We start from the raw sequence: 56351 nt of genomic DNA on the forward strand, positions 1-56351 counted from the left end.
TATATATGAGCCCAAAACAAATGGCTTTATATTGATCGATAAGGCTGAAAATATAGCTTCCGCTATGCATATTATTACAGAACTTGATGCAACAGGCTTTAAAGAAACAATAGAAGTGTTACCACTGTATAATTTACCTGCACGTGACGTTAAAAATGTATTTGAGACGTTGCGTAAAGCTGCAGGCGAAGGTGATACTGCACCTCCTGTAGCCTCAGCCAGACAAGACTTACAAGCAGGCAGCATCTCTTATTTTGCTGCTGATACTAAACTAGTAACTGATGAGAGAACCAATTCGCTAATCTTGATGGGCCGCGAAACTGCTGTTATGCGCCTAAGTGAATTTATCCAAGAATATATCGATACTCCAGCTGAGTCGGGTAACTCTATTTTACATTCATATGATTTACAGTATTTAGATGCTCCTTCATTTGCTAAAATATTGCAAGACATAGTAACTTCACAAGCTGCAAGCCAATCTCAAACTGCGGCAAACACTGGCCCTTACCAATTTTTTAAAGGGGTACAAATAGCAGCTGAGCAGCCACAACAACTTGTAAATGAAGAACGAACACCTGAGCTTGTTTTAGAACAAGCGCAAGGCATAGAGTCTATTACAGGTATTCAAGGACGAACACTCGTAGGCGGCAATAGACTTATTATAGCTGCTCTACAAGAAGATTGGTTACGAATAAAAAAGCTTATAGAGCAGCTTGATAAGCCACAATTACAAGTAATTTTAGAAATGTTACTTGTTGATGTAACTTTTGATCAAGAAGAACTTATTGCAGGCACTATAAGAAATCCTCTTGATATACCCTTTGATCAAGAGACAGGTAACGGAGCAAATTTTTTAGCATCTCACATAAGTCCGGCCAATAGCGTACTGGGTATACCAGCTCAAGCCTCTTCACCACCACCGACACTTACAACGGTTCCTCCGACATTTTCTTTAGCACGAGATTTGCTCGGATTTCCCGGAGATGCTACTACACCAAGCGTTATTTCGGTTGTTAACGATAAAATAGGATCAACTCTTATTTCTTTTAACGATCCTCAAACACCAGGGATAGCAGCACTACTGCAATTATTTAACCGATCAACACAGACAAAAATACTTTCTAATCCTTATTTGGTCACCCTTAATAACCAAAAGGGAGTGTTAGAAATAGTAGAAGAACGTCGTGTTGTTGGGGACTCGTTTTTAAGTCGTAGTGGCTTTACACTCCCACAACTTAATTTACCTGCTGCTATTAAACTAGTTGCGTTACCACGCCTCAGCTCTGACGAACGTTTAGCGCTTGAAATAGGCATACAAGTTGACCAATTTGTATCAGCTTCTGATCCAACACGTATAACACGATTACTTAAAACTAAAGTAAGTTTAGCTACAGGCCAAGTTGTTGCTTTAGGCGGCCTTATTCGCTCAGATATACTAGATACTACAACAAGCACGCCATTGCTTTCTCGTATACCGATTTTAGGTGCCTTTTTCCAAAGAAGAAACAAACTTAAAACACAACGTAATTTAACCCTTTTTATAGCACCTATTATTATCAGGCCGCGCAACGATGTACTCAGCGCAATGTACACCAAAAGCAAAATAAATCACTTAGAACAACAAAGCTCTAGTGATTATTTAAATAGAAGAGATCCTATTACACGGCTCTTTTTTCCTACTACACACAGTCCTGAAACTATAGGAGAGTATTTGTATCATACAACCAATCTAACACAAGCACCATCAACACAAAATAGTATGCTGCCCCAAGAGCTTCAGCAAGCATATGCTTTTAAAGCTCTTGTTAAAAATCCCGAACAACGTGTAACTCATCTTAAACAGCTTCTTGCAACAGAAGAGAGCGATTTTTTAAGTATCAAGCAGCGAGAAAGCTAAAGTATCTTCAATAGTTAATAACCTATTATATTTTGCTAGTCGTTCGCTACCACGACATGCTCCTGCCTTAATTTGACCTACGCTTGCGCCAACGGCTAAATCGGCAATAAAGGTATCTTCAGTTTCACCAGACCTATGAGAAACTATGGTAGCAAGATTAGTATCTTTGCAGAGCTTAATGGCTTGCAGCGTTTCTGTTATGGTCCCTATTTGATTGGGTTTAATAATAACGCTGGTTGCTGCATGATCAATACCGCCTTGAGCGATTCTGTAGGGGTTAGTAACAAAAAGATCATCCCCAACGATCTGAATTTTGTTTTCAAGTGCTTTAGTCATACGTATCCACCCGGACCAATCCTCTTCACTTAGGCCATCTTCTATAGAATAAATAGGATACGTGTCTACTAACTTTTTGTAATAATCAATCATCTCATCGCTAGTCAATTGCTGATTTTGCCAACTATACAGTTGCGTTGTAGAATTATAGTATTGAGATGCAGCCACATCAAGCCCAATAATACAACCTACGGAGCTATGAGCACTTGCAGCCTCAATAGCTTCAAGCAATACATCAAGAGCTTCTGCATCACTTTCAAAGGCTGCAGCAAAGCCTCCTTCATCGCCTACAGCGGTAGATTTATTTTTTTTAATAAGTAATGCTTTAAGCTCATGATATACCAACGTAGCAGCTTCAAAAGCGCTTCTAAATGTAGGAGCTCCTACGGGTATAATCATAAATTCTTGTATACGTAGTTTATTGTAAGCATGCATACCGCCATTAATTACGTTAAGCATTGGAAATGGCAGTGAAACACTATCTGATCCCATATAATAGGCAATAAGCTCATAGAGCTCTAATTTTTCGCTGTGAGCTTCAGCTTTAAAAATCGCCATACTTACAGCAAGTAAAGCATTAGCTCCTAAACGTGATTTATCTGTAGTACCATCAAGCTCAAGTAATTTAAGATCCATTTCCATACCATGAGGTTCATGACCGACAAGCACGGGAGCTATAAGTGTTTCAATGTTTTCTATAGCTTTAAGAACCCCTTTGCCCATTAAGCGCTTACCACCATCACGCAGCTCAAGAGCTTCATATATACCAGTTGATACACCAGAAGGTACATACGATAGTACTGAGTCACCATTTTCTAAAAAAAGTTCACATTGAACAGTAGGCCAACCGCGTGAATCATATACTTCTCGGCCACTAATACGCGTAATTTTCATAATAAATCCTCTTAAACTCTTGACGTGCCCGTATGCTCTATATAACACTACTTTAAAACGTATACCACTCTCTTTTAAAGGGTTTTACTATGATGTTAGATAACATGAGCTACAATAAGATAAAAATAGTGTATACATTAAGCGATTTACTTTGGTTTATAGAAAAACATGCCAAAGTTGATGCACAGCAATCGGGCGATGTTGCTGGCCAAGAAGTACTTGAAGAAATGCAAAAAGAGCTTGGTCGTTACTTAGAGCGTGTACAAAAAACAATGTGTTCCATAACACAATAACTTTTATCATAAAAAAAGAGCTGATTATAGTAGAATAATCAGCTCTTTTTTATTTTTTAATCGTGTATTTTTTACACTAAAACTTCAGATGGCTTAATAACTTTTACGCTTTCACGCACAACTTTTTTTGGTGCTTGAGAATTTGATAAAAGTCCAGCTCTTACAGATGCTTTATAACCACTTTTAAAAGCTTTATATGCTATTAAAGCTGCTACACCAGAGAAAAACAAGCTTGTTTTATAACGATGGTTTAGGCCAGATACTATACTTTCAAATCTTAAATCTCTATCGTCTGCATCAACAGGCTTTGCCATTGAAAGACCCGGATTCTTTAAAAGTTTTGAGGTATAAAGAGCATCACGTAACAAGCTGTAGCTTGACGATACTGCTAATCCAAATACAGCAGCAGAAGCACCTGCTTTAACAACTTCTCTAGCAACAATTTTGTTTTTAGGAGTTATTGCTTGAGCATTTGAATTTGCTAAAGTACTGAGAGCTGCAACAGTAACAAGCATTAATTTACGATTATTTTTCATAATTTTCCCCTGAGATTAGAAGTTGTTATCCACGTTTTTAATTACTATACCCTAAAAACAGTTATGCTGTAAAGCATATTTTTAGCTCTATAAAATAACAATAGAAAACATAAGCAGAGCTACAGAAGAATATACTAGTTTATTAATTTTTATCTTGTTGTTTTTTATCTGTTTTTTGCTTTTGAGAAAAATAATAATGCGATTTTTTAGCTCATTTATAAGCAAAATAAGCATGCAGTCAAGTACGTTTTAAACAACTTAGGCACTACTATAATCTTAATTACTATTTTTGAGCATACGTAGTAATAAGTTCAACTATATCTTGAGGTAATGTTATAGTAGAGTTTGTAGCTACTTGATTGTAATCTTGACTTGATTGTGAAAATAGTTGTGCTAACAGAGTATAAATTTTTGTAGAGATAGATACTTGATGTTTTGGTGCAACGTCTGTTAAAATCCTCTTTAAATGAGCATGATTCAGAGCATACTCTATAAATACTCTACCTATAATTTTATATATAAAATTACCACTTTGCCCATATAACGTTTGTAAACAATGATTATAGTGTACAAGTTCTGCTGAAGTTAAACGGACCTTTTGCAGGGCTTGTTTAACAAGAGCTGAATACTTAAACTCAATAGCCTTGTCTAAAGCACCTCTAGGATTAATCTTAATCATTGATTGTAATTGTTTATAGTGCTTAAATAGTCTAATCATATTTGGCTTCCTTTTACAGTAAGCAATACCTAACCTCATACTTCTATTATTATATACATCACTAACATTCGCGCCGGCCTCTAAGAGCAGTGTTACTACGTCAAAAAAAGAATCCTTATCTCTATTTAGTAGACTACGAACAACAGTATGAAATGCTGTATCTCCATAATTATTAATAGCATTAACGTTTGCACCAGCAGCGAGTAATAACTCTACAAATTGTAGAGAGCAACGATGGGCAGCATCATGGAGAGCTGTAGATCCAGAATTATGTGTAGTATCAACATATGCACCGGCTTTTAATAAGAGTTTTGCAGCATCTATATTACGATGTGCAACAGTAACAATAAGTGGTGTATGTCCATGTTCAGTAATAGAAGCATTAACATCAAAGCCTGCTTGAAGCAACTGCTCCAATTGAGTTAAATCCTTTCTATCGCTTAGAGCGTGTAGTAATTGTTGATTGAATAAATCTCGACTACTCATCCCATTAAGAGAACAAGCAAATGAAGCTAGAAAAAGTAGTACGTATTTCATAAGATTCCCTTAAGTTTATTTTAGTTATAGTTCTCTAATAGTATAAAATAGGTTATCTAAATATTCAATTGGTCTACAATTTAAATTTTGACATCTATCAATTATTATAATATTATTAAATAATATATTTATATTGAAAAATTAAAAACAAATAATTACGAAAATAATACCTATGAAAAAGCTTATTTTTATCCTATCGTTTTTGCCTGCTCAGCTTTGTGCTATGCATACTTTGGGCTACTTTATATGTAAAGCCCATCACACATTACTACCTCTTTCATTACAAAATCAAAAACTTCTTAATTTACAAGCCGTAGAAGCTGCCAAATCAGGCAATAGTACAGAACTACAAGACTTACTTAATGCTGGCGCGAGTCAAGATATAGTAAGCACACACGGCCACACAGGTCTTTTAGGTGATGCCGCTTTTAGAGGTTTTACACAGATTGTAAAGCTTCTTCTTAACGCTAAGGTGAATCCAAATACAATAGATAAAGTTGGTTACACGCCTCTCTGTTGGTCTATTATCAGGGGCTATGAAAACATTGTAAAGCTTCTTCTTGCTGCTAATGCTGATCCAAATCTAGCTATTGAAGATGACGCAACGCCACTTTATCACGCCATTACAGAAGGGCGTACATACAGTGTAAAACTTCTTGTTATTGCTAATGCTAAGCTAAATAAAGCTACTAAAGATGGACAAATACCACTTTATTGGGCTATTAAACGGGGTAATTTAGAAACCATACAATTTCTTCTGACTGTGCATGTTTGCAAAAACTTAGCTCATAAATACTATCCAAAAGATCTTTTTAGCACTTACCTTCGCAATCCAAAGGACTTTGTAAAGTTTCTTCTTAATTCTTATAAAGCTTATTGTATAAAGTTTAGAGAGCCTATACATTTCCTTACCGAAAAATCAACATTAGTTTTGATAGAAACAGCTATTAGGTTTGATGATAATAGTATTACTTACCGAGAGATCCAAGTAGAACACCCTAGTTTTAAGGTTGTTATCACACTTGTTAATAGAGGATATACAGACTTAGTAAAAAAAGTGATTCAGCAATTAAAGCCAAACCTTGATCAAATCAGACAATTAGACATTATTGCTCAACAGCAATACAAGCATGCTCAAGATGCGAATTATAAAGATATACATAAAATTTTAGTTGGCTATATTATTGAACATGCTAAAAATGCAAAAGCTGTAACAGAACTAGCTCAATCTATAAGTAAACCAATTCCTCAAGATGTAGCTAAGCTTATTGCTACGTATATTTTATAAAGTTTTATTATACATTTTCCCAAAGGCTAGAAAGCTTTAATATTTTTAGCTCTCTAATAGTGCGCAAAGGCTTTTTGTTTTTATCAAGGCGCTTAAGCGGTTTTTTAGTGAAATGCACTTGCATTAAATCTCGATAAGTTTTAATGCCTGCAAATACTTTTTCAAGCTCTATTTCATGAGTTATACCGTAACCTGCTTGATAGCCAACTGCTTCTATAAGTTTGTTATGCCTTAAATCACTTACTATTTGCACATGACCTTGATACCAGATAATATCACCTTCTTCAACTCGCTCATTGCGCCCAAGTGGTCTTAAACATTTTTCTATAGTTGTAGTATTTCTATAAAAATACGGCATGCCGCACAATTGAGCTACGCGTAAAATTAAAGCAGAGCATTCGCATCCTGTAAACGGTCTTTCACAATCTTCAGGCCGTTGCCAAAATTCAACCTGTTTTCCAAAACGTATATCACTTACTAAACTAAATCTATTATCTCTGTAACTTTTTATAAAACTACAGCCACCCCATACATATCCTATTATACCTGAAGGATTAGCAACCCATTTTTTAAGCATACGGACAAACATTCTTTTGCTTTGATCTTTAGTTTTAGCAAACTCAATAATACTATAATCTTTGGGTACATAACCAATTTTTACAGCTAAATTAGTAGAGTCTAAAAGAGCAATAGCATACCGTGTGGGAGTGTCTTTTTCTGGTTTACGTATAAAACGAGTACCGGCAGAATAGGTTTGCTGCGTGCTAGGATTATACCAAGGCCATGAAAGTGAGAGCAGCCCTGTATGCGAGCAAATCTCACCCTTTTTAGTGCAATACGGTGCAGGTACAGCATTAATTTTTTGATTTTTTATAAGTCCAGACAGTGGCAGTATATTGCTTTTAAGTGTCCAAAAGCTATTACGCACTTTGCCATCATCATCAATATAAAAAAAGTTATCTAATGCACATTCAACTTCTAGACCTTGAGTACGCTTAATAGTTACTGTTTCGTTAAATAAAAACTGATGAGTACGATAACAAGAAAGTAGATGCTTATCCGGTGCTAGAGGCAGTAAATTATATAACTCTTGTGCAGTTTTTTGAGCGTCAAGCGGTTGTAATGGACGTGTTGTAGCATCGGCTACCGGTACTCTAACAACAGCTTTATCTGCAAAGTTATCTGCTTTCCAATACGATGCATACAGCGAACTGCTTATAAAAAACAACACATATACTCTATAATGCCTCATGCAACTCTTTCTCTTTTAGTGCACTAGTCTCTGTTTTTATATTACAATTTTTTAATTTAATAAGACAATAGTTACACTTGTGCTGTTTTTTACACTCTAAACTCTCTCTAGACGAACAAGAGCACCTACAACTATACTAACACTTAGACCAAAAAAAAGAGCGAAAGAGCATAATGGACAAAAAACATACACGAACTCTCTTTATTTTTAGACGAGACTTAAGACTTGAAGATAACACCGGTTTACAAGCAGCGCTTAAGGAGTCACATACCGTTATTGCTTGTTTTATTTTAGATCCACGACAAGTAACAGAAGAAAATGCTTATAAAAGCACTAATGCTCTGCAATTTATGTTTGATTCTTTACTCGATCTTAATACACAACTAGAAGATCATAAAGCGCGGCTTTATCTTTTTTATGCTGTAGCAGAACAACTCGTTAAAAAATTGCTAGAAAGTAAAGTAATAGACGCAGTATATATAAATAAAGATTATACGCCCTTTAGCAAGCAACGCGACCAACATTTACAAGACCTGTGTGCTCAGTATGGAGCTGACTTTTTTAGTTTTGACGATCTTTTATTGCAAGCACCAGAAGAGACTCTCAATAAGCAAAAAAAACCGTATAGCGTATTTACTCCCTATTTTAATGCCAATGTTATAAAACTGGTAAAAAAACCTGTACAAAATACTTTTAACAATTATAGTACAGTTTTATTTCCTGAAGAAGAAAGTTTTAGCTTATTTAAAAAAATTTTACCCCAAAAGCAACCGTTGCATGTTACACCAGGACGCATAGGTTGCCTGGAAATACTCAAACACATAGATACCTTTAAAAACTACAGCCTTAAACATAATTACCCTGCTATTGATACAACAGGGTTGTCGCCGCACATTAAATTTGGTACCTGCTCAATACGGGAAATCTACTACGTAATAAAAAAAAGCATGGGTATAACTGATCTTATAAGACAACTCTATTGGCGTGACTTTTATACCATAATTGGTTATTATTTCCCGCATGTATTTGGTCACGCATTTCATACTTCTTTAGATACCATTTCTTGGGATAACAATAAAGAACTCTTTAAGCGTTGGTGCGAAGGTACTACAGGAGTTCCTATTGTTGATGCTGGCATGAGGCAGCTTAATCAAACAGGGTTCATGCATAACCGAGCACGACTTATTACTGCATCATTTTTAGTTAAAGATTTACATATTGACTGGCGTTGGGGCGAGCTCTATTTTGCACGGTTACTTACTGAATATGACCCGGCAGTTAATAACGGCAATTGGCAATGGGTAGCTTCAACAGGATCCGCTCGACAACCTTATTTTAGAATTTTTAACCCTTGGCTGCAACAAAAAAACTATGACCCTGATTGTACGTATATTAAGCAATGGATACCAGAACTAAAAAATGTATCCACGAAGGTAATTCATGCATGGTATAAACAAAAACAACCAACCATGCATTATCCAGCGCCAATTGTAGATCACGCACAAGAAAGTATAAAAAGTATACAAATGTATAAAAAAACAAGCATTAAAAATAAGAGGCTTTTATGAAAACTGGCTATCCTTGCATTAATACTGGTATTGGTTGCACACCCAATACAACGTTTAGATTAGCATCTTATTGTTCCGATAGATTGATAGGTAGTATTACAGAAAATATTGCATGCTTAAAAAAAATCTTAGATTATAACGTTAAAAATAATTTATTATTTTTTAGAATTGGTTCAAGCGTAATTCCCTTCGCTTCGCATGACGTATGCCAATTTGATTGGCTGGAATTTTTCACTCCACAATTTAAAGAACTTGGTCGATATATAAAAAAGCATAACATACGTATTTCTATGCATCCTGATCAATTTATAGTGCTCAATTCTCCTAAAGCAGATGTTGTTGCTCGTAGTATACGAGAGCTTGAATACCATGCTCAATTTCTTGATGCTCTTGAGCTTGATACTACAGCAAAAATACAACTACATGTTGGTGGCGCGTATGGCGATAAAAAGCAAGCTACCAAGCGCTTTGTAGAAACCTATAAACAACTCGATAGCTCTGTTAAGCGACGCTTAGTAATTGAAAACGATGATAGAATTTACTCAGCTCAAGATTGCTTAGCTCTTTATCAAGAAACAGGTGTACCGCTATTATTTGATACATTACACCAAGAAGTACTTAACAACGGTGAAAACCTACTTGAAATTATGACTAAACTCTTTGCAACATGGAGCATAAACGACGGTATACCTATGATAGATTATAGCACTCAAGACCCACAGGGACGCAGAGGCAAACATGCAATAAGTTTAGATAAAGAACATTTTGCTCAATTTATAGAAACTACACGAGACCTTGATTTTGACATAATGCTTGAGCTTAAAGATAAGGAAAAAAATGCTCTACAAGCACTTAAGATACTACAGTGTCTTAGACCTTTAAACAAGAGTGCTTAATTTAGTTAATTAAGTTATCGATTGTATAATTATTAAAATTATTTCAGTACTAATCTATATATAGTAGGTGCTTTTTCTTCAACAAAGCACTCTTTGATTAATTGAGCAAGTTGTAGAATTATTCTTTCTGGTTCGCGCTGCACTAAATTACATAAATCAGTATAATTTAATGTTTCATGTTCTACGAGCATTTTTAAAATTAAACCTCTAATCTGCCTATCAGAACCTTCAAACTTTGATTGCACTGTGTAATGGGCACTTTTGCGGCTTGGATTTTTATGGAGCTTTTTGAGCATAACACCGTAATCCATAAGTGCATAATACCATTGGCGCGCATTAAGAACATCAACCGTTTGTTCTATTAAGGGCATAAGAACTTTATCAGAAACTTGCTCTTGATCTTTAAAAAAGCAATGGATAAATACAGCACGAATATTGGTTTCGATAAACACACTCGATTGATTAAAAGCAAAAGCGCAAATAGAAGCTGCAGTTGCAGGGCCTATGCCTTTAAAAGTCTCCAATACAACTGGATTAGTAGGTATACTGCCACCAAATTCACTTACTACACGTTGAGCAAATGCTTGTAATGCTAAACCCCTTCTATTATAACCAAGACCCTGCCACGCTGTTATAACATCGCGCACAGAAGCTTCTGCAAGAGATTCTAGGGTAGGAAATGTCTGTATAAATTGCTGATATTTTTCTTTAACTCGGTCTGTTTGAGTTTGTTGAAGCATAATTTCCGATACCACTACAAAATAAGGGTTATCGCAATCACGCCAGGCAAATATACGCTTATAAATTGAATAATAATCGTAGATAAGCTTCTTAAAAGCTTCTATACCATCTTGGGTTAATAAACCATTAGATACATACTCAGAAAGATTATCAGAAACTGGATGTGATTGGATGAAATTTAACTGCATACGAGTCTCTAGTTACATAAGATTTATTTATATAAAGTATAGCATACTTAAGCTTTTTTGTAAAAATAAGCCTTTTGCAGAAACTAACTTATTACAATACAATAATAGTAGTTATCAACTATAATTTGAATAAAACTATAGGACAGTTACATGATAAGTTAAACTCAATTCCCTTACCTAAAACAACAGCACGAGCAATTGGACTCCCTTTTGTTTCTGCAGCATTAAGCTTAGGCAAAAGTATAAAAAGCCTTACTAATTTAGATACCGATGACAAAAAGGCTGGCGCTACTATACTTCTATCATCATTAGTGACCATAGCTAGTATCCTCTATTGTGATTATCAAAACCATCCAAAATTTTACTCACATAACTAGTAACATAAAAAGAAGATAAATCATGCAAATAATTAATTTTAATTGGTAATTTAGAAAAAGAAAAAAATGCTCACAATCATGGTACAAGTATTCATACATAGGGCATATGTGACCGGTTGACAAGAGGCAAAACTATTATAAAATTAATATTTAGAGCTTACGAAGTTGACATAGTATTTGGCTCTAAAACATTTAAAACTACGCTAAAAAATAATTGCTAGTTTTAGTAGTTATGATACAACTACTGTAAACAATTAAATAATTTTAACCATTAAGGAACTTATGAAAAAAATCATTTTCGCAATTGCCTGCGCTTCAATAATAACCAACGGTATTTATGCAAAACCTAGGACGCACAAAGAGGCAGTTCAGGGTCCTCAACTATTTATCAAAACCGTAAAAAATGACACACCTTTCAATATTCTTATGGTTGATCGTTTAGCGAGTGATCCCAAAACGAATTCGATTACAATCATTGCGGGTCAAAAAGTTGCCGTTAATTTTCAAGCAAACAGACAGCACGCGGTTTCAATTCGTGGCAGCATGAGTGAAACTATGGCACGTTATGCGCAATATACGTTTATTAAATTGGATACAGATGGTAAGCCAATGGCCAATCAAGAGGTTTACTTAAACCTTAATACTGCGCCAGGAGGAGTTGACAATGGTAGTGGTATTATCTCAGGCATTCGAGGTACACGCGTTTTAAATTTCTACGTAGCTGGTCAAAATGGGGGTTGTAGTATGGAGACTGGGCCATTTAAAAATTCTGTATGCAAGCAAGTTGAGTTTGACTTAAGATTATCTATATCAGAAAAAGATATCGCAGCAAACATTTTCCGTATGTATATCGACAGCGAACGTACCGAAAAATAATTAGACACCAATTACAAACGACTACCGCTGCTCTATTTCTCACTTCATTAGGCACTAGGGCTTGTATTATCTATTGTGATTATAAAAACCATACAAATTTTACCCCATAACTAGTGACATAAAAAAAAGATAAATTATGCAAAGAATTAATTTTAAAAAACTTACTTGTCTTTATATAAATATACTATTGGGAACATCGTCTACCTATTGTATTCAACCTAAAAATTCATATACATATAACATACAAAACGATCTGATTACATTTTCTATACCAGATTCTCTTTTAAGCAATATTAGATCTCAGCTTGATGGATCAAAAATAGGTTCTGCTATAGAAATTTCTTATGCAAATGATCAGACTCTTGCTATAGCCGATTCATCGTTTGAAACGTACAAAAAAGGATTTATTAAGGGCGCGCGTTTTGTAGTTGATTATATAGATTCATGTACTACAGAAATTTCTAGTTTAACAAAATTAGAAATCTTGAAGTATCTTGAGTTAGTACTTGCATCTACAGAAATTAATACTTCTGCAGAAAATAGCTATAACAATGATCATGATGCTTGCAATAGTGCTGACAGTTATACCTTCTATAAAAAAGGATTTTTAGCAGGATATGAGTACATACTCTACTACTTAGAAACGCATACAAAGAGAGAGATAGACAGCCCAACTGCTGCTTTACCTACCACTCAAAAAGCTCGTAAAAAGAGATATAGTTATAGAGCTCAGCTTAAGCTTTCTAATCCATGGCTTAATAATTTTGGGCCATATAATCTCACTCCATTTTCATTGAAGCATAACAACTATAATAAGGGGTTATTACAACCAGTTACCAGTTTCAATAAACCAATCGTAAAAGTAAATAACGAGCAATCTCAGCCATCACCTGTAACCCAAACAACACCTTTAGATAGCAACAAGCTACACAATGGTATTATTAAGGCAAACGTTGGCGCTCATCATTCAACTATTAATCCAATTTTAGTTGAAGCACAGAAAGTAGCACTTTCGTTAAAAAAAATGGTTAACAAGTTATAAAAACTAAAGTTATTACCACGCAATAAAGATAAGCCACAGTAAGAAAACTACTATGGCTTATCTTTATTTTAAACAAAAAAAAAGTTAGAGAAATAATTCTACTATTCTGCTTAAACTTGCAACTAGTTTAACATGCATGTGCGATAAAGCTCTATAATTAACTAACTCTTCTATCTTCAATTTTATATTTCAGTGCATTGATAAAATGGCATTTATTTCTGCATAAATAGTCTTATTGAGAGGCAATGATTAAAACTCATAGAGAGACTTTTTTCAAAAAACTGCTTAATAAAAAATCTAAAAATTATATTGATGTAAAAAACAAAAAACAATAATATAAAAGATGAAATGTCCATAAAGGCGATAGGGTGTAAGCGGTGTGATTTCTTGATAAGAGTGTTTATTTAAAAAATACTTTTCCACGAAAAATAAATTGCTTAAATCACAAAGCATGAATGATATAAACAAATGCATGTATTGACTCATTTATCACATCCTAATAAATAAAATTTTATATAATAGACTATGGGAGCCATAAGCATGCCAATAATGTAGAGCTCATACCAATACCACATATTATACTGGTCCAGTAGCTACACCAAGCCATAATCCACAAAATAATCCTACTGTTTTTGTTGCTGCTAATTGAACTGGTAAGCAATAGTAACGCACAGTCCCAGCAACTGCTGCACCACAAACGGGCCCTGCTATCGCAGAAGTTCCGACTCCTACTGCACCGTAAAAGCCATTAAATACAAAGGTTGTCGCTCCAGCTCCTACAACTACGCCAACAGATGCTCCAATAGGACCATTATGAATCACTATACCATTTTTTGAAACAAGAAAATTCTGATGCTCTTTTACAGAGATAAAATACAATTTTACAGTCTCATTTTTTTGACAAATTCCTTTAATTTTAATGCATGAGCGGTCTTTCATTAAAAGGACGTCCCCAAGACACAGTTGGTCAGCTTGTACCCATTTATAAGGAATAAAAAATCTTTGATCGGGAGTTACTTGAATAATAGTATCGTCTTCAGTTGTAATCTCTATAATTTTATTAGTCTCAATTTCTTCAATAGAATCAATTACTCTTTGTTCAGAAATAAATTCATTATTTAAACAAACTACTTTATCTCCAATTTTAAGAGATTCTATCTCCTTAAGACCTTCTAAAGTATTTACAATAGTTGTTGAAGAAACACCCGCATTGAGGGCATAAATACTAACGATATAACTAACAAGGAATAAGATCTTTTTCATAATTATTTTCTTTCGATTAATCTTTTACATTGTGTACAATTGCTCAAGAACCTATTTTTTTATTGCACCGAAAAATCCGATACTTTAGCATGAAGACGTAAGGTACTTTTAGCTATTAATCAGTGTATACTATAAGTATGTACAAATAAAGACAAAATAGGATTTCTCAAATTTAAAAAAAGAAGCAAAAACAATTCTTTTCGTTATTTTCAAGGTCTTAAGTTAACTAATAACCAAGTATTTTTACCAAAGATAGGTTAAGGTAAGATAAAACAGGCAACAATAAAAAAACGGAAACACTGGCTTATCCATATTGTTTGTCAAATATCTAAGAGATAGTATGCGCTCCCATAAGGAAAAATAAAGCTATTGGTATAGATTTAGAATTACTTTCATTTAAATGAAGGTCATGTTCCCTAGAACTTGATAGAGATCTTAGCGCAAGTATAAATATACGGTCGGCTGGAATATCCGCCCTTAAACCCGTCGAACAAATAGCACCTGCTTACGCGATGAAGCAGGAGTTAACCACTTCTAGGTGAGGTTCAATTATCTATACACACTATTACTAACAATATAATTATTCAGGGATGAAATTTTTCATAAACTAAAGTATAGAGAGCTCCGGAGATTTTCAATACTGGTGCTAATTCTAGTAGTTTAGTATACTTATATAGTTTATTAAACTCCCTTCATGTACAAAATTTAGGATGTGCTATGAAAATACTTACTCACCTCTTCTAAAATATAGCTAAAGCGACTTGTGCGTTTTGCTTATTCCTTTACTATTCATTTTTATCTACCATTTACACACTATTGTTAAAAGTGTAACTATTCAAAGTTCACTATAATCCTCTGCTCGTTTTTATATGAGCAAGCGTATCTACAGGAGTTCTTATGACAAAATATATATTTTCAGCCATATTACTAGCACTAGTAGTCACAGGAGGAGTTATGTTAATGCCTTACTTAAAAGCACAACCCTACGGAACTGTGATCATTCTTAATGGTCCTTCTGCTGCCGGAAAAACCTCTATACAAAAAGAATTTCAGTATCTTATGATGCCAAACCTATGGGTAAAGCTTGGTATTGATAGTTTGTTTGATGGACCAATGCCAACTATTACTATTGAAAATCTCACTTTTTGGCAAAAAGAAAATCCTATTCGTTGGGTTGAGACAAGTAAAGATAAAGATGATAATACAGTTATTTCTTTGCATATTGGAGAGCAAGGCGAAAAAGCTGCCCAAGGCATGAATAGCGCCATTGCTGCTTATGCTAAAACAGGCTGTAATGTTATCGTTGACTATATTGCTTACAAAAAAGAGTGGCTAGATGATTTACGTAGTAAGCTCAGTGGTATTAAAACACATTGGGTTAAAATCGAAATACCACTAGCTACTTTAGAAGAACGAGAAGTTGCTCGCGGAACATCACCTAAAGGTCATGCACGAAGTCACTATGATACAGTTCATTGGGATATACTTTATGATTTTGCTATCAGTTCTGATAAAGAAAGCGCCGTTGACTGCGCAAAGAAAATTAAAAGCACTTTTAAACTTTAACTAAAGTACTAACAATTTAAAGTATTTTTGTTACTGTTGGTATAAGTAAGCTTTAAAACAGTTAACAATCTAAAGAAAGAGTAGTAATGAAGTATTTACCAACAGATGTTAGTAGTTTCAAGGTTATGAGAACCCAAAACTACCTGTATGTGGATAAAACTAAAGACATTTATGACCTCTTTAGTGGTGGCTCTCGTTATTACTTTCTTTCACGGCCACGACGTTTTGGTAAATCTCTTTTAGTATCAACACTCAAAGAATTATTTTCTGGCAATAAAGAGCTCTTTAATGGTTTATGGATAAGCACAAGCAATTATGATTGGCAAAAATACCCCGTTATTCATTTAGACTTTTCAATTATTGATCATGAGACTACTCAAGAGCTTAAATTGAGCATAGATTGGGCATTAGATGAAATTGCTCGAAACTATAACTTAGATATTTCAAAAGCGCCTACATCCGGTGCTAAATTAGTGTTGCTTATTCGTGAGCTCTCTAAAATAAATAAAGTAGTAATTCTTATTGATGAATATGATAAACCATTACTCGATCATCTTCATGATATAAAACGAGCACGAGCACAACGAGCAGCTCTTAAAAGATTTTTTGATGTGCTTAAAGGAATGGACGACTACTTGCGTGCTGTTTTTATTACGGGAGTAAGTAAGTTTTCTAAAACTTCTCTCTTTTCAGGTATAAATAATCTTAATGATATTTCATTGAAACCAGAAAGCGCTACACTTTTAGGCTATACGCAAGAAGAGCTTGAAACCTATTTTATGCCTTATATCCAAGAGATTGCTCAAAGCACTAAAAAAGAAGAATCACACATACTAAAAGATATAAAAATTTGGTACAACGGTTATAGATTTACCAGAGAAAATAAAAAAGTGTATAATCCATTTTCTGTGCTTTATTACCTAAAAGACAAAGACTTAGAAAATTATTGGTTTGAATCAGGAACGCCCTCATTTTTGATTCAGCTTTTAAAAGAGCAGTTCGTTGCTTTAAAAGATTTGAAAGAACTTGAAGTAACACGTGATACCTTAGGCACTTTTGAAATTGAAAATATTCCTCTTACCCCTTTGCTTTTTCAAGCGGGCTATCTTACAATCTCAGATTACAATTCTGATACTAAACGCTTTAAGCTTAATTACCCTAACTATGAAGTTGAAGAATCTTTTAAGAAATATTTAATAGCAACTCTTACTTATAACCAATCAGCCACTGTTGACACAGCTCTTATTCACTTAGTTAAAGCTCTAGAAAACAATCAAATTGATATATTTTGTGAAATACTAAAAAACCTATTTGCTCATATTCCTTACTTACTTCACATAAAAAAAGAGAGTTACTATCATTCATTATTTCAATTTCTTTTTAGCTTGCTATCACTTGAAGCCCAGTCAGAGATTATGACCAATCAAGGTCGAATAGATATGGCTCTTATTACAAAAACACATGTATATATTTTTGAGTTAAAAATTGAAATAAGCGCTCAGAAAGCTCTCGATCAAATAAAAGAACGTAAATATTATGAGCGCTATAATCATTTGAATAAAAATATAATACTTATTGGACTAAGCTTTATAGGCAAAACTAAGCTTTCTCTGGATTATATTTATGAGCAATTAAATTAAAAGAGCTCGAATTAACGAGCTCTTTTTTGTCTTTTATAAACTAAACTTTAGTTAAATGTATGCTGAGCAATAAGATTAAGAATATCTGCTGGTAATTTACTAACGTGATCTGCTTTAGCTTCTTTGTTATCACTTTGGAGTAATTTTACTAATAATGTGCGATTTTTTAAGCATCTATAAGCAATTATTTCCTTTAAAAATTCTGCTACCTCTTGTTTAGGCTCTATAGTTTCAGGAGCAACCCTACCTCCCCTATTACAAGGACGTAAAGCAGCGCTTAAAATGGCCCAGTCGTTATTTTCCTTTATAAGTACAGGAGCTCCTGCTTGCAATAGTAGTTCAACTGCTTTTTTATTGCCTACATAAGCAGCCCAATAAAGAGGAGTGTTATATTGAGGATCAACTATACTACTAGAACCAGGAACAGCAATCATAGCTTCTAATACAGGCTCCATTGTCTTTGATTCATGACTAATTACCTTATATAAAATTTTTTGCTTATGACGTGGATGCATATAATCGGTTATGCGAGCACCTGCTTTTAAAAGGCGCATTATATAATGTATCCGATTATTCTTTTCTTCAATGTATGCTCCTACTCCACGATCTATCGCTTCTAAGTCTATTAGTTTGTCTACAACAAACGCAAGTGGCGAAACACCGAATTTGTCTGGTAAGTTAACATCCACATGAGCATCAATAAGTGCGTCAAATAAAGGTCGATGTTCTAAACGATTAGTATTGATAATCAAATTAAGAAGTATAAAGCCTTCAGGACGACTAGAATCGTGTACAATTCTATTTGGGTTAGCACCGCCTTGTAATGCGTTTATTGCTAAACTTATATTAGCTGGTTCAAAAATTCCACCTGCTACAGCATCTTTAAGTTGCTGATCATAATAGATTTGATTAGCAGACTCTGAACCAAATATAAAAAAATTCTTGGTATAATCCATGCCATGAGAGCATAAAGTAGTAGTTAATGCTAATAAATAAATATATTTTTTCATGTTATCCTCTAACTATTATTGTTTTTTATTACTTATATTAATTTAATAATATAGTTTGAATTTGTCAAATGATAAGCATTATTTCTCAGTACTTACCCTAACTTGAGACTTATTAAAACAAACAAGCCAGGATGTTGGGATATCCTGGCTTGTTTGTTAGCTTTAAACGTATATAAATAAAGTATTAAATGCGACCAATACGAATTTTCGCAAGTTTTTTGCTATTTAAATATTTACGGACAGTAGTTTGCATTTCTTCTAATGTCACTGCAGAAAGAGTCTGAGCACGTGTATCAAAGTAATCAGCAGGCATCTGATAAGTATCTTTAAATAATAACGTAGCTGCAATGTGATAATTAGAGGCAAAATTATCTACAAGCGAGTTAACAACTGCTCGTTGAGCTTCTTCAAACTCAGTTTGCGTTACCGTATCAATTGCTGTATCAATTACATTTTCTATAGCTTTTTCAGCTTCTTTAAGCCTATCATTTGATACAATGGTTTTTACCATAATCATACCTGGTTGCTTGTCTACACGTGCAAGTAGAGAGCCACCAATAGTATAAAATAAGCCTGAACGTTCACGCAAATCAAATAAACGAGAACTCATAGAGCCTAAAATACCACCAGTAAATATCTGATCAAATAACAGTAATTTGTCAAAATCTGGGTTGCTTCTGCTAATTGAAAGACCAACATACAGTAAAACAACCTGATCACGTACTATAGGATAATTAATCTCATGAGCAACTACAGTTTCAAGATTTGAAAAGTCTAAATCTTTTACTTCAGGGCCTTGCCATGTAGACAACATTTCCTCAAGCACTTTTTTAAGATCGTATCTATCAAGATTACCTACAATAACCATACGAGCGGCCTTGGGGCTTATATTGGCTTTATAAAACGAGATAAGATCATCACGTGTTATCTTTTGTATACTTTCTAATGTGCCTAGGCTGTTTTTATGATACGGATGCTGTTTGTAGACAACTTCACGCGCAAGGACACTGGCAAATTGTGCCGGACTATCCCAGTAATAATTAATCTCAGCAACCATTTGAGCGCGTACTTTTTCTATTGCTTGAGGATCAAACAGAGCATTTGAAAGAACTTCATTTAAAAGCTCTAATCCTTTAGGCAAATCTACAGCTAGCATGCTTAAGGTCATTTGTCCTGCATTACTATCAAGCGTCATACCATACGAATCAAGTACATTAGCAAACTCTATTGCTGAGTAGTTTTTAGTACCTTCATTGAGCATATGTGCTACAAACATACCAAGCCCCTGAAGATCTTCTGGGTCATAATAATGTTTGGCTTTAAAATCAACGATAATATCTATTTTTGGCAAATAAGCATTGTCATAGTAAAGCACTTTAAGACCATTGCTTAGATGTAAATTATGAGATGTAGGGAACTTAAATGGCTTAGGTTGATGTACTTCTATAGTATAAACGCATTTACCTTCTTCTACTTCTGCTTGACGTGTTCTGCCAGCCAGTATTTGGCTATCTTCTTGATCGGAAATATCTTGCAACTCATGCCAACGAGGTTTGTCTCGCTCAGCAATGGGCAATACTTTACCTTGATGCATACTGCTTGGTCTTAAATAATTTCCTATAAAATCAACTACTTCTTGAGCTAAATGTTCTTTAGGATAATCAGTATAGGTATAAATATAATTTTCGTTACCTGTAGCTAAAAAGTATTTACCAATACCATACGCTTGCTTATGATTATTTTCTAGAAGTGCTAAGTAGTCTACTTCTGTTTTTTTAACAGCACGCATAACTTCATCTTGGGTAATACCAGAAGCTACTACTTGAGCAAGTTCTTGATTAATAATAGCTATAATAGTATCTATATCTTCTTTGTTTTTAGGCTGAAAGTGTATAAAAAATACTCCATAATCAAAAAGATCATAATTAAAAGCTTGTAGTTCAGTTACCAATTCAAGCTCGTCAACTAACTTTTTATACAGACGAGAACTTTTACCTGCTCCTAAAATACACGACACAATATCAATAAGATAGTCTACTGCTTTACGAGCACCAGGAATTATCCAACCTACTATAACTATAGGCTGTGTGATATCACGGTAAATAGCTACTTCATAATTTTTTAAATCAGGTGAATGGTAGTACTGTTCACGAACATAACCCTGAGCTGTTGGGATATTTCCAAATGCTTTATGAGCTTTTTCAAAAACCTCTTGTGCTTCAACATCGCCCACCACTACTAAAGTAGCATTATTAGGCACATAATGATGCTCGTAGAATGCTACCAAATTATCTCGATTTAAGCTCCACAGATCTTGCTTATAACCAATAATGGGATGATGATACGGATGATCAGGAAAAATAGCAGAGATCATAAGCTCAATTACACTTGAAGCATAATCATCTTTGTACATCTTAAGTTCTTGAATAACTGCTTTAAGCTCAGAGTTTAAAAACTCTTCTTTAAAACTAGAACTGCGCATACAATCAGCCATTATAGGCAATGCTTCATGCCAATGTTGCGACGGAAAATCAAACAAATAACCGGTATAATCATACGACGTAAAGGCGTTACAAGAGCCTGACAATTTGTGTGTAATCATATTAATATCACACTCAGATAAGGTACCCGTTCCTTTAAAAATCATATGCTCTATAAGATGAGCTATACCTTTTTCACCAGTTTTTTCATCTTTTGATCCAACATTATACCATAATTGAGTTGATACTTTTGGAATGGTCTTACGGGGCATAACAAGTACTGTTAACCCGTTAGGGAGCACTTGCTTGAAAACGCGCGATGATGGCATAACAACCTCAGTAAATAAATTTTCTATCATATAATAAGTTTTTCTAAGTTTATAATAAGAAGCTCCAAAGAGCAACTTAGCATCTTTTGACAGTCTCTTTAAAATAACTTATAGTATTAATAATAAAATTTTTAAAACAGAAATAATTAATGAGTATAAAAACAGACAGATCAATGAGCTTTACAGATCGCATACATCCCCTACTTATAAGCACTCTTTTTTTTATTATGGGCATTATAGCAGCAGCTCATACTCTCTCTTTTGTTGCATTAAGCTTTTTAGTTGTTAGTGCTCTAGGCATTACACTACTTTTTAACCAGAATGGCAAAAGGGGTGCTTTATATTTAGCTTTTGTTATTATGCTCCCTTTCACTATAGGTTTTTGTCGGTACACACACGTAACACACAGTTACTTTACTGTTAAACAACTTATTACAGATAGGTCCTTTGATTGTACGGGCTGGGTAAGCGAAAACAGTAGTCAGTTAGATCAAAAGCGCTTTAAGCATAAGCTCACAGTAACGCTTACGAGTATTACGCTGCCCGATAAAACAGTGGTTAAAACTCCCTACACACTTACCTTTTATCTTTTACAAAAACCACTGTGTAAACCTGGCGATACGCTTAGTATTAAAAATATTACTATACAAGCTCCTAAGCTAAAGTTTGAACACTACTTACTTAAAGAATCGTCTTTGGGCACCTTGTTTTTGCCAAACATAGACTACACCTGTTTAAGCACGGCACCCTACAGTTTTGCACGTATTTCTGCTGATAATAAACAACGAGTGAGTACAGCACTTACTTACAAATTAAACAAGTTAACACATACGCTTTTTTGTACCATATTTTTAGGAACCAAACCCTCTAATACTCTTTATCTAACGAGCGTAAAAGAACTCTTTTCTTATTGGGGTATTATACATTATTTAGCACGATCAGGACTGCATGTGGCTTTAATTGTTATGATATGGAGCCTACTCCTCTGCTGGCTGCCACTGCCTTATTATTTTAAACAACTACTGCTTATGAGCTTAATAGGGCTTTACACTATTTTAACCTGGTCAAGCATTTCATTTATACGTGCTTTTGTAACCTTTCTGCTCTATAAATTTTGTATTTTCCATAGTCGACCTAGCCATGCTGTGCATATACTTACACTCACAACACTTGGTATACTTACCGCCAATCCCTTACAACTCTTTTTTTTAGATTTTCAGTTAAGCTTTGCTTTAACTTTTGCTTTAGCATGGTTTAATGAAATAAAAATATATTATAAAAATAGTAAAACTATTGAAGCGACAACATAAAGTAACCTACACTAAATGCAGGACACTTAGTTTTTTAAAGGGGACAAAAAAATGTTAACAGTCGTATTTCGTACAAAATTGGCACACTACTTTATTTTATTAACTATTTTTATACAAAGCTTTCACCATACTCTTGCAAATACATCCCTTAAGTCTCCGCTTGAACATTCAACAACTGCTATTTTTTATATGGCTGCGGACAATGATTTATATCCGTTTTCTGAACGCAATATACGGCAAATACGTGCAGTTATTGCCAAATTTGATGAACAAGCAAAAAAGAGACTTAAAATAGCTATTCACATAGATATGCATAGGCCAGGACAGCCTAAAATAACAAGACGCTATTATGTTGACAAACAACAGCTCGTACAAATTGGTAAAGATATGTCCATGGATAGTGGCGACCCACAAACACTGATAGATTGCTGTCGCTGGGCAATTGAAAGTTATCCTGCTGACAATTATGTACTCTTTTTATGGAATCATGGCCTTGGTATAATCGAGCCACCTATTAAGCATGCAATTAACCCTTCACAACTTTTTAAATTTAATGCAACAACCCGACTTGTAGAACTTAACCGTAGTGTGGGATTTTTAGACTATATTACCTCAACTGATAAGCCAAGCCAATCGCTTCAAAAACGGAGCATTTGCTTTGATGACACTACCGGTAATTATTTAACCAATCAAAAGCTTAAGTTCGCTCTTGAAACTGTTTATCACCGCTATTTACATAAAAAAAAGATAACTATATGTTGTGATGCTTGTCTTATGGCGATGATTGAAGTTATTAGTCCTCTTAAAGACTATGTTGATTACTTTATAAGCTCTCAAGAAGTAGAATTAGGTATGGGTTATGATTACACTCACGTTTTTACACCTTTTATTACCACAAGCCTTGATAAACGTGCTTTTGCAACTCATGTGGTATCTTCTTATCAACAAGCATATAACAAGATAACGCAAGATTATACCCAATCAGCAATCGATTTATCCCATTTTTCTGTTATTGATACCAAAGTAGATCAATTAGCCCGCTTACTTATTGAAGGCCTACAAAAACAAAAAAATAGATCCGTAAAAGAGACAATCAGGCTCAGTAAACATAAAAATCTGTGCACAAACTTTGATGAACCAACGTATATAGATTACGGCCATTTTGCAGCAAATATGCTGTTAAATATAGGCCGCTGTGAACTAAAAACTCAAAGCGAAACTCTCCATTTTAGGCAACAAGTAACCACAGTATTGCAACAAACACTAGAAGCTATACGAAGCAGTGTTATAGCTAATGCTACAGGTAAAAATCTAGCTCAAGCACAAGGCCTTTCTATTTATTTTCCTGAAAATCATATTCATACTTCATATCGTCAATCAGTTTTTGCAACAGAACAAACCCAGTGGTATAACTTTTTGACCCATTACTTAACACACTAATAACTCTTAAAGAGCAATAAGCATAGAGCTTTATTGCTCTTTAATTATATCTAACTTATACTTTGAAAAGCTTTATACACGTATATTTTGCGCAACATGCGCAACAAATAGACCTGTTGCACAACGCGCTACATTTTTATTTTTGCTCCAAAAGCAACACTCAAAAATGCAACATTATTACTCTAAATCATCAAAACGCAACAAATACACTTATGGAAACACAAAAAACTAAACAACAACTGCTTGATGACCTGTATGCCCCGTATCAAAAATGCCTACAATGCCCCTTAGGTTTTTTAGGACGTACTAATGTAGTTTTTGGCGAAGGCAATCCTAATACTAAGATACTTTTTGTAGGTGAAGCACCAGGGCGAGAAGAGGATGAACAAGCAAGACCCTTTGTAGGTCGTTCAGGCAAGCTCCTTAATAAAGCACTTGAGCTTGCAGGCATTGCTCGAGAAGATATCTATATAACTAATATAGTAAAATGTCGCCCTCCAGATAATCGAAAACCGCTGCCCATCGAGATAACCACGTGTACCAATATCTTGCTTATCAACCAAATTAAGATTATACAACCTGCTCTTATATGCCCTTTAGGTTCAGTTGCACTTACTACATTGCTTGGGTCAGATTATAAAATAACGCAAGCACGTGGCACAAGTATACAAAAAGAAAGCTTTTTAATTCTACCTGTATATCACCCTTCGTACGTACTACGCAATCAGAGCCTGATGCCTATTTTCTTTCAGGATATTAAAGCTATAAAAGATCAGTTAATTAAGTTAAGCTTGTCTTAAAAACAGCGTTAAAATTGCCAGTCAGCACTATTGGGGGTTCCAAAATTCACCCTGATAATCAAAAAATCGAGTTTTCAGGGTGAAACTATTTTTTTGAAAAAATTGTGGATAACTTGTGGATAACTTGTGAATGAAGCTCAAAAAATTGTGGATAACTTTTAAAAACCACTCCAAAACACTGATCAGCAACATGTTTTAAAAAGGGCATTTTCAAAGACCGCTCTAGATCGAGTTATTCAGACGAAAAAAAAAGTTATCCACAAGTTATCCACACTTCATTCACACTTCATTCACATTTTTTTGACATAGCCAATAAGCGCATTAGATCAGCTTATTGCTAGGTCAAAAACACGAGTTATCCACAAAAAGTGCCTTCACCTACTACTACTATATCTTACAGATATATTTAACTAGTAGTAGGTAACGAGCATAATTGCCACTTTTGCTTTAACAAGTTTCTTAAACGGGTTGTGGTAAAGAGTGCCTACTTCTTACTTCTCTTTTTTGAAAACCTATGGTACACTGGAATTTGAGCATCACTAGAGTTATATAATTATCCAAGGAATACTGTGAAACTGTCGCACGTAATAGACGAACTTTTTGAAGAAAGAGGACTTGATAGGACTGTTGTAAGTACTATCATTTCTGAAGGCATGCTTGCAGCTTATAAAAAAAAGTATCCTGATTTGCCTATAAGTGTAAACTACAACAAAAAAACTGATGAGATAGAAATATCAAGTCAAAAAGAAGTAGTTAACAGTGTAGAAGATGAAGATACACAAATAAGTTTGCGTAAAGCACGTGCTCTTACTGATTCAGCTGAGCTTGGTGCTAGTATTGATGTACCTTTTGAAAAGCCAATTGGTCGTATTGAGATTCTTAAAGCAAAACAAGTTATTGCTCAAAAAATCCGTTCTATTGAAGCAACTGCAGTATACGAAGAATTTAAATCTAAAGAAAACACTATTGTTCATGGCATTGTGCATAAGTGTGAACATAACGGTATTACCGTAAAGCTTCAAGATACTCTTGCTTTTTTGCCTAAGTCGCTTACTATACCCGGTGATAAATGCGTTATTGGTTATACTATTCGAGCATTGCTTAAAGAAGTTTTACCTGAACCTCGTAATGAAAATCAGCTTATTCTTGATCGTACTTCTACCGATTTTTTAAGGAAACTTTTTGAATTAGAAGTACCAGAAGTGTTTGAAAAGCTGGTTGAAATAAAAAAAGTAGTACGAGCTCCAGGATATAAATCAAAAATAATTGTTGTATCTCATGATAAAAATATTGATCCTGTCGGTACTCTTGTAGGAGTTGGAGGAGCACGTATAAAGCCCATACTACGTGAATTGGGTAGTGAAAAAATTGATATTATCGGCTTAAGCCGTTCGCTTGAAGATTTGGTTAAAGATGCGCTAAAGCCTGCAGAAGTTAATCGTGTTGACTTGATTGATAACAAAAATGCTGAAGTATGGTTGGATGAAGATCAACGATCAATAGCTATTGGTAAGATGGGTCAAAATATTGCTTTAGCTTCACAGCTTACTGGAATGAATATCCATTTGGTAAAAAGTGATTTAGATGATGAATCTCGCTCTTCTGCACGTGAATCTTATGACGAATCTTATGGTGAATAAAACGAATGTGCAGACTATAAAAAATGACTAAATTATCAGAAAAATCTCTCACTCAAACAACTACAAACCAAGCTGATGGAGCTATTCCCTTAGTGCCTATGACCGTAGCTGATTTTGCTCTAAAGGCTCAAAAGCCACTAAGCGAAGTTATTATGACGCTTCTCAGGCAAGGTGTTGTAGCTGCTAAAAATCAAGTAATAACAGAAAAAGTTGTTGCGCAACTTGCTCAAACTTATGAACTTGCTGTTGTACAACAAACTAAAACGAAACCTGAAGAAAGTGAGCTTGTTAAAACAAGTTCATCACAAGAAGGTACTTGGCAAGAACGTTTACCTATAGCAGTGGTTATAGGCCACGTAGATCATGGTAAAACTACTTTGCTTGATTTTATACGAAAAACACGTGTAGCAGCCAAAGAAAAAGGTGGCATTACTCAGCATTTAGGTGCTTACGAAGTAGCTACTGCTCATGGTAATATTGTGTTTTTAGACACTCCAGGACATGAAGCATTTTCTATGATGCGTGTTCGTGGTCTTAAAGTTGCTGATATTGCTATACTCGTAATAGCTGCTGATGATGGTGTTATGCCGCAAACAGTAGAAGCTATAAACAGAGCTAAAGCAGTAGGGCTTCCTATTATTGTTGCAGCAAATAAAATTGATAAAGCTACGCCTATGCAGCTAGAAACAGTTAAGCGTCAGCTTGCACAACATGATCTGTTACCTGAAGATTGGGGCGGTCAAACGGTGTGTATTCCTATTTCTGCTAAACTAGGTACGGGTATAGACGAATTGCTTGAAGTTATTTCTCTGCAAGCTCAGTTATTGGATCTTAAAGCTAATATTTCTGTTCCTGCTCAAGGGTATGTACTTGAATCAAAGCTTGAAAAAGGCCGTGGTCCTGTAGCAACAGTTATTTGCTTGCAAGGTGTACTTAACGTAGGAGATTATTTCTCTGCTGGCGCAACTGCTGGTAAAGTCAGCTCTCTTGTTGATTATCTAGGTACTCGTGTAAAAAGTGCTACCCCTGCAATGCCTGTGTCTGTTGCTGGTTTTGAGGCAATGCCTCAAGCAGGTGACATATTTCAAGTAGTTTCTCAAGGGACCCATAAAAAAGGTGCAACAGATGAGCAACTTGAGCAAGCTGTAGCGCTTAATCGTAAGAGATCTTCTACAGAAAATGCTATAAATATTTTAGTTAAAACAGATAATGCTTCATCTCGTGAAGCGTTGCTTAATTCTATAGACAAACTTTCAGGTAAATTACCACGCCAATTTTATATTGTATCTTCTGGCATTGGTAATATTAGTGAAAGTGATGTTGAATTAGCAGCAGATACTCATTCAACTATTTATGGCTTTCATGTTAAAACTTCACCTAATGCTCAAGAATTATTGCAGCGTCAGCGCGTGATAGTAAAACACTTTGATATAATCTATAAATTACTTGAAGATCTTGAAGCATTTGCTGAAGCTGGCAAACCAATAAAGATGGTTACCAAGAAAATAGGTGAAGCTAATGTATTAAAAGTATTTGATATCAAGGGCTTAGGTATTGTTGCTGGTGCCGTTGTGCGCACAGGTCGCTTTATTCGTGATGGTAAAGTAGTTGTATGGCGCGGTAAGCAAAAAGTTGGTGAAGGCTCTATAAAGGGTCTGCAACGTGATAAAAAATCAGTTAAAGAAGTGCATGCAGGTTTTGAGTGTGGATTCTTAGTTGATGGCTTTGATACTTGGTTACCTGATGACCGTGTAGAATGCTTTCAAGAGGTTCCTGCTTAATCTCTTGTATCTATTATTTTATAAATCTATAAAAAGAAGACTCTTTAAAACAGGGTCTTCTTTTTTAGTGTCGTGTTGTGATGATGTATCTATTTTTATTCTGTTTTCTGCTTCTAAAAATCAACAACCAGAGCGCTATAATTTTCTAAGTGCCTAAAATAGTTCTTTGCTGAATACTAAACCCCTTGGTACCATTATAATTTCTGTTTTAGTAGTTACCTCTGTTTTAAAATACAAAAAAAGCTCTGAAAGCGCGCGTTAAAAAAAGTGTTGCTTTTTGGGCTTTTTGCTACCAAAGCAACGTTGTTTTTCGGAAAAGCCTATTAAATAAGGCTTTTTTTGTTGTTGCTTTTTTTGTTTTTGAGGGGCTGTTGTTTTTTTTTTAATTTAGAAGAAACTTAGAAGAGCTTAATGGTTGATATCTGCTATCGTGCAACTACTTTTCTCTCTCCCTTACGTAGTTGTATGGTCAGTAATGGTTACCTAAGCACTGCTTGTAAGAAAGTGATAGTTAGAGACTTTAAGGCTATGTATACTACAATTCCTTCTTAGCTCTCGCTTTAAGTCTTTAACTATTGCTATCTTATTTCTTCACAGAGTAAACTTTTCAGTACAGTTAAATTCATTTCATCTTCATCTGGGCTGTCTTTTGGTGTTTCTAAAATTTTAGGTATATCAAAGAACCGCTTGTCATTCATAATAAGTCTAAATGGCTCAAGGCCCAAGCATCCTTTTCCTATGTCTTCATGTCTGTCGACATGTGAGTTTAAACCTTTTTTAGAATCATTAATATGCATTGCTTTAAGATGCTCAAGGCCTATAATCTTATCAAAGGCATCCCAAAGAGCTGTATATGCTTGTGGTGTGGTAAAATCATAGCCTGCTGCAAAAGCATGACACGTATCAAAACAGATACCAATCCGTTCCGGGCGTGTTATTGATTGACGCAAATAGGCTAATTGCTCAAAATTATAGCCAACAGAAGTCCCTTGACCTGCGGTGTTTTCTAGCAAGATCATCACGTTGGTAGTGTCTTCTCCTAATACTTGTGATAATTCACGTGCAATTTGTTTAAGACATTCGGTTGCTGGTAGAGTGCCTGAACCAGGATGAAGTACCAAATACTGTATACCAAGTTGATTGCAGCGTAGCAGCTCATAATAAAGAGCTTGAGCAGATTTTTGGACTATTTCAGTTGATACAGAGCCTAGATTAATAAGATAGCTTGCATGAGCAATAATTGTAGTAATGCCCGTTTCTTTTTTTGCTTGCTTGAAGTTAGCAACAGATTCAGGGGAAAATTCTTTGGTATTCCACTGCCTGTTGCTTGAGGTAAAAAGCTGTATTGCAGTGCATCCTAAAGCAGCACCTCTATATAAAGCTTGTTCAACACCCCCTGCAATAGACATATGTGAACCTAATAATAACGTATATTTCATAAAAACTTTCCAGCTTATACTTTTGACTGATTTTTTTAAGTATACTATAGCGCTGCTTTAAATGGCTAAAAATATCACTAATAGATGCTCATTTTAACAAAATTATGACAAATTCAAATTTCCTATTAACTTGCAGTCAAGTTCAGGCTATACTATTATTCTTGGTCTTTAAAAAAAAGGTATTAGTAGGGGCGCGTTAAGAGAAATAATAGTTATACACCCCGAGGAGGATTTCATGGATTGGCAAAGGCGCTTATATAGTGCACTGGTCTTATTATATGCGTTAACAGGTAGTAGTAAAGCTCAAGAGCTACTGCTCGATACAGCAGATACAGCTTCAGAAGCAGTTGGTAGTGTAGCCCAAAAAAGCAACGCTGTTAAAGAAGTTAATCATACCACGCAAGTAGAAACTGAAAAAAAAGTAGTTAAACAAGAAGAAAAACAAGTAAAAGAAAAAGAAATTCCTAGAAAAAGCCCGTTAAGATATATTGCTGGTGATAGCGAGTTTAAGTTTAGTACAAAGTTGCGATTACCAGAACTTTTCTATGGCAGAAACATACGTCTTCTCAATAACGCTAATCCAACCGACCAGGTGCTCTTTGCACGTCATACCTTAGATTTATATTATGAGTATAGATTTGGTCAAGCTAGCAGAGGCTATGATGTTGTTTTAGGTAAATTAAACGTGCGTAATAAAGGTGTTTGGGGTGATCCTGAATCTATTTCGCCAGTAACTGATAGTGAAGTTAAAGCAGTAGATGCTCTTTTTGGTAATCATAGACATTTTATTGCACGTCATATTTTATGGATTCGTGAATTATGGTTGCAGTTTGCTGTAAGTGATCTTTTAGGTATACCTACATGTAATTACCATACACTTACTTTAGGAGCATTTCCTTTCGAGCTTGGTTACGGTATTTCTTTGGGTACTGCTTATGCTACCGATGCAACAGACCTTGGTTTTTATTCTGAAAGTGCTATTGATCAATACGCTTTTGGTGCTAAACTTTCAGGAGAGCTTGTTAAAGATAGATTAAGTTATGATTTCTATGCAGCTATCTTAAATAATAAATCAGCTACTTTTGATAATGTTAATGCAAGCATTCGCAGTCAACAATACGGCCATCGTAATGATCCTGCGCGTGGTTTTGGTGTAATTAACTATGTAGTTGCTAGCCGTTTACGCTGGAGACCTATAGTAGCTCAATTTACTAAAGCAGAGTTTGAGCCGTATATACTCTATAATAGTAATCCAGAGCAACGCATTGAATTTTTAGGTGACTCAGAAAGCAAGTTAACAACCATAGGGCTTTCAGGTGATTTTGCAGTTAATAAATTTGACTTTGGTTTTGATACAGCATTAAACTTTGGACGCCAAAAAGTATTTGGTTTTGACAGAAATATTATAGTTCTTGGAAAAGATGATACTACCGGTGTGCTTAAAGAAACTAATAAACGTGTTTTACAGTCACCTGTAAAAGGAAAAATACCTACTTCTAGGCAATTAGCGGTAAACGTATCTGCAAACCAAAATATTATTAATAACTCACCTCAGGCAGCTGCTCAAAATGGTAAATTAATAGAAACAGATCAGCCAAGTGTGTTAGGTGATTTATATAACGACGCTAATAGATTTACTGATCCCTATACTAATATATTTAGAGGTTCTATGTTTGTGTTTGACATAAACTATAGAATACCAGAGCTTGATCTTAAATTAAGTTCTGCTTTAGGTTTTGCATCAGGTGACAGAAACCCCAATCGCGATGAAGAATTTCCTGGAGACAGTGAGTTTGATGATTTTTATGATGGCTTTATTGGCCTTCAAGAGAGTTTTTCTGGTAAGCGTGTAAAAAGTTATGTTATTTTAAGTGGCGTCGGTAAAGCACCTCGTCCACTGGCATTTCCAACACCTGAGACTTTTGAGCCGTTTCCTACAACTATAAGTCGCTTTAGCAATTTAGTGTTTACTGGTGCGGGAATAACGTGGAAACCCTGCTGGAGTTGTCGTAAGTGGGAAATAAATCCTAACGTTCTTGCTTTCTGGGTTGATAGACCACTAAGATCTTTTAATGGCGCAACACAAGCTAATAGATTTACTGATGCTCGTCCCTTTTTAGGTACTGAACTTAACGTGTTTTTTGAGTCTGAATTACTTCCTGATTTACGCTTTTTTGGTGTAGGGGCAGTGTTCTTTCCAGGAACATTCTATAAAGACCTTAAAGGTAGACCGCTTAATAAAGCGCAACAAGAATTTGATAAGCAGTTACAAGGCAATGGTAGCTCAAATCTAGCTCCACGAGTGCCATTTCTTGGTACTGATAATGCTTATTTCTTAAACTTAGGATTAGAATACAGATACTAACCTACGGTATAGGTAGAAAAAGAGGCTTAGCTTAATGCTAGGCCTCTTTTTGTGCTTTAATCCTGTTGTGTATTATTTCTGATTATGCAACACTAAGAGCATAAAATAAATTAAGCATGCAGTAACAAAGTAGTGCACTTATTGCAATTAGAGCTATTGTTAATAATAGCAGGAGGTAGAATGGTTCAAAAATTACTCACTATACAAATTAAACTAAGATCCGTGCTTTTTATAGCAGGCATGAGTATAGGTAGCTTTTCTACTAATGTGAAAGCTATGGATTCAGTGGTAGCATCAATAAAATCACAAGCTGAAGGTCTAAAAAAATGTGGAATAGATTTTATAGAATCTGCTCTGCCAAACTATGTAGCTCCCAATCAGCCGGTGTTGGCACCTAGTACAATGCCTTTATTTCCTATTCCCGCTGTAGTAACAAATACGCTTGGATCATTATCAAATCCTCTAGATAGTGCCGTTAACATAGTAATGGATAGAATTGATAAAAGTGGTGTTGATCTTGTAGGTAAAGTTGATGTTGTTGGTCAAAATTTAGCTAATCAAATCGCCATCAAGACTGATACTATTAGTAAAAATCTTGTAACTACTGTTAATAAAAGTATGGATGCTTTAGCAAGTAAAACATTACAACAAGTGAGCGGTATTAGTGATGCTACATTACATCAACTAGACGTTGTTTCCAAAGGTTTAGTTGAAACAGTAGATGTAAGATTAAAGTCTTTAATGGCACAAACAACATCTGAACTACAAAAAATTTCTAGGCAACTTGTGCAAGATGTTGATAACAAAACAAATGCAACGCTTGATAAGACTACTCAAGCAATAGATACTATGCAGAAGAAGGTAATTGACGACGTTAACAAAAAAACTACTAAAGTATTACAAGATATAGACGCTATGCGCACTGACACATTAACTCAAGTAGATTTAAAGCTTAACCAAACACTTAAAAATGGTGCTGTGCTTGTTGGTGGTGTTATAGTAACAAGTATTATTGCTTGGTACGGGCTTAAATTTATTCATACACAAGTTGATAAACATTATGGTAAACCAAAATTATTTAGTCATACCTCTAAAAAGAATCTGTATCAAAGAATAAAAGAGCTGGTCCATAAGCCTATTGTAGAGCTTCCAGTTATTATTTCTACTCCTGAAAAAGAACGTTTACTTAATGGTGTAATTGAGTCTACTAAAATAATTAATACCAAAATTAAAGCGGGCAACCCCCACTTAAAATACAGTAATTTGTTGCTTTGGGGTCCCCCTGGCACGGGTAAAACTATGTTTGCTCAAAAGCTTGCTAAAGCTTCAGGAATGGAATTCAGAATGATGAGTGGTGGCGATGTGTCTAAACTTGAACTCGGGGATGCTCTTGTTTCTCTTGATGAAGTATTTAGCTTTGCACGTAAAAGCAAGCAAGGTCTAGTATTATTTGTAGATGAGGCAGACTCATTTTTAGCAGATCGTACCAAGCTAAAAACTGATAGTCCAACACGAAAACTTGTAGACAAATTTTTAAGTGAAACAGGATCGAGTAGCAATAAGTTTATGCTTGTATTTGCCACAAACCATGAAGATGTTCTAGATGAAGCAGTAAAAGATCGTATAACGGAATCGATTAAAATGGAATTACCTACCCATGCTGAACGAGCAGGAATACTTAAGTTATACCGCAATAAGCATTTAATGGATCCTGAATATAACTCAGCTGAGTTTATTATATCGGTTACTACTTGTTTAAACGATGATAAAATTGAACAAATAGCAAGCCAATTAGAAGGCCTTTCTGGGCGTAATCTGGAAAACGTTATTTATGGCTTTAGAAACGCGGCCGACTTAACTGTTTTAGGAACGTTAACGCCAGAAATTATTAGATCTGTAGTAAAACGTGCTCTTGTTAAACATGTACAATTTAGTAAAAAAATATCTAATTCAGAGTCCGCGCTACTCGTGCAATTAAACCCTGCAGCCGAAGAGCTACTTCAAACTGCTGTAGCTGCTTAACGCATAAAGTATTTAAAAAAAAGAGAGCTGTCTAAACTATTTTAGACAGCTCTCTTTTTTTTTGAATTTAAGTGTTTATTCTTTTACTAGACAAGAGACTAAGATGACCATTTGTGTAAATATCAAAAATTATTATACTTAAAAAGCTTAGATTAAATCTAGCATATTATTACAGATATAAAAACTAGCAAAAATAAACTTTGGAGAACACGTGATACTTAACAATTTAATGAGTAGTAAGCGAAGTATATGTGCTGTAGTGCTTTGCTCTTTTTTAATGCAAAATTCTCTTATGGCTGGTCTAGGTGGCTATCTTTTACATTATGCAGTAGTTGCGGGCTACTACACAGGTATAACAGCAGAAAGCGCTTGGGAGAAATCATCAAAAGCAGTCCATGAAGCAACAGTAAAGAGTGCTCAAGTCCGTGAAAGCTTACAAAAAAAAGCTGGTCAAGCAGCGGCTAATGTAGTAAAACCTGTTACAGATGTTTTACTTGATAGAGTAGATGTGAGTGCAGATAAAATTATGCAGCATATGGATAAAATACAAAATGAGATTGGTGATCATTTAAATAGTTCATTTAATAAAATGTTGCCTAAAATTGCTGTTCTAACAGCAGCGGTTGGTGTTACGGGTATTAGTGCTTTTTATGCTTCTAAATTTATATGGCATCAAATTGACAAACATTACGCAAAACCACAATTGTTTACAGAAACTTCCCAAAAAAGTCTTTATCAGCAGTTACACGATATAGTAAGAAAACCTATACCAGCAAAATCTCCGGTAATAATAGCATTGCCAGAAAAAAAGAAAGTGCTTGCCGATATTGTTACATCAACCAGAATGATTAATACAAAAATAAAAGCCCGTGATCCTCATGCAAAATATAGAAATTTACTTCTTTGGGGCCCTCCGGGAACGGGTAAAAGTTTGTTTGCTCAAACACTTTTGCGAGCTTCAGGCATGGACTTTAGAGTTATGAGTGGTTCAGATATTGTTAAGATGGGTAAAGTCAGTAAATCTCTTCAAGCAATTGAAGAAGTATTTGCTTTAGCTAAAAAAAGCAAAAAGGGCTTTATTCTCTTTATAGATAAAGCAGATTCTTTTTTAGTGCAACGTGACCCTTTTGATAAAAGAAAGACAGACTCAAATATTTTAGTAAATAAATTTTTACATGAACTTTCTCAAGCACGTAGCAGTCTTATGCTTGTTCTTGCAACAGATAATAAAGATATTCTTGATAATGGCTTAAAAGATGCTATTGGTCAGTCTGTTAAAATGGAACTACCAACTCATGCTGAACGAGTAGGTATTTTGCGTCTTTATAGAGATAAAATTTTACTTGATGTTAAGCATAATTCAACTGAATTTAACTTATCAGTAGGCAGTATTTTAACTGATGATAAAATCAAACAAATGGCTAGCCAATTAGAAGGGCTATCAGGTAAAAACCTTGAAGATGTTATTGACGGTATTAGAAACGAAGTTAACTCTTCTTCTTCTGCAGGTGTAGTAACTTCTGAAATTGTCAGAGCAGTTACTAAGCGGTCTCTTATTAAGCATAAAGATTTTAAAGAGCTCGAACAGGTTAATAAAGCATTACCCGTATCTATGCCTTTAAATCCTGCTGCTGCAGAGTTACTTGCAAATTAATACAAAAAAAAGCTAACTATAATGATTTAAAACAAGGGCGGTAAAGAACTATTTTTTTACCGCCCTTTTGTATGTTATTTAACAGCAGCTTTTTGTTCTTTAGCTGTTTCTTTAACTTCATTAACGACTGCTTTTATTTGCTCTTCAGCTTTATCTTCTATTGCTTGAATTTCTTTTTTAGCTTGAGCAGCTTGTGTTTCAACTACTTTTTCTTCTTTAGTCTTAAACCAGTTAGTAGCTTGTACTGACATGATGCTAGTTGCAGCTAACAGTAATAATAAAGTACGTGCGTTCATCTTAAAACTCCTTGAAATGTTAATAAAATAGTGACAACTATAGAGGATACACTTAAATTATATTCAATTTGAATATGAAAAATCAAGAGTTTTAATTTCTCTTCTCTTATCTAAGCTTTACTTGCTTACGATTTTTTAAAAATTCTCAACACATCTTTGAAGCTTATAACAAGAGTAAAAACAAGAAACGCTACTAAAGAAAGAGTACTTATAAGATCGTAGGTAGTGCTTTCTAGTTCTTTTCCAGTAAACGCCTCGATAGAATAAACAAGTAGTTGGCCCCCATCAAAAAAGGGCAGCGGGATAAGATTAAAAAATGCTACATTAAGGCTCAATGCTGCTAGTATAAGGCCGTAGGAAGAAAAGCCTGATTGAGCTGCCCTACTTATAAGGCTAATAATGCCGAGTGGTCCAATAAATTGGGCGCCCTTTTTTGCTAAGGGTTCAGTGATAGTAACTTGTTGCTCTTTTGCTTTTATACCAAACCGCTTTAGCATAGCCCGTAAAGCTAATACGCTCAGCCCAAAAAGTATATTAAAAAGTATGCCACCAAGTAGTATTAACACTTTCTGCCAATAGGGCTTAGAGATAAAAGAATACGGGAGTAGCCACTTAGGAGTAGTTGTATCAACTCCAGCAATTGAAACATAACCACCAACAGGAAATGCTGCAAGTACAAACTCTGTGTTCGAGATCTCTTTTTTGAGTAGAGCCGGTCCAAAACCAATAGAAAAGCGTGGTGTATGCACACCAAAAAGTTTACAAAAGCTCCAGTGACCAAGCTCATGAATAGTTATTACGCCTGTTAAGCCTATAAGCGCTACACAGATAAATACCAAATTTTTTATAAAGTCTTTAAACATGAGGCCATTTCTTTTTAAGCTAACTGTGTGTTGTTATTACACTAGCGTACAATCTGTTGTTAATGCAAGCTATTAGATTACATGAGGGAAACTATGAATACTAACTTGGTTAAGACATTTACAGCGTATCTTAATACTAAACCAGATACCCTTACTTTTTCGATTATAGCTTTACGGGTTATTATTGCCTATTTTTGTGCAGTGATAATAATACGTATAGCAAAGCAACGTCTTATGGGTAAGTATACGGCGCTTGATCTTGTAGTATTATTAATGCTTGGCTCTTTGTTGGGAAGCTCCATAATAAGTACAATACCATTTTTTTTAACATTATCAGTGGCTTTTGTTTTAATTGCTTGTCACTGGATCTTTTGTGCACTCACTTTTTACTCAAATACAGCGGGCAAATGGCTTAAAGGCCGTACGTATGTACTTATAGAAAATGGGACTATTAACTGGGAAAATTTACGCGTAAGCTACATAAGCGAAAATGATTTAATGAGCGCTTTACGTACTAATGCTCATATAATTGATCCCCTAGATGTAAAACTAGCAATTCTTGAGCGTAGTGGCCATATTAGTGTTATTCTTCAAGAAAGCACCTCTTGTAGAGCAGAGATGGCTTTAGAAAAAGATACGCAAAAAGTAAATACAGAGTTTAAGTAATAGTACTCATTACCCTACTCGTGACTAACGTAATAGTTCTGGTAAACTGAAAGCTAGAATATATTTTTACAAAACTAAGGAAACGAGCATGGAATTTTTTGAGCGTACTACAGGTTGTGGTCTAGTTACTCAAGAGTATTTGCAAAAAACGATTACTCTAGCTGGTTGGGTTAATAAAAGACGTGACCATGGGGGGCTTATTTTTGTTGATCTACGAGATCGTAGCGGCCTCATGCAACTAGTGTTTAATCATACTGTATCTACTTCTGCACATGACGCAGCCCAACAGTTACGTTCAGAGTATGTTATTTCTGTCTCTGGCCGCGTTGTAGAACGAGCTCCAGGAACCATTAATAAAGATCTTCCCACAGGTCATTTTGAACTACAAGTTGAACAGCTTACTATTTTAAACAAAGCTAAAACATTACCCTTCAGTTTAGAAGAAGCAGACTCAGTAGATGAAGAACTTCGTCTCAAATACCGCTATATCGATTTACGTCGCCCTGAAATGATGCATAAGCTTGCTATGCGCCATAAACTTATCTTCTCTTTGCGCCAAACACTCGATAAAGCAGGTTTTTACGAAGTAGAAACACCCATACTTACTAAAAATACTGCTGAAGGCGCTCGTGAGTTTTTAGTACCCTCACGTATTCATAAAGGCTCATTTTATGCTTTACCTCAGTCGCCGCAGCTTTATAAACAGATTTTAATGGCGGGTGGCGTAGAACGGTACTTTCAAATAGCGCGTTGCTTTAGAGATGAAGACTTACGTGCCGATAGACAGCCAGAGTTCACGCAGCTTGACATGGAAATGTCATTTATAAAAGAACAAGATATTCAGACTATTATAGAAAATTTACTTCAGAACATATTTAAAGATCTCTTTCATATACCTCTGAGTTTGCCTTTACAGCGTATGACGTATGATCATGCGTTTAGCACCTATGGCTCAGATAAACCTGATTTACGTTTTGATATGCCTATTTATGATGTAGGATCCGTATTTAAAGACACTGAGCTCTCTTTTATCAAATCTATTTTAGATAAAAAGGGTAAAGTTGGTGCCCTACATGTTAAAAATCATACCTTTACCCGCTCAGAGCTTGAGCATTGGGTGGCTCAGGCACTTAAAAACGGTGCTAAAGGCCTTGTCTGGATACGCTTTAATCAAGATGGTACCCCAGATGCTCCGGTAGCAAAGTTCTTGCCAAAAGATTTTCTTGCACGTATGCAAACAGTTATTCCTGAGCTTACACAACAAGACACTCTGTTTTTAGTTGCTGCAAGCTATAAAGACGCGTGGAATCAGCTTGGTAAACTACGTTTACAATTGGCTCATGCGCTTGATCTTATACCAAAAGATGCTGTTAAGTTGCTTTGGGTAACCGATTTTCCTTTACTTGAGTATGACGAACAATCAAAACGCTGGTCTTCAGTGCATCATCCGTTTACTGCTCCTCAAGAAGGCTGGGAACACCAAAAACCAGAAGATATCAAAGCACGTGGCTATGACGTTGTATTCAATGGCATAGAGCTTGGTGGCGGTTCTATTCGTATTCATAACCCAGAAATACAACGCAAAGTATTTGAATTTTTGGGCCTTAATAAAGCAGAAATGGAAAGTCATTTTGGGTTTTTGTTTGAAGCACAAGAGCTTGGTTTTCCGCCACATGGCGGTATAGCACTTGGCATTGATCGCCTTGTAATGTTATTGCTTGGTTGCCAGTCAATACGGGAAGTTATAGCGTTTCCTAAAACACAAAGTGGTTATGATCCTATGATGCAAGCTCCAACTCCAGTTGATGCGGCTAAACTTATAGATTATGGCTTAAAACTACTACCACACGATAAAAAATAGTCGCTTTATACTCATGAGGGCTCCGATCTGGAGCCCTTTTTTAATTTTCTTTTTACAATCTATAGACATTTATTGGTGTAATTACTAGGATAGCTTTTGTGAAGTTATTCTATTTAACCATTAAAGGAGAACTATGGTTACAGTTATGCGTAAGCAGTCTTTTTTTTCATTATTATTACTTACTCTTGCAGTTACCAGAATATTTGGTAGCGCTACAGAAGCAGAGCTTCTTGCAGCTAGTCAAGAAGTAAACGAATCAGTTACAAGAGCTGGTTCTAACGGTTCATTTTGTAATCTAACAGTGAGCAATTTGCTTAAAGCAAATAACGTATCTGTAAGAGGTAATGAGCTTATTTGTGGTGACTTGAGAGTTCGTGGAAGCGAACGTATTGATGGCGACTTATTTGTTGGTGGCAGAATTACAAGCCCAGGTGGTATTGGAGCTGATATTTGCGCAGAAGGCGGCGTAATTCCTTGTGCTATAACTGTAAATGGTCTTACTTCTAACGGCGATTTAACGGTTAATGGCAACGAAACTATTAATGGCGATTTAACTGTTAATGGTGACGAAATCATCAATGGTGATTTAACGGTTACTGGTACAGTTAATGGTACTTTTCCTGTAACTTCATCACAAGTTGTTGAAGCACTTTGCTCAAATGGCCCAGCAACAATTGATTGCGCTGTTACTTTTCAGAGCGACGTAACTGTTAATGGTGATTTAACTGTTGATGGTGATACAACCTTAAATGGCCTTACCTATACTTGTACACTTCCAGATGGAACACGTGTTCTTAATCCTATTGGTAACCAATGCGAATCCTGTTTAGAAGAAGTACGTGGAAATGCACAATTGCAAACTACTCAAGGTTTAGCTACTGCTCTTAACCTTATTTTAGGTCTTCCACCATTAGGTTTAGAAATACCTAATGTAGGTCTTCTTCCTATGGACCTAACAGCACCTGTTGTAGCGACTGGTCTTCCAGGAGCGGGAACAGATACAGGAGCATGCTACAGATTAGAAGCTGTAACGGTAAATGGTGCAATTGACCCTAACGCGGTAAGAGTTGTATTTACTAATGCAGCAGGCCAAGATCAACCTTTTACTGGTGTTCCAACTGTTGTAGCTACAGCTCAAGTGTCACCACTACTTAGAACTACTGGAGGTGCACTTGTTCCTCTAGATGTTAATTTCCCATTATCAGGTTATGTGGAAATTAGAGAATTAACCGCTGCTTCTGTAGTATTAAGAAACTTAGTACCAAACTTTATATCACCATTAGGTGTTTCGGTTAATCTTCCAAATATTGTTGTTCCTGCTCTTCCGAATCCTCTCGATCCTGCTTCAGTACTTGCTTTTGCTACCTCAATAATCGCAGCTTTAACGGCTTTAGACAACGCTAATTTAACACAAGCGTTAAGCATTAATGCTTCACTTTTAGGCTTAGGTAACATTATTGATTTCCAAATTATTGGGCCTGTTGCTTAATTAATTTACAAATCTAAAAGAAGAGAGACACGTAATTGTACGTGTCTCTCTTCTTTTAAAAAAGCTTTTAATTATTTATTGAATTTCTCAAAAAAGCTTGGCTTATTAAGCAGAGCGTCAATAAGTTCACATCTAATAGTAACGCTTTTGCCTGTACTTGTTTTTATAACTAAATCTTTTGCTGGAGCATTTTTGTTAAGGCTTTCTATTTGTTTTTGTAGCACTGAAAGTTCTATAAAACCGTAAGCTGGATGATTTTGTAGCAGAGCACTTGAAGTGCCTATTTTTTTTAGTGGGTCCAAGTTGTTCAGGCTAATTTCAATAGGGTAGATTATATAGCGACCATTGTTTGCTTTAAGCACACAGGTTGTTTGTAAACATTGGCTTTTAAGCAATGCAAAAATATCTTCGTACGTGCTATTTGATCGTGTTGAAAAGTTACGTGCAGCGGTCCATACAGGATTATTATTATCTTTTTTAACTTGGGTACCACCAAAATCACCGTAGAAATGGAGTTTGCCTGGTAGCTTGCCAAGTACCATATATTTTTTATTGTTATGTTCTAAAATAGGCAGTATACCTGCATGGCTATAATATTGCTTACGCTGCTTTTTTGAATAAGTTGGGCTAGTATGTGTGCTATACAATGCAGAGCAACTAAAAGGCTTATAAGCTAAAAAGAATAGCAAAGCGCCTAGTTGCAGTAGTTTTTTGTTCATTAAAGTCTCTCCCTTTAAGATACTTATTTATACGTGCTTCATGTGTAAGTATAGAAAACTTTTATTTTAGACATCAATAGTATTTTGTAAATTTTAAAATTGAAAACTAAATGCCAATTGGACTTATAGATTTTCAACAATCAGTGCACGGGCTTATGGTGCACTGATAACTACTCTACTCTTAGCTTAAATATTTTTTAAGTAGTTCGTTTATAAGTTGCGGATTACCTTTGCCTTTAGTTTTTTGCATTGCTTGTCCTACAAAAAAGCCAAGTAAACGTTCGTTTCCAGCTTTATAATCGGCTACTACTTTTGGATTAGCCTCCACTATTTCTTTTATTAAAACTTCTAATTCTTGAGAGTTATCCTCTTGCTCAAGGCCCTTTTCTTTTACAATAACGTCTGGTTGCTCGCCCGTACGCGCCATAAGTGCAAATACTTCTTGAGCTGCTCTATTATTTATAGCCCCTTTGCTTATGAGCTCTACTAATTGAGCAAGCATAACCGGGGTAATTTTACAATCATTTAAGCTTATCTTTTGATCTTTAAGGAGACCCATTATATCACGCAGCACCCAGTTGATAAGCTGTTTGCTTTGAGTATGTTGAGCGGCTGTTTGGTAGTAATTAGCAAGTTGCTGATCGTTTACTAAAATTTCAGCTTCATAAGCGCTTAGGGTATGCTGAGTTTGTAAACGTTCTAATTTTGCCCAAGGAAGTTCTGGCATTGCTGCGCGTGTTGCTTCTATAGTAGCTGGATCGAGAGCAATAAGAGGCAAATCAGGATCATCAAAATAACGGTAATCTGCAGCTTCTTCTTTGCTACGCATTGATTCTGTTTTGCGATCTTTAGTGTTCCAAAGGCGTGTCTCTTGTTTTACCTTACCGCCCTCTTCTATGAGTTCAATTTGGCGCTCTGTTTCATACTCAATAGCATCAGAAATAAACTTAAACGAGTTAATATTTTTAAGTTCGCATTTGGTGCCTAGTTGTGGTGCCCCTTTTTTGCGTACTGATATGTTGGTATCAGCTCTAAAAGCCCCGTCTTCCATATTGCCTGAGCAGATATCGAGATACTGTACAATAAGGCGTAGGGCCTTAAGATACTCACGTGCCTCGTAAGCGCTTGAAATATCAGGATAGGTAACTATTTCTAGTAACGGTGTACCGGTACGATTTAAATCAACAAAACTTTCGTTGCTGTGATTCGAGTGAATATTTTTACCAGCATCTTCTTCCATATGGATACGGATTAATCGAATATGCTTAACAGAGCCATCTTCAAGTCTGATAGGCACGTAGCCTTCGCTGCAGATAGGTCTGTCGCTTTGGGTAATTTGATAATTTTTAGGTAAATCAGGGTAAAAATAGTGTTTACGTGCAAAGCAAGAAACAGGTGTTAAAGTACAATTTGTTGCTAGACCTGCTTTTATGGCAGCAGAGACTACTTCTTTATTTAAAACAGGAAGTACTCCTGGTTGCCCGGTACAAATTTGGCAAATATTAGTATTAGGATGAGTTGTTATGCTGTTGGAACAAGTACAAAAAATTTTACTGTTAGTTTTTAGCTGAACGTGTACCTCAATACCAATAGTTGTTTCATAATCAGGGTAGCGAGAAAAAATAGAAGTTTCTTGGCTCATGGGGTTCCTTTGCTAAAATAATTTAGGGCTGCTACAAGCTGCTTATAGATATAAAGTATCATAAAACTCTTTTTTTGCCTACTTGCTTACCTGCTTTTTTGCCTGTTTTTTTACGGCCACAAATAACCCAGTAACCCAGCTCACAAGTAAGGCATAGACAGCTTGCGATTGCCCCACCTATAAAATTGATACCTACATCTTTAATGCTACCCTCACGGGTAAGCGTAAAGCGTTGTCCAAGCTCAAGTAAGGCTCCAAAACTTGTAGCAAGCAGTAAAGCGGCACAGTAGGCTGAAAAGCGTTTATACTGTGTAGTTGTTCTAAAAATAAAAGTTAGTAACGCTGTCAGCGTAAAATAGGCCATTTTGTGGCCAGTCTTAATATGCACGTACCGTTTTAGAGGATGGATGAAAGATCGAGGGAGTAATGTGCAGAGCGTAATAAATATAAGAAGCCCCGTTAACAGAAGGTATAGAGCGATCTTTTTGTATTTTTGTACCATTATATCCCTTATGAGAGTAGTTCTCTTAGAGAGTGTCTAAAGAGTATTTTTCGTCTTAATGCTAGTATAGCATACCCGAAGTATAGTGTTAGCTTGAATATGATATGTATTTTTATTTTATTTTAATAATATTTAATTAACTTATTGTAATTTAAATTAAGTTTCGTGTATAATAATAAATAAGATAGATAATTATACTATTAACATTAAAGGTACCCCATGAAAAATCTTACTTTTAGTTATTTATGTATGCTGGCCTTGTTTAGTATAGGCATTATTACCCTACAAAAAACACTTTTTGGTGCGTGTTGTGGTAAAGAGCAACGTGAACAATCAGCATGCCCTAATGAAAGTTGCGACTGGGAACGTAGTGATACCAAATGCAATCAAGATGACGAGTGTTGTCCTGGTAAACGTTGTAATAGTTTTGGCTATTGTGAGCGTTGCTAATAGCAAACCTAGTATGAGAACAGCCACACTATCGGCTGCGGCTTATTATTTACAAAATCAAGCTAACCTAGTCAAGTAGCTTTTTACATTAAGAAATAATTAAAAAGCAAACGTATGCATAAACGTGTACGTTTACTTTTTAATGTCTTAACACAAATACAAGAAATAGCTTATTTAATGTGTTTACTTCCTAAAGAGTTAATCCTGTAAATAGTACTTATATCTTAAAATACCTAAATACTTACTTAAACAATAAAACTGTTAAAACTGCTAAAGGCAGCTTTAACATACTCACTGCTATTATCAACAATAGCATCAATTGTTACTTAAACACTACTAGAGCTATTTATTACAAGTAATAATTGGTGTCAACCTGCTCTATTACCTACTGATACAAGTATTTATGTTTATAATGTTAAAAGCATATTCCCCTCCGGTTGTGTACGTTGATTACTTATACAGCAACACCTGTAATGGGTTATAAAAGCATGTTTTTGTGCGTAGTAGATAAGGTAATAAAAAGCATAAACCAGTTGTTAACAGGTATTTCTACCATAAACATAAAGTACTTTTACGTATGTAATAGAGCCTGTTGCTAGTATTTATAGTAATAACCACAACGTATACAAACCCTGTATTATAAGTGAAAATGCTTTTGTAGTTTACCCAGTTAATCAGGCTGATGTTTGTCTTTTTTGTATTTATGATAACTACACTAACGCTTACAAAGGCCACCAATCGGCCATTTATTCTTTTACATAAATATATCTAATGTCTTTATTTAGCCCTATTTTAGGTAATACATTAATTGGTGTAATGGTACTCAATAGATACTATTTATGCTTTAAACACTTATAGATTAAATACCTTAAATGTTTGTATACCTTACTATAAGGGTATTACTGTTATTGTAACTATTGGCAGGAAAACAGATGTATACGGGCTTTTAAGTAAGGGATATAATAGATTCTTTACAGATATTACGGCTGTAACTGCTTAGGGTAATAATACTGTTAAAGGTATGCTTTAAAAGTTTTATCATAAATGTTGTTAAACCTGTTATTGGTGTGATAGCATACACCTATATAAGATGAAAACAGAAGGGTAGTTATGAGAAGAATTGCAATTATCAATCAAAAGGGTGGTAGTGGAAAAACTACTACTACAGTTAACTTAGCGGCAGCTTTAGCTTTAAAAAAACGCAAAGTGCTTGTAATAGACTTAGATCCTCAAGCATCTACTTCGTTATGGTTTGGTATGACCAATAACGATCGTGGGTTACTAAGATTATTTACTGAAGATATTTCTATTAATACCATTATTTTGCCTACAACTATTGAAGGTCTAAGTGTTATTCCTGCATCTTCGTGGCTTTTTGGTTTAGAAAAAGCTCTTGCTAATGAGTTTGGTGCAGAAACTATTTTAAGGCAACGCTTACAAGCAGTTGATAAGTCAATCGATTATATACTTATAGATTGTCCTCCTACGCTTGGTATTTTAACCGTTAACGCCTTAACTTCATGTGACGAAGTAATTGTGCCGGTTGAAGCACGTATTATGGCTCTTGCAGGACTAGTGCAACTATTACAAACAGTTGAAATTATTAAAAGCAGACTTAATAGCATGCTTAAAATATCAGGTATAGTAGCTTGTCGTGTTGATTGCCGTACCAAGCATTCAAAAGAGATAGTTGAAGAATTGCGTAGTAAGTTTAAAGATCTTGTGTACAAAACAGCAATTAGAGAAAATGTAAAGCTTGCAGAAGCTCCTTCATTTGGTCTACCTATTATGGAGTATGATAGTGAAAGCAATGGAGCTAAAGATTATAATGCTCTAGCTGATGAAGTTATTCATCAAGAGCAGTTTAGGCTTTCTCATACGTTACTCAAGATGCAAACAGCTATGCAAAGCTTATAATTTTTTTAAAGACGAAAGTGGCACTATGAAGCAGTCGCGCCAAAAAACCATTGGTATCAATCCACTAGAATTATATTTATCAGGAGCGCAACCCTATACACAAGAAGGCTCCCCTGAGCAGTTAGCAGCTCAAACACAAGAAATTATTCAAGAGTTGCAAGCTCAAGCACCGCAAGAAATACCCGTTCAACAAGCTCATGTAAGCCCAGCTATTGAAGTTTTAGAGTGTAAGCCTACAGTAACAGTAAATCAAGATGCTCTGGAAGTTACACAAGCTCCTTGTGTAGATTTTGCTCCAGCTGCTTGTCAACAAGCTCAACAAACTGTTAACACTTGCACGGTCCAAGATGTGCCCAAACAGGTTGTTTATACTGAGTCTCATGCAACTACGATAATTGATGAGCTTCATGCCCAAGAGCTTAACATAGAAGATCATACGAGCTCTAAAAAGCAGCGAGTAACTATACATATACCCGAAGAGCTTATAGATAAAGTTAAAAATGCAGTTTATTGGGAACCAGGACTTACCCTTGCAGGTTTTGCTCAGTACGCTTTAGCGCGTACGCTTGAGCAATTTGAGCATGAGCGAGGAGCACCTTTTCCTGATCGTAAAACACGCCAACTACGTGGTGGTCGTCCCATTAAATAAGTTTTTAATGTAATAAAGCAATTCATCTCCTACTTTTAGAAAATAGAGGATGAGTTGCTTTATTGTGTATGAACATATTTTAATAAGCGGTGGTTATCTATAACAAGACCATTAGATAAATGAACAAAGTGTATCGGCACGTATACTATCTTTGATAATCCATTCTTTTATATTTCTATTTTGGGTGCTAAAGCTTGCTCCAACAAGTACTATATGTTTAGTAGAGTGGAGATACTTTTGGTAATACTGTTTATCTTCTATTTGTGCAAGGGCAATTGTTGCTGATTGATCTAGTTTAAATTCAAAAATATAGATATGAGAGGTGGTTTCTATAACAGCATCAATTCTGCCTTTATTGGTAGTAACTTCAGCATGTGTATAAGCACCTATAAGCGTTACAATAACATAGAAAATAGATTGGTAATATTTCTCTTGAGCAAGCTGCATATTATAAGGAATAGCAGCAAAAAATATTTGAAGAGTCGAGAAAAAAAGGTCAAGGTTGTTTTGCTTAAGTGCTTGAGTAAGCTTAAAAATATTGTTGCTAAAAAGTGAAACAGAAGTTGTTGTTAAGCTATTTACAAAGTAGTATAAAAATGAAATCTTAGTCTCTTCATTGGGATAACGTAGTTGATAATTACGTGTTTGCTCATTATAACTATTAATAGTTAAATAGCCTGTTTGTAGAAGAAGTGTAATAACGTCTATATGATCAATATCAAAAGATCCCATTTCTAAGGCACTAATTTCCGCATGTTCAATAGCTTCTATGGGGTAGTCTTTTGCTTTTATAAGCTGTACTAAAAATGATGGTGTCCCTGTTTCAAACCAATAGTTAAGCAATTGGCCACTTGAAAGGTACAGTAAAACCGAATAAGGATTATATACTTTTATTGGTGTTTGAGAAAATTGATAGCCATTATACCAAGCTTTAATAGTTTCACGTAGAGTGTCGTAAGATACTCCCTGACTTTGAGCAGTCCTAGTTATAATACTTTTAAAATAGGTATCAATTTCTTTATGTGTGTAACCTAAAAGCGCAGATGCTAAAGAATTTAACGTTAAATCTTGAAGATTGTTAAGTCCTGAGAAAACTGATGTTTTAGAAAACTTAGTTACACCTGTCATAAAGATAAAGCGTAAGTGTGCTTCCATGCTTTTTATGGTAGCATAGAAATCTCTTAAAACAGCTTGTTGAGCTTGGGCCATATCGGGGTTATGTAAGTGATCAAGTATAGGTTTATCGTACTCATCAATAAGTACTACCACTTTATTTATTTGAGAAAGCTTTTCTATAAGAGTAGATAATTTTGCACCAAGAGTAGGAGCATCAGTTAGAACAATGTTATATTTTTCAGCTAATGTAGTAAGCGTCCAAGATAAACTGATTTTTAATTCTTCTACTGTTGCATGGTCGATTCTTGAAAAGTCTAAATAGATAACAGGATATTGTTGCCAATCATAGTTGGTTGTACTAATCCATAAGTCTTTAAAAAGATGCTTATTGCCAGAAAAGAGCTCTTTAAGTGTAGAGACAAGCAGTGATTTTCCAAAGCGTCGTGGACGTGAAAGAAAATAATAATCCCCTTTAGTTCTATTAATTAAAGAATAGATATACTCTGTTTTATCAACATAAATATAATCGTCAGCAATAATCTTTTCAAACGTTTGAATTCCTAAAGGAAGTTTCTTCATAAATCTTTCCCAGTCACTGCTCAAGATCATCTTTTTGATCATGGCTTGAAACGCGACAGTATGCTATAATAGTAAAATCTGATTAACAATATACAAGTAAATTTAAATAAGCTCAAGCATACAGTTATCGAACCCTAAGGCACTTTGCTTTGGGGATCTTTTTTTTTAATCTAGCGGAGAAAAAATATGATCAAAAAGTTAGCTTTTGTAACTACTAATACGGGGAAATTTGCAGAGGTTAAGCGTTGGCTTAACCAGTTTGAACCGTCTATTGAGCTTGAGCATGTTGCTTTAGATTTACCTGAAATACAGTCACTTGATGTACAAGAAATAGCTCTTGATAAAGCGCAACAAGCATGGAAAATATTACAAAAGCCGTTACTTATAGATGACGGCGGCATTTACTTAGAAAAATATTATAATTTTCCCGGGCCGTTAACTAAATATGTGTATAAAGGCATAGGATTTGAGGGCTTTTGGAAATTGGCAAGCGACGACCCGCATGCTTATTTTTTAAGTTGTTTAGTCTACAGTGACGGACCCACGTCTTTCCATATTTTTGAAGGTATTTGTAAAGGGCATATAGTAGAGCCTAAAGATGTTATTATCACTCATACACAGCTACCGTTTACTCATATTTTTGTCCCTCAAGGGTATGACAAGGTTTTTGCTGAACTTAAGTTAACACCGCTTGAAGAGCAGTTTAATCATAGAACTATCGCTATAAAAAAATTGGTGACCTGGCTTAAAGAAAATAACAGATAAAAGGGAGTTCATAGCGAACTCCCTTGTGTAATTACAGTTTGTTTGATTTGTTTTTTACCAGGGTTGCTCTAGCTTATAAGTACCCGGTGCACATTGCTCGCGGCTTATAAGCGTTATCTTGCAACGGTAATTTTTCTCTAGGTATAAAATAGAATTATACTCAGCATTAGTTATATAATTAAAGACACTTGGATGCACTGCAAGAGATATATTGCCTGTAGTTTTTTTAGTTTCAAGCTCATGTCTGAGTTTACGTAATACTGTAAAGCTTTCGTTTGGTAACGATTTGATAAAGCCCATACCATGACAGGTAGGACAATTATCAGTTAGCTGCTGAATTAACGTTTTGCCAGACCTTTTACGTGTCATTTGTACAAGGCCAAACTCTGATACTTTAAGAACAACTGATTGAAACTTATCCCGTTCTTTAAGGCTCTTTTCAAATATTCTATAGAGCTTTTGTCTGTTGCCTGAACTGGTCATATCAATAAAATCTATAACAATAAGGCCGCCAATATTGCGTAGTCTTAATTGTCGAGTAACTTCTTCAGCTGCTTCTAAATTTATTTTGAGTATTGTATCTTCAAGGCTGTTTTGACCTATATACCGTCCGGTATTAACATCAATAACGGTCATAGCTTCGGTGGTTTCTATTACAATTGAACCACCAGATTTAAGCGTTACTTTTTTTTGTAATGCTTGTTCTATTTGAGATTCAATATTAAATTTCTCAAATAAACTAGGAGGACCTTCATAATAGCGTACTTTTTGAGCTTGTTCAGGCGCTATCGTTTTAACAAACTTATAAATACGTGTTTGTGTATCTTGATTGTCGCATATAACAAGTTCAACATCATTGTCTAAATGATCCCGTATTGCTTGAAGAGAAAGATCAATGTCTTCGTAGATTTTTTCTCGGGGAGCAGCTTCTTTAAACTTTTTAGTAATTACGCTCCAAGTACTCAGTAGATAAGTAAGATCTTGTAAGATCTCGCGTGACCCTTGACCTTCAGAAGTGGTACGAATAATGGCGCCCATGCCTTCGGGTAAATGCTCTGCAAGGAGATCTTTAAGACGCTGGCGCTCTTCGCGTGATTCTATTTTTTTTGATATACCTATGCGGGGGATATTAGGCATTAATACAAGAAAACGTCCGGGCAAAGTAAAACAGGTACTTAATTTAGCGCCTTTTTCGTTTACCGGTTCTTTGCTTACTTGTACAAGTATATTTTCGCCTTCTTTAAGAATCTTGCTAATATCAAGATGTTGTCTTGTAGGCTCTGGTTTTGGATGATCTTCATCTTCAAGATCTTCTAATTGCCCGGTATTAGCCATGCGATGAATGGCAAGTTCTCGATCGATTTCTGATATATGCAAAAATCCAGCTCGCTCTTGGCCAATATCAACGAAAGCTGTTTGGATACCAGGAAGTATCTTGGTAATAACGCCTTTGTAAAAGCTGCGTTCTAGGTTCTCGGTAGTATGAGACCAAAAATAAATGTTTTGTAGTTCGTCATCTCGGGTAATTGCTACACGCGTTTGCCACGGAGAGTCGTTTATTAAAATTTTTTTCATGAGGTTCCACGATTGTTCTTAAAACAAAAAATAGGGAAAATAAAATAATCTTTTTATGCTACTTATTATACCACAGAATAATCTCTTGGTGTAATGAGGTAGCAAAAAGGGTGAAAATATGGTAAATTGCTGCCTAGAACTCATTGTATTATAATAACACTAGGGAGAAACACCGTGAATAAACAAATTATAGCTCTTGCACTTTTATTAGTAAGTATACCAGCATGTTGCAGAAGAAAAAAATCCCTTCTTGGGCCAACCTATACTGAAACATGTACTACGGTTACCGAAGAACCTACCTGCCCAAATAAACCAACTCATTTTAACGAAGATATTAATCCGTTTGAACTTGATGAAGATTCAAACCCATTTAATACTTTAGCAAATGAAGCTGATTTAAGCGAAGAAGATATGAATCTCGTTAACGCTGAAGAAACAACAAGAGATCTTCAAAAAGACAGCGCAAGCTATGGTCTAAAACGTATCTACTATGATTTTGATCAATACGACGTGCGTCCTGATCAAGAAGGGGCACTTAAGCATAATCTACAAATAGCGCGCAAACTTGCAGATAAAGGCCTTGTGCTTGTGGTAGAAGGGCATGCATGTAACTCAGCTGGATCTTCAGCATATAATATGATGCTTTCAGAAAAACGAGCTCAAGCACTTGCAGATTACTTGGTTAGCAACGGTGTAGACGAAAGTCAACTACGTGTTGTAGGTCGTGGTAGCGAATTGTGTATTATACCTTCTGGTACAAGACAACAACAAGCACCTAACCGTCGCGTTGAAGTATACGCTTATAAAGCATAAGCTCACTTTAGAAAAGGCCCTTACTATAAGGGCCTTTTTTGTTCTTATTTACTAGTATAGCATAATTATGTTATATTTGTCAATTAATATCAGGGGATACCAGTATGACTAAAAAATTACTATCTTTACTGTTTGGGGGTACTGCTGTTCTAGCTGTAGCTTTTTTCTGGTTTTCAACTCCTACGCTTTCTTTTGATACTCTTTATGGCCCAGTAACTATTAATGAACCGGTGCTGGTAAAACTTATACAAGATCCTACAATGCAGCGTCTTAAAAAAATACATCAGTATGGGGTTGATCATTACGTTATAAAACAGGAAGAAGGGCATAATAGGTTTGAGCATTCACTAGGTGTTTGGCTTTTACTGGCACGTTATAAGGCGCCTTTAAAAGAACAGATTGCAGGCTTGCTGCATGACGTATCTCATACAGTGTTTTCGCATGTTGGTGACTTTGTCTACCGTAAATCGGCCTTAGGTGACGCTTATCAAGATGATATTCACGAATCTTTTATAACCAACAGTAGTTTAATGCCTCTACTTGCAAGCTATAATTACACAGTGCAGGATATACATCACAAAAATAAACACTTTACTGCTCTTGAACCAGAACTTCCAGAAATATCTGCCGATCGTTTAGAATATAACTTATCAGATGGTTTCTTTGCAGGTCTTATAACCAAACCAGAGATTAAAACACTGCTCGATGCAGTGAAATTTGATAATAACACGTGGTATTTTACTGATACAGTGCAAGCTAAAAAGTTTGCTTTGATTTCTTTGTATCTTACTGAGCATACGTGGGGATCGCCTACAGCATTACTAATTGATACTTGGGCAGCTGAAGCTATACGACGAGCTTTAGAGCTTGGTATTATAAATCGAGATGAATTTCATCATTCAACAGATGATGCTGTGTGGCAAAAGCTTACACAATCGCAAGATTCTATTATACAAAACTTACTGACTAAGTTGCGTAACTATAAAACAGAATTTGTTTTGAATGATAAAAAGTACGATGTAGTACTAAAAGCTAAGTTTAGAGGCGTTAATCCATGGGTAAAAACTACTAATGGTCTTACCCGTTTAACTGAACTTGATGCTGATTTTAAAAAGCAGTTTGATCAGCTACGAGATCTTATGGCCAAAGGCTGGCATATCAAATTTACTTAAGCTCAAAGCGTACTAGGCTAAGAACTTATTATTAAAGTTCCTAGCCTAGTACTGCTTAAATAGATGCTTTAGTGTTTAATAGTGTATCCAGCTAGAGCTTTAGATACTTCAGTATTACTTTTTTATAATTTTTGTAGGTTTTAGTTTATAGGTCAATCATACTAACTTATAGACTTTATTGTCAATAATTTATATTTTTTTATATATTTAATTTAAAATAGAATTAATTTATTTAGTATATTGTGTTAATACTAATTAGATAAACTTATTTCCCAACGCAGAATTCTTTAAATACCATGTCCATGCCTGCTTCGCTTACTGATTTTCCTGTAAGTTCACTTACATGCTCAAGAGCATCTTTTAGATGATAAGAAACAAGCTCGTATTGTACAAACGGAACACTAAGCATAGCTACAATTTCGTGTAGTTTTTTTTCTAAACCAAGTACGAGCGTAAATTGTCTTTGATTAAGTAGAAAGGGTGATTCTAAGGCATGAAATAGAAGAGCTATTTTGTCTTCTATAAGTTGTTCAAGAGATTCTAGTGACTGGCGCGTATGAGCCGATAATACTAGAGTACGTAAAGGTACCAATGCATGATCAGTTATTTCTGGCAAATCAGCTTTATTATGCACAAGAATTATTTTGGATGCATAATCTGAAAGTAGTTTTGTATAAATAGTATGTTCTTCAGGTGTAAGTACCCGTGATCCATCAAATACTAAAATAATAATATCAGCTTTATGAGCTTCATCAAAGGAGCGTTGAATGCCCTCTTTTTCTATACTATCGGTTGTTTGACGCAGTCCAGCGGTATCAGCTAGAGTCCAGTAGTTACCATTACGATATACTCCTGATTCAATAACATCACGCGTGGTACCTGCAATAGGTGTTACTATAGATCGTTTTTGATTGAGTAACGCATTAAAAAGTGAAGATTTACCCGCATTAACCGATCCAATAAGCGCTATGCGAATACCTTGTCTTATTTGTTGCTGCTGATCGAAAGTTTTTTTTAGCTGCATTAATTGAGTAAGAAGCTCTTGGATATGTTTTTTTATTTGGACGCCAAACTCTTCTTCTTCATCAAGAAATTCAAAACTTGCTTCACACCATGCTAATGCACGAACAAGCTCTTTTTCAATAGCTACCATCCAATGGGAAAAGCTTCCTTCAAGTTGGGCGAGCGACTTTTTTAAAGCAAGTTGTGTATTGGCATGAATAAGCTCATTTATAGCTTCAGCTTGCAGAAGGTCAATTTTATTATGAGCAAAAGCTCGTTTAGTAAATTCGCCTCCATGAGCTACACGTGCACCATAAGCAATTGCTTGAGCTATAATAGCATCAATAATAAATTGATTATTATGACACGTAATCTCGATGACATCTTGGCCGGTAAAAGTTTTAGGGCCGTCCATAACGATAAAGAGTACTTGGTCAATTTTAGTGCCATAGGAATCAGTGACCCACCCGTAATGAACAGTATGGGTGGGTACTTGAATAATGCTTTTTTTGCCTGGTAAAGAAGCCATGTTGGCAACTATACTACGCGCATTTACGCCACTTAAACGAAGTAAAGCTAAAGCACCACTTCCTTGCGGAGTGCATTGAGCAATAATAGTTTCTTCGTCGCGATTGAGTAGCATAGGGATAATCTTTGTTTTACGCACCTATAAGAATAATCTTATAGCCCTTTAAAGGTCTTCTGTAGCGTTGCTTAAGCATTTGTAGATATAATGTTGCTAAGCTAGCAAAAAATTGCTTTTCTCTGTTTTTATCTTCAAAAATAGGATGAGCAAAGTTAATCTTTAAATGAAAATGGCTTGGCTCAATTGAAAATTGAACTTCAGGCTTATGCATTAAAGAAAGCGTTTGTGCTAACCATTGTTGTACATCGGTTACCATAGAATCTGACCATACAGGTGTTGTAGGTCGTGCTTGTTCTGTTTCACTTGGCTGAGTTTGATCTACAGCAGTGTTTTGAGCTAAAGATTCAGGTTGACGAGGTGCACGTGGTTGCAACGGCTTGCGCTCTTTTGGCTTATTTTCTACAGGTGCTGATGCTTGCGGTTGAGCTGCACGTGGCTCACGACGTTCGCGTTGTTGCGGCTGCTGAGCAGGTGTTGCTGATTTAGGTTTATATTTAGATGACTGAGATTCTGACTTTTGGCTTTGTGGTTCATTGAAAAAAATGCCAATTTTAGCAGAACGTACCGTCATACCAATAAAATTATGCTGCGGTTCTTCAAAGACTTTTACAGAAAAATCCTTAGGTTGACCTGCTTGCATCCACGCCTTTTCTATTGCTTTAGCAATAGTTGAAGCCTCTTCCATAATAGATTTCATGAGTTACTACCTTTAATAGTTTTTTAGTATAGACATGTGATACTACAAGTATAATAAACTATAAGTTAAGAAAAAAGACTTGGATTTAGGGACCATTATAAAATGCGACTTTGTGTGTGGGGTCTATGGAGCGGGAAACGGGACTCGAACCCGCAACCTTTGCCTTGGCAAGGCAACGCTCTACCAATTGAGCTATTCCCGCATATTGTATACGTTATAAGGTACCATAACCAAAGTATTTGTCAATAATATAATTAATAGAGGTAGAGATGATTGCACTTTTAAACGGTATTGTAAAAGAAGTTAGTTCCCAACAGATTATTCTTGATGTTAGTGGGGTAGGGTTTAATCTTTCAGTTGCTGACGAGCATGTTTTCACCGTAGGCCAAAAACAAGAGTTACAGGTCTATTTTCATTGGAATGCTGAACAAGGGCCACAACTGTTTGGCTTTACTTCTAAACTATCTAAAACGGTATTTAGTATGATAATTAGCTGCTCTGGCATAGGTCCTAAAATTGGACTGGCTGCTCTTGCTCAACTATCACCGGAAAGCTTTTTGCAAGCAATACTGCTTAACGACATTAAAATATTAAGCTCTTTAAGTGGTATCGGCACTAAAAAAGCTGAAGCTCTGGTTTTGTGTTTAAAAGACAAAGTGTCGAAACTTGATGTTACGACTGTATCTATGCCAGGATCTGAAGGCCAGACTCTTAAGTACTTTAAACAAGTTTCAGATGCTCTTTCTTCGCTTAA

General features: G+C 35.4%; 46 protein-coding genes and 1 tRNA gene. 28 read left to right on the forward strand and 19 right to left on the reverse strand.

What is annotated here, in order from left to right; all coding sequences use genetic code 11:
- Positions 1-64 precede the first annotated feature (64 nt).
- On the forward strand, positions 65-1897 hold the full coding sequence (locus H0X48_02755) for a hypothetical protein (GenBank protein MBA3954212.1): 1833 nt from the start codon (positions 65-67) through the stop codon (positions 1895-1897).
- On the opposite strand, the gene eno is transcribed toward H0X48_02755, so the two are convergent.
- Positions 1871-3127, reverse strand: a complete 1257-nt coding sequence (gene eno / locus H0X48_02760) for a phosphopyruvate hydratase (protein ID MBA3954213.1) — start codon at positions 3125-3127, stop codon at positions 1871-1873. The genes H0X48_02755 and eno overlap by 27 nt on opposite strands.
- A gap of 89 nt (positions 3128-3216) precedes the next feature.
- Here eno and H0X48_02765 point away from each other — a divergent pair, with 89 nt between their 5' ends.
- Positions 3217-3420 (forward strand): hypothetical protein, encoded by a 204-nt coding sequence (locus H0X48_02765; GenBank protein MBA3954214.1) that lies wholly within the window; start codon positions 3217-3219, stop codon positions 3418-3420.
- Positions 3421-3491: 71 nt separating this feature from the next.
- Here H0X48_02765 and H0X48_02770 read toward each other — a convergent pair whose 3' ends face one another.
- Positions 3492-3956 carry a hypothetical protein gene (locus H0X48_02770; protein MBA3954215.1) on the reverse strand — a complete coding sequence of 155 codons (465 nt, stop codon included), beginning with the start codon at positions 3954-3956 and terminating at the stop codon, positions 3492-3494.
- Positions 3957-4239: 283 nt separating this feature from the next.
- On the reverse strand, positions 4240-5211 hold the full coding sequence (locus tag H0X48_02775; protein ID MBA3954216.1) for an ankyrin repeat domain-containing protein: 972 nt from the start codon (positions 5209-5211) through the stop codon (positions 4240-4242).
- A 172-nt stretch (positions 5212-5383) separates the two neighbouring features.
- Here H0X48_02775 and H0X48_02780 point away from each other — a divergent pair, with 172 nt between their 5' ends.
- Positions 5384-6499: an ankyrin repeat domain-containing protein gene (locus H0X48_02780; GenBank protein ID MBA3954217.1), complete on the forward strand. Its 1116-nt coding sequence runs from the start codon at positions 5384-5386 to the stop codon at positions 6497-6499.
- Between the two features lie 7 nt (positions 6500-6506).
- On the opposite strand, the gene H0X48_02785 is transcribed toward H0X48_02780, so the two are convergent.
- Positions 6507-7751 carry a hypothetical protein gene (locus tag H0X48_02785; GenBank protein MBA3954218.1) on the reverse strand — a complete coding sequence of 415 codons (1245 nt, stop codon included), beginning with the start codon at positions 7749-7751 and terminating at the stop codon, positions 6507-6509.
- Between the two features lie 173 nt (positions 7752-7924).
- Between H0X48_02785 and H0X48_02790 the strand changes: the two genes are divergently transcribed.
- Together H0X48_02790 and uvsE are read left to right on the forward strand one after the other, a co-directional pair.
- Positions 7925-9319, forward strand: coding sequence for a deoxyribodipyrimidine photo-lyase (locus H0X48_02790; protein ID MBA3954219.1), 1395 nt, complete (start codon positions 7925-7927; stop codon positions 9317-9319).
- The gene (uvsE, locus tag H0X48_02795) at positions 9316-10215 is read left to right on the forward strand and encodes a UV DNA damage repair endonuclease UvsE (protein MBA3954220.1); all 900 of its coding nucleotides are present in this window, start codon (positions 9316-9318) and stop codon (positions 10213-10215) included. The genes H0X48_02790 and uvsE overlap by 4 nt, the downstream gene beginning before the upstream one ends.
- Before the next feature lie 38 nt (positions 10216-10253).
- On the opposite strand, the gene H0X48_02800 is transcribed toward uvsE, so the two are convergent.
- The gene (locus tag H0X48_02800) at positions 10254-11144 is read right to left on the reverse strand and encodes an A/G-specific adenine glycosylase (GenBank protein ID MBA3954221.1); all 891 of its coding nucleotides are present in this window, start codon (positions 11142-11144) and stop codon (positions 10254-10256) included.
- A gap of 125 nt (positions 11145-11269) precedes the next feature.
- Here H0X48_02800 and H0X48_02805 point away from each other — a divergent pair, with 125 nt between their 5' ends.
- The 3 genes from H0X48_02805 to H0X48_02815 all read left to right on the forward strand — a co-directional run bounded on the left by H0X48_02805 (position 11270) and on the right by H0X48_02815 (position 13439).
- Positions 11270-11521, forward strand: coding sequence for a hypothetical protein (locus tag H0X48_02805; protein ID MBA3954222.1), 252 nt, complete (start codon positions 11270-11272; stop codon positions 11519-11521).
- A gap of 282 nt (positions 11522-11803) precedes the next feature.
- On the forward strand, positions 11804-12397 hold the full coding sequence (locus H0X48_02810; protein MBA3954223.1) for a hypothetical protein: 594 nt from the start codon (positions 11804-11806) through the stop codon (positions 12395-12397).
- Positions 12398-12533: 136 nt separating this feature from the next.
- Positions 12534-13439 (forward strand): hypothetical protein, encoded by a 906-nt coding sequence (locus H0X48_02815; GenBank protein ID MBA3954224.1) that lies wholly within the window; start codon positions 12534-12536, stop codon positions 13437-13439.
- 576 nt (positions 13440-14015) lie between these two features.
- Here H0X48_02815 and H0X48_02820 read toward each other — a convergent pair.
- Entirely contained in the window at positions 14016-14702 is a 687-nt protein-coding gene (locus H0X48_02820; GenBank protein MBA3954225.1) for a hypothetical protein, read from the reverse strand.
- Between the two features lie 897 nt (positions 14703-15599).
- On the opposite strand from H0X48_02820, the gene H0X48_02825 reads away from it, so the two are divergent.
- Together H0X48_02825 and H0X48_02830 are read left to right on the forward strand one after the other, a co-directional pair.
- Complete coding sequence (locus tag H0X48_02825; protein MBA3954226.1) at positions 15600-16268, forward strand: hypothetical protein; 669 nt, start codon at positions 15600-15602, stop codon at positions 16266-16268.
- Positions 16269-16354: 86 nt separating this feature from the next.
- Entirely contained in the window at positions 16355-17908 is a 1554-nt protein-coding gene (locus tag H0X48_02830; protein ID MBA3954227.1) for an ATP-binding protein, read from the forward strand.
- A gap of 47 nt (positions 17909-17955) precedes the next feature.
- On the opposite strand, the gene H0X48_02835 is transcribed toward H0X48_02830, so the two are convergent.
- Together H0X48_02835 and H0X48_02840 are read right to left on the reverse strand one after the other, a co-directional pair.
- The gene (locus tag H0X48_02835) at positions 17956-18918 is read right to left on the reverse strand and encodes a hypothetical protein (protein ID MBA3954228.1); all 963 of its coding nucleotides are present in this window, start codon (positions 18916-18918) and stop codon (positions 17956-17958) included.
- 184 nt (positions 18919-19102) lie between these two features.
- Positions 19103-21757 (reverse strand): insulinase family protein, encoded by a 2655-nt coding sequence (locus H0X48_02840; protein ID MBA3954229.1) that lies wholly within the window; start codon positions 21755-21757, stop codon positions 19103-19105.
- A gap of 119 nt (positions 21758-21876) precedes the next feature.
- Here H0X48_02840 and H0X48_02845 point away from each other — a divergent pair, with 119 nt between their 5' ends.
- The 5 genes from H0X48_02845 (at position 21877) to H0X48_02865 (ending at position 28698) form a co-directional block, all read left to right on the forward strand.
- Positions 21877-23037 carry a ComEC/Rec2 family competence protein gene (locus tag H0X48_02845; protein ID MBA3954230.1) on the forward strand — a complete coding sequence of 387 codons (1161 nt, stop codon included), beginning with the start codon at positions 21877-21879 and terminating at the stop codon, positions 23035-23037.
- A gap of 51 nt (positions 23038-23088) precedes the next feature.
- Positions 23089-24477: a hypothetical protein gene (locus H0X48_02850; protein MBA3954231.1), complete on the forward strand. Its 1389-nt coding sequence runs from the start codon at positions 23089-23091 to the stop codon at positions 24475-24477.
- Positions 24478-24689: 212 nt separating this feature from the next.
- Complete coding sequence (locus H0X48_02855; GenBank protein ID MBA3954232.1) at positions 24690-25277, forward strand: uracil-DNA glycosylase; 588 nt, start codon at positions 24690-24692, stop codon at positions 25275-25277.
- A 569-nt stretch (positions 25278-25846) separates the two neighbouring features.
- On the forward strand, positions 25847-26917 hold the full coding sequence (gene nusA, locus H0X48_02860; protein MBA3954233.1) for a transcription termination factor NusA: 1071 nt from the start codon (positions 25847-25849) through the stop codon (positions 26915-26917).
- 23 nt (positions 26918-26940) lie between these two features.
- The gene (locus tag H0X48_02865) at positions 26941-28698 is read left to right on the forward strand and encodes a translation initiation factor IF-2 (GenBank protein ID MBA3954234.1); all 1758 of its coding nucleotides are present in this window, start codon (positions 26941-26943) and stop codon (positions 28696-28698) included.
- Between the two features lie 578 nt (positions 28699-29276).
- Here H0X48_02865 and H0X48_02870 read toward each other — a convergent pair.
- A complete protein-coding gene (locus H0X48_02870; protein MBA3954235.1) occupies positions 29277-30137 on the reverse strand; it encodes a deoxyribonuclease IV in 861 nt (286 codons plus the stop codon).
- A gap of 235 nt (positions 30138-30372) precedes the next feature.
- On the opposite strand from H0X48_02870, the gene H0X48_02875 reads away from it, so the two are divergent.
- The 3 genes from H0X48_02875 (at position 30373) to H0X48_02885 (ending at position 36178) form a co-directional block, all read left to right on the forward strand.
- The gene (locus H0X48_02875; protein MBA3954236.1) at positions 30373-32502 is read left to right on the forward strand and encodes a hypothetical protein; all 2130 of its coding nucleotides are present in this window, start codon (positions 30373-30375) and stop codon (positions 32500-32502) included.
- A 180-nt stretch (positions 32503-32682) separates the two neighbouring features.
- Positions 32683-34524: an AAA family ATPase gene (locus tag H0X48_02880; protein MBA3954237.1), complete on the forward strand. Its 1842-nt coding sequence runs from the start codon at positions 32683-32685 to the stop codon at positions 34522-34524.
- A gap of 211 nt (positions 34525-34735) precedes the next feature.
- Positions 34736-36178 (forward strand): AAA family ATPase, encoded by a 1443-nt coding sequence (locus H0X48_02885; protein MBA3954238.1) that lies wholly within the window; start codon positions 34736-34738, stop codon positions 36176-36178.
- Between the two features lie 74 nt (positions 36179-36252).
- Here H0X48_02885 and H0X48_02890 read toward each other — a convergent pair whose 3' ends face one another.
- Both H0X48_02890 and H0X48_02895 read right to left on the reverse strand, forming a co-directional pair.
- The gene (locus tag H0X48_02890) at positions 36253-36474 is read right to left on the reverse strand and encodes a hypothetical protein (protein ID MBA3954239.1); all 222 of its coding nucleotides are present in this window, start codon (positions 36472-36474) and stop codon (positions 36253-36255) included.
- A 125-nt stretch (positions 36475-36599) separates the two neighbouring features.
- On the reverse strand, positions 36600-37337 hold the full coding sequence (locus H0X48_02895; protein MBA3954240.1) for a site-2 protease family protein: 738 nt from the start codon (positions 37335-37337) through the stop codon (positions 36600-36602).
- Positions 37338-37430: 93 nt separating this feature from the next.
- Between H0X48_02895 and H0X48_02900 the strand changes: the two genes are divergently transcribed.
- The 3 genes from H0X48_02900 to H0X48_02910 all read left to right on the forward strand — a co-directional run bounded on the left by H0X48_02900 (position 37431) and on the right by H0X48_02910 (position 41353).
- A complete protein-coding gene (locus H0X48_02900) occupies positions 37431-38003 on the forward strand; it encodes a DUF421 domain-containing protein (protein ID MBA3954241.1) in 573 nt (190 codons plus the stop codon).
- An 88-nt stretch (positions 38004-38091) separates the two neighbouring features.
- Positions 38092-39864: an aspartate--tRNA ligase gene (gene aspS, locus H0X48_02905; protein ID MBA3954242.1), complete on the forward strand. Its 1773-nt coding sequence runs from the start codon at positions 38092-38094 to the stop codon at positions 39862-39864.
- Between the two features lie 133 nt (positions 39865-39997).
- Positions 39998-41353, forward strand: coding sequence for a hypothetical protein (locus H0X48_02910; protein ID MBA3954243.1), 1356 nt, complete (start codon positions 39998-40000; stop codon positions 41351-41353).
- A gap of 71 nt (positions 41354-41424) precedes the next feature.
- Here H0X48_02910 and H0X48_02915 read toward each other — a convergent pair whose 3' ends face one another.
- From H0X48_02915 to vanZ, 3 genes are all read right to left on the reverse strand, one after another.
- Positions 41425-42072: a hypothetical protein gene (locus tag H0X48_02915; GenBank protein ID MBA3954244.1), complete on the reverse strand. Its 648-nt coding sequence runs from the start codon at positions 42070-42072 to the stop codon at positions 41425-41427.
- Positions 42073-42253: 181 nt separating this feature from the next.
- Positions 42254-43714: an Asp-tRNA(Asn)/Glu-tRNA(Gln) amidotransferase subunit GatB gene (gene gatB / locus H0X48_02920; GenBank protein ID MBA3954245.1), complete on the reverse strand. Its 1461-nt coding sequence runs from the start codon at positions 43712-43714 to the stop codon at positions 42254-42256.
- A gap of 58 nt (positions 43715-43772) precedes the next feature.
- Positions 43773-44216, reverse strand: a complete 444-nt coding sequence (gene vanZ / locus H0X48_02925; GenBank protein MBA3954246.1) for a VanZ family protein — start codon at positions 44214-44216, stop codon at positions 43773-43775.
- A gap of 219 nt (positions 44217-44435) precedes the next feature.
- Here vanZ and H0X48_02930 point away from each other — a divergent pair, with 219 nt between their 5' ends.
- From H0X48_02930 to H0X48_02940, 3 genes are all read left to right on the forward strand, one after another.
- Positions 44436-44666 (forward strand): hypothetical protein, encoded by a 231-nt coding sequence (locus H0X48_02930; GenBank protein MBA3954247.1) that lies wholly within the window; start codon positions 44436-44438, stop codon positions 44664-44666.
- 1110 nt (positions 44667-45776) lie between these two features.
- Positions 45777-46583: a ParA family protein gene (locus tag H0X48_02935; GenBank protein ID MBA3954248.1), complete on the forward strand. Its 807-nt coding sequence runs from the start codon at positions 45777-45779 to the stop codon at positions 46581-46583.
- Between the two features lie 25 nt (positions 46584-46608).
- Entirely contained in the window at positions 46609-47232 is a 624-nt protein-coding gene (locus H0X48_02940; GenBank protein MBA3954249.1) for a hypothetical protein, read from the forward strand.
- Between the two features lie 111 nt (positions 47233-47343).
- On the opposite strand, the gene H0X48_02945 is transcribed toward H0X48_02940, so the two are convergent.
- Positions 47344-48927 carry an ATP-binding protein gene (locus H0X48_02945; GenBank protein ID MBA3954250.1) on the reverse strand — a complete coding sequence of 528 codons (1584 nt, stop codon included), beginning with the start codon at positions 48925-48927 and terminating at the stop codon, positions 47344-47346.
- 186 nt (positions 48928-49113) lie between these two features.
- On the opposite strand from H0X48_02945, the gene H0X48_02950 reads away from it, so the two are divergent.
- The gene (locus H0X48_02950) at positions 49114-49692 is read left to right on the forward strand and encodes a hypothetical protein (protein ID MBA3954251.1); all 579 of its coding nucleotides are present in this window, start codon (positions 49114-49116) and stop codon (positions 49690-49692) included.
- A gap of 54 nt (positions 49693-49746) precedes the next feature.
- On the opposite strand, the gene H0X48_02955 is transcribed toward H0X48_02950, so the two are convergent.
- Positions 49747-51267: an Rne/Rng family ribonuclease gene (locus H0X48_02955; protein MBA3954252.1), complete on the reverse strand. Its 1521-nt coding sequence runs from the start codon at positions 51265-51267 to the stop codon at positions 49747-49749.
- A gap of 174 nt (positions 51268-51441) precedes the next feature.
- On the opposite strand from H0X48_02955, the gene H0X48_02960 reads away from it, so the two are divergent.
- Positions 51442-52080, forward strand: coding sequence for an OmpA family protein (locus H0X48_02960; GenBank protein ID MBA3954253.1), 639 nt, complete (start codon positions 51442-51444; stop codon positions 52078-52080).
- Positions 52081-52184: 104 nt separating this feature from the next.
- Entirely contained in the window at positions 52185-53252 is a 1068-nt protein-coding gene (locus H0X48_02965; protein MBA3954254.1) for an HD domain-containing protein, read from the forward strand.
- Positions 53253-53517: 265 nt separating this feature from the next.
- Here H0X48_02965 and mnmE read toward each other — a convergent pair whose 3' ends face one another.
- The 3 genes from mnmE to H0X48_02980 form a co-directional block, all read right to left on the reverse strand.
- Positions 53518-54897 carry a tRNA uridine-5-carboxymethylaminomethyl(34) synthesis GTPase MnmE gene (gene mnmE, locus H0X48_02970; protein ID MBA3954255.1) on the reverse strand — a complete coding sequence of 460 codons (1380 nt, stop codon included), beginning with the start codon at positions 54895-54897 and terminating at the stop codon, positions 53518-53520.
- Between the two features lie 16 nt (positions 54898-54913).
- Positions 54914-55597: a hypothetical protein gene (locus H0X48_02975; protein MBA3954256.1), complete on the reverse strand. Its 684-nt coding sequence runs from the start codon at positions 55595-55597 to the stop codon at positions 54914-54916.
- 126 nt (positions 55598-55723) lie between these two features.
- Positions 55724-55799 (reverse strand) — tRNA-Gly (locus tag H0X48_02980).
- Between the two features lie 67 nt (positions 55800-55866).
- On the opposite strand from H0X48_02980, the gene H0X48_02985 reads away from it, so the two are divergent.
- Positions 55867-56351, forward strand: a 485-nt coding sequence (locus tag H0X48_02985; GenBank protein ID MBA3954257.1) for a hypothetical protein, incomplete at its 3' end; no start/stop codon positions are given.

It is taken from the genome of Candidatus Dependentiae bacterium (assembly GCA_013821315.1).
GTDB lineage: Bacteria > Babelota > Babeliae > Babelales > Babelaceae > JACDHA01.

What these genes read in the sequence shown, in the direction of transcription:
- H0X48_02755 (MBA3954212.1), top strand. Translation starts at nt 65, where the DNA reads ATGCATATTATTACAGAACTTGATGCAACAGGCTTTAAAGAAACAATA.
- eno (MBA3954213.1), bottom strand. Translation starts at nt 3,127, where the DNA reads ATGAAAATTACGCGTATTAGTGGCCGAGAAGTATATGATTCACGCGGT.
- H0X48_02765 (MBA3954214.1), top strand. Translation starts at nt 3,217, where the DNA reads ATGATGTTAGATAACATGAGCTACAATAAGATAAAAATAGTGTATACA.
- H0X48_02770 (MBA3954215.1), bottom strand. Translation starts at nt 3,956, where the DNA reads ATGAAAAATAATCGTAAATTAATGCTTGTTACTGTTGCAGCTCTCAGT.
- H0X48_02775 (MBA3954216.1), bottom strand. Translation starts at nt 5,211, where the DNA reads ATGAAATACGTACTACTTTTTCTAGCTTCATTTGCTTGTTCTCTTAAT.
- H0X48_02780 (MBA3954217.1), top strand. Translation starts at nt 5,384, where the DNA reads ATGAAAAAGCTTATTTTTATCCTATCGTTTTTGCCTGCTCAGCTTTGT.
- H0X48_02785 (MBA3954218.1), bottom strand. Translation starts at nt 7,751, where the DNA reads ATGAGGCATTATAGAGTATATGTGTTGTTTTTTATAAGCAGTTCGCTG.
- H0X48_02790 (MBA3954219.1), top strand. Translation starts at nt 7,925, where the DNA reads ATGGACAAAAAACATACACGAACTCTCTTTATTTTTAGACGAGACTTA.
- uvsE (MBA3954220.1), top strand. Translation starts at nt 9,316, where the DNA reads ATGAAAACTGGCTATCCTTGCATTAATACTGGTATTGGTTGCACACCC.
- H0X48_02800 (MBA3954221.1), bottom strand. Translation starts at nt 11,144, where the DNA reads ATGCAGTTAAATTTCATCCAATCACATCCAGTTTCTGATAATCTTTCT.
- H0X48_02810 (MBA3954223.1), top strand. Translation starts at nt 11,804, where the DNA reads ATGAAAAAAATCATTTTCGCAATTGCCTGCGCTTCAATAATAACCAAC.
- H0X48_02815 (MBA3954224.1), top strand. Translation starts at nt 12,534, where the DNA reads ATGCAAAGAATTAATTTTAAAAAACTTACTTGTCTTTATATAAATATA.
- H0X48_02820 (MBA3954225.1), bottom strand. Translation starts at nt 14,702, where the DNA reads ATGAAAAAGATCTTATTCCTTGTTAGTTATATCGTTAGTATTTATGCC.
- H0X48_02825 (MBA3954226.1), top strand. Translation starts at nt 15,600, where the DNA reads ATGACAAAATATATATTTTCAGCCATATTACTAGCACTAGTAGTCACA.
- H0X48_02830 (MBA3954227.1), top strand. Translation starts at nt 16,355, where the DNA reads ATGAAGTATTTACCAACAGATGTTAGTAGTTTCAAGGTTATGAGAACC.
- H0X48_02835 (MBA3954228.1), bottom strand. Translation starts at nt 18,918, where the DNA reads ATGAAAAAATATATTTATTTATTAGCATTAACTACTACTTTATGCTCT.
- H0X48_02840 (MBA3954229.1), bottom strand. Translation starts at nt 21,757, where the DNA reads ATGATAGAAAATTTATTTACTGAGGTTGTTATGCCATCATCGCGCGTT.
- H0X48_02845 (MBA3954230.1), top strand. Translation starts at nt 21,877, where the DNA reads ATGAGTATAAAAACAGACAGATCAATGAGCTTTACAGATCGCATACAT.
- H0X48_02850 (MBA3954231.1), top strand. Translation starts at nt 23,089, where the DNA reads ATGTTAACAGTCGTATTTCGTACAAAATTGGCACACTACTTTATTTTA.
- H0X48_02855 (MBA3954232.1), top strand. Translation starts at nt 24,690, where the DNA reads ATGGAAACACAAAAAACTAAACAACAACTGCTTGATGACCTGTATGCC.
- H0X48_02865 (MBA3954234.1), top strand. Translation starts at nt 26,941, where the DNA reads ATGACTAAATTATCAGAAAAATCTCTCACTCAAACAACTACAAACCAA.
- H0X48_02870 (MBA3954235.1), bottom strand. Translation starts at nt 30,137, where the DNA reads ATGAAATATACGTTATTATTAGGTTCACATATGTCTATTGCAGGGGGT.
- H0X48_02875 (MBA3954236.1), top strand. Translation starts at nt 30,373, where the DNA reads ATGGATTGGCAAAGGCGCTTATATAGTGCACTGGTCTTATTATATGCG.
- H0X48_02880 (MBA3954237.1), top strand. Translation starts at nt 32,683, where the DNA reads ATGGTTCAAAAATTACTCACTATACAAATTAAACTAAGATCCGTGCTT.
- H0X48_02890 (MBA3954239.1), bottom strand. Translation starts at nt 36,474, where the DNA reads ATGAACGCACGTACTTTATTATTACTGTTAGCTGCAACTAGCATCATG.
- H0X48_02895 (MBA3954240.1), bottom strand. Translation starts at nt 37,337, where the DNA reads ATGTTTAAAGACTTTATAAAAAATTTGGTATTTATCTGTGTAGCGCTT.
- H0X48_02900 (MBA3954241.1), top strand. Translation starts at nt 37,431, where the DNA reads ATGAATACTAACTTGGTTAAGACATTTACAGCGTATCTTAATACTAAA.
- aspS (MBA3954242.1), top strand. Translation starts at nt 38,092, where the DNA reads ATGGAATTTTTTGAGCGTACTACAGGTTGTGGTCTAGTTACTCAAGAG.
- H0X48_02910 (MBA3954243.1), top strand. Translation starts at nt 39,998, where the DNA reads ATGGTTACAGTTATGCGTAAGCAGTCTTTTTTTTCATTATTATTACTT.
- H0X48_02915 (MBA3954244.1), bottom strand. Translation starts at nt 42,072, where the DNA reads ATGAACAAAAAACTACTGCAACTAGGCGCTTTGCTATTCTTTTTAGCT.
- gatB (MBA3954245.1), bottom strand. Translation starts at nt 43,714, where the DNA reads ATGAGCCAAGAAACTTCTATTTTTTCTCGCTACCCTGATTATGAAACA.
- vanZ (MBA3954246.1), bottom strand. Translation starts at nt 44,216, where the DNA reads ATGGTACAAAAATACAAAAAGATCGCTCTATACCTTCTGTTAACGGGG.
- H0X48_02930 (MBA3954247.1), top strand. Translation starts at nt 44,436, where the DNA reads ATGAAAAATCTTACTTTTAGTTATTTATGTATGCTGGCCTTGTTTAGT.
- H0X48_02935 (MBA3954248.1), top strand. Translation starts at nt 45,777, where the DNA reads ATGAGAAGAATTGCAATTATCAATCAAAAGGGTGGTAGTGGAAAAACT.
- H0X48_02940 (MBA3954249.1), top strand. Translation starts at nt 46,609, where the DNA reads ATGAAGCAGTCGCGCCAAAAAACCATTGGTATCAATCCACTAGAATTA.
- H0X48_02945 (MBA3954250.1), bottom strand. Translation starts at nt 48,927, where the DNA reads ATGAAGAAACTTCCTTTAGGAATTCAAACGTTTGAAAAGATTATTGCT.
- H0X48_02950 (MBA3954251.1), top strand. Translation starts at nt 49,114, where the DNA reads ATGATCAAAAAGTTAGCTTTTGTAACTACTAATACGGGGAAATTTGCA.
- H0X48_02955 (MBA3954252.1), bottom strand. Translation starts at nt 51,267, where the DNA reads ATGAAAAAAATTTTAATAAACGACTCTCCGTGGCAAACGCGTGTAGCA.
- H0X48_02965 (MBA3954254.1), top strand. Translation starts at nt 52,185, where the DNA reads ATGACTAAAAAATTACTATCTTTACTGTTTGGGGGTACTGCTGTTCTA.
- mnmE (MBA3954255.1), bottom strand. Translation starts at nt 54,897, where the DNA reads ATGCTACTCAATCGCGACGAAGAAACTATTATTGCTCAATGCACTCCG.
- H0X48_02975 (MBA3954256.1), bottom strand. Translation starts at nt 55,597, where the DNA reads ATGAAATCTATTATGGAAGAGGCTTCAACTATTGCTAAAGCAATAGAA.